This is a genomic window from Ruminococcus sp. 1001136sp1 (assembly GCF_039841815.1).
Taxonomy (GTDB): domain Bacteria; phylum Bacillota; class Clostridia; order Lachnospirales; family Lachnospiraceae; genus Blautia_A; species Blautia_A faecis.
The window spans coordinates 113632-171302 of record NZ_JBDPGY010000010.1; the positions used below are offsets into that span (position 1 = coordinate 113632).

Sequence of the window (57671 nt, forward strand, 5' to 3'; positions counted from 1 at the left end):
TGGTTCATTACGCTGATAAAAATATCCTCCCCATAAGTCCGGTACAGATATTTCAATACTGCAATAGAATTTTTGGTATGCCCTGGCAAAATCAGATGACGAACAATTGTCCCGCGTTTTATATATCCATCCTCCGCAAACTGACAGGGACCGGTCTGACGCATCATTTCGGCAATTGCACTCTGCGCCGCCTGCGGATAATCCCTTGCGTTGGAAAAAGCAGCAGCCAATTCAGGCTCCATATATTTCATATCTGGCAGATATACATCCACATAACCATCCAGTCTCCGGATAGTTTCCACGCTCTCATACCCACTGGAATTGTACACGACTGGAAGATTCATTCCCTTTCCTCTGGCCAGCTCCAACGCCGAAATAATATGCGGCACATAATGCGCCCCAGTGACCAGATTCAGATTTGCCGCCCCTTTTTCCTGCAATTCCAGAAAAATTTCAGCAAGCCGCTCCACTGAAATTTCTTTTCCAGAATCCCCAATGGCAATATCCCGGTTCTGGCAGAAACAGCACCGCAAGCCGCAGCCAGAGAAAAAAACAGCCCCTGATCCTTTTTTTCCTGAAATACAAGGTTCCTCCCACATATGAAGAGCGGCACGGGCAGCCCTTATAGTACTGTCCATGCCACAATATCCTCTTTTGCCCTCCAGACGATTCACATTACACTTCCGGGGGCATAAGGTACAATTCTTAAATAATTCTTCTCGCATAAATTACGAATTCTCCTCTCTGATCTTCTCGGTCAGTTCCCTTCCCCCCTGGTCATACCACTCTTCCACAAAGGTATCAAAGTAATCCATGGACTGCTCTCCCATGATCATCTGAATAAAGGCATTTTTCTCCAGAGAAGCAAGCATGTTGGGAATCTCTCCATCCGAATCAACCAGATATGGTCTGCGCACCGAACTATAATGGCCGTCAACCAGCACGCCCACTGCTGAAATTCTGGACTTGTACGCAGCCCAGTCCTCTACAGTTACATTTTTCCCGCTCAAATACTTCATACAGGCATCATAGTAAGACTTCTCCAGTGCGCTTAAATTACTTGCCTTCTGCTTGCCGGACATTACTCTCCTGATATCCTTCGTAACATTATAAATTGCCTCATTATAATCCACATTAATAACCAGCGGTCTGGCTGTAGGGTCCACATTCAAAGCAAAATAGCTGTTGATCTCATCCGCATTTTCCTCATCTTCAAACCGGCTGTAATCAAACAGAACACTGATAATTTTCATTACAATTTCCGGATGTTCGTAACCCTTTCTCACAACCACATATTTGTTGTCCCGAAAAGAAGCATAAACGTTATCTTTTTCCTGGTATTCAGCAGTAAGGTAATAAGGCTCCCAGTCTGCTTCCGGATCATTCTCAGCCACATCCATAAGCGGATTATTCGGTGCCCACCAAAGTCCAAAAAACGCACCGCATTTACCTTCCACTACCAGATCACGGAGATTATTCTGAGCACGCAGGGCAAAGTTCTGATCCAGTATTCCTCTTTCATATAGCTCACGCAAATAAGCAACGGCAGATCTGGTCTCCTCTGTCAAAGAACCATAGACAATTTCCCCGTCTTTGTCCTTGATCCATCTTCTTGGATAAGAATAAAATTTCTCAAAAACAGGTTCCACCGAATAATTCTGACTGGTAGTAGACACAAAATTGGTATCACACACAAGTCCCACAGGATCTTCCCCTTCCTCTGCTCCCATCCTGTTTTCCTGAAAAACCTGGATAATATCCATAGCCTCTTCCAGAGTCTCTGGCTCTGCAAGACCCAGCTGATCCATCCAGTCCTTTCTCATCCACAAAAGACAGGGACCGTGGTCGATTACTGCTTCCGGAAGCGCCATCAGCTTGCCATCAAAGGTTCCTGCACCGAGAAGCTGGGGACCATAGCTGTTATACATGGCCTTGATTCTCGGGGAGGTACAGTTTGCATAAACCTCAGTCAGATCCTCCACCATGTCATTTTCCACAAGAACATTTAAAGTCTCCCTGTCTGAAACCACCAGTACATCCGGCAAAGTGTGATCATTTACCAGCACATTCACATACTCGTCGTAGCGATCCTCCCGCTCCATATAGGCATTTTCATTCTGCACGTTCAGAATCTCTTTCAGATATCTGGTATAAGCGCTGTCTTCGTAGGTATTTCCTGCTGGAAGATTGGAATTATTGGCACCGCTCATCTGTCCTAAAGTATAAGTCACAAGCTCCGGGTACTTTCCATACGGAGTTGTGGAAGCTTTTTTCCACAATCCGCTATCTGTAGAATTATCTGTCTGGGATTCTTCTGTTTCTGTACTTTTCTCTGCATCCGTTCTGTTTTCTGCTGTCTTTTCCGTCTCGTTGTCTACAGTGCCTGGGTCAGCTGCATCAATTCCGGAATCACTGCATGATTCCTCAGAAAGCTCATAATCTGCTTCTTCGTATTCCACACCCGTTGTCTCTTTTCCCATATTTCCAGCTGCGCTATCACAGCCTGTCAATGAACCAGACGAAATCAACATGGAAAAAGTCAGTCCCAATACCAGAATTCTATTTTTTTTCTTCACTTTTTCCACCTTTCTTTCCTGTTGTGTCCTCTGTGTCTTCTTCCGGTTCCTGCAAAAACTTTTTCGTAGAAAACTCTCCGGCTGCCACAGCCTCCTCATCCGCTTTTTCTCTTGGAATTCTCATTTCTACCCTGGTGCCTTGATCAATCTGGCTAAACACCTTGATTCCGTACTCCATCCCATAAAGAAGCTGCATTCTGTCATTGACATTTTTAAGACCATATCCGGAAGCCTTGTAAGTTACCAGCTTATCTGCCTCTTCCTGTTCCATTCCTGGTCCATTATCCTCCACAGCAAGAAGCACATCCTCACCGTCCTTTACAAAAAACAGTTTCAGAATCTTCTCTCCTTCTTCTTTCATGTCCAGCCCATGCTCCAATGCATTCTCCACAACAGGCTGCAGCAGCAATTTAGGCACAATATCTCCTTTCACCTCCGGGTCAATGTCCCAGATCACCTGAAAATCATTGTCATGCATCACCAGCTGGATATCCAGATACGCCTTAATATTCTGAATACAGTTATCCACAGTTACCATATCCTGCCCCTTACTCAAAGCAGTCCGGTAGAACATAGATAAGGACAAAGTAACCTTACTGATTTCCCTCTGATTGCTTCGAATAGCCATCCAGTTGATAACAGACAGGGAGTTATACAAAAAATGAGGGTTGATCTGGGCAGTCAGTGCCTTCAGTTCAAACTCTTTCAACGCAATCTTATTCTCATAAACCTCATGGATCAGACGATTGATCTCGTCCATCATGCTTCGGAAGCTGCGCACCAGAAGGCCAATTTCATCTCCAGCATTGCTGTCCACCGTAACCTCACGGCTCCCCTGGTTTACCCGGTTCATGTTATCGGTAAGCTCCTCGATCTTTCTGGTAAAAAGTCTGGAAAAAGAAAGTCCCAACACCAGAATTATGGCTACACAGGCCGCAATCAGGGGAATCTCGCTGACCAGGATTCCTGACACAGAGCTGTCCACTGCTGATTGCAGCTTATACAGATAAAAAATCCATCCGCAAGCCGCGTTCTTCCGGTTTACAAAAGCATAATCTCCCTGCCCGGACTCCAGAAACTCCCTGGAGACAGCCTCTCCCGAATCCTTTTCTTCCTTTTCACCCAGCATTTCCTTCTGAAACAGAACATTTCCCCCTTTATCCAGGATCATGCCCCCGGATTCTGCAGAAATAATCTTTTCAAAGGGCTGAAAAATCTTATTATAATCCAGTGTAACGCAAAGAACTGCTGTCTGCTCTCTGCCAGTATAAATCCGCCTTACAGCTGCAATCTCCGGTATCTGGCTGTCCACCACCCACTGCACAGACACATCCTCTTCCAGTTTGTCATACCACCACTCCTTATCCACCTCTGACAAAGGCACAAGTGTATACTCATGGCGCACTTTAATGCTTTCTGCAAACAACTGGATCTGTATAATGGCATCATGATAAGACTTTGGTACAGACAAAAGAGGATCTGCTACTTCTGTATATTTTATATACGCTTGATAATTATCCATATTTTTCTCAGTGATCAGATCCTCAATATCCGGGGAATAAGTGAGATAATTCAGAAGACTGGAAAAAACTTCTATTTGGCTGTCGATTCCCTCTCCGGTCTGTTCCAGAATGGAAGACATATCCTCCATTTCTTTTTCCCGGAGCAGACTGCTCATGCGGTCATGACTATACAATACAAGCAGGATCATGGGAACCAGGCTGGCTGTCACAAGAAGAATAGTCAGCTTATGACGATATTTCATATTCTCAAATTTATTCTTTATGACTGCCGGTATTTTCATCCTCTTCACCGGTTCCTTTCCGATAGGACTCCGGGCTGCTTCCATAATATTCCCTGAAACTTCTGCAGAAATAAGAAACATTGGGGATTCCTACCTGTTCACTGACCTGTGCCACCTTCATATTAGAATTACACAAAAGCTCCTTCGCCTTTTCCATCCGAACCACACGTATAAAGCGGTTCAGGTTCATACCAGTCTCTTTTTTAAAAATAAAGCTGAGATAGCCAGAAGACAAATACACCTTCTCCGCCAATGTCTCAAGACTTAAATCCTCCGCATAGTGCTGGTAAATATAATTCTTCACAGAAGCAACTTCATCTCTGGAATCACTCATGGAACGCTCCAGAAACTCCTCGTACTCCTTAATATTCTCCTGGGTGATTGCAAGGATCTGCTTCAGATTGGTACAACTGTACAGCCGCTCTACCTCATGATCCAGCTTCCGCTCCTCAGAGAATTGATTTTCCTGAAAAAGCTCCTGGATCACATTGGAAAAAACAAATTTCACATACATGGCAGAGAAACGGGTATCATTCTCATATTTCTTCACCAGACACTCAAAATGCTTCTTCAGCTGCTCCACATCTTTGCGGGAAATGTCTTCGGAAATCTTCTCCATCAGACGGGAATCCTGTGTCTCCGCATTCACCGGCTGGCTGTCAGAGGCCTCATTATTAAACACATGCACATCTGGATGATAAAATTTCTCCTCCATGGTCTGCTCCAACTGGGACATAATTTCAGGCAGCGCCTCATGCCCTTCAAACCGGCTGCTCACTGCAAGGTGAAAACTTGCAGAGTAATTCTGCTTCAAAATGTCATATAAATGCTTGGCAACCAGCTGATAATCGCAGTACACATCAGAAAAAAACAGCACAGACTGTCTGGTATTCAGATTCAGGTAAAAGAAATTCCGGTGCAATCCCTGCATCAGTTCCTCATCAATATTATCTGGAACATTATCAAAAAATGCCTTATCTGATTCGATAAGAATCGCACAGTGCCACTGCTCCCAGTTAGATTCATCTAAAATCTCCCCAGCTTTTTTCAACACTTCTTCATTTCCGGAATACAGGTAAGTCTGAAGAAAATACTGAAGAAGAAAATTCTTCCCTTTCTCTTCCTTCTGCTTCTTGGACCGGATACTTTGGAGCTCTGTTTTTACTTTCCCGATGGTTGTGTGGAAGGTATCCGGATCAACTGGCTTCAGCACATAATCCTTCACTCCGTAACGCATAGCTTCCTGGGCAAAAGCAAAATCACTGTATCCACTAAAAATTACGATTGGGAGATTGGGATACTCTTCTCTGACCTTGCCTGCCAGCTCCAGACCGTCCATATGAGGCATTTTTATGTCTGTTAAAAGAAAATCAATCTCTTCACTTCGCAATACATTCAGTGCCTGCCTGCCATTGGCAGCCTCATGGATCTCGTATTCTCCCTCTTCCTGTGCCAGAAGGAATTTAATTCCCTCCCGCTCAATTTTCTCATCGTCTGTTATCAAAACTCTGTACATATTGGTACTCCGATCTTTTATTATATTTAACACCGGGACAACTCTTCCAACTGTCATTTATGTCCGCCTGTCAGAAAAGCCAGAAATTTCATATCGCCTGTTGCTTCTGCCTCTTTTTTTCTGTCTGGCGCACATGAAATCTTATATAAAGATAAAGATAGCCCCTCGCATCTCTGCAAAGAACTATCTTTATTTTAACATTCTGGTATCATATTGAAAAGGGAATAATCTCCAAATTTCTCAGGTAAAAACCGTTCTTTTACCCAAAGAAATCAACCCTTAACTGCACCTGCAACAACTCCCTCGATAATATATTTCTGGCAAACCAGATATACAACAATAATCGGGATAATGTCGATCATAATACTTGCCATCATCGGTCCCATCTGCACATGACCATAGCTTCCACGGAAATACTGGATTGCCATTGGAATTGTTTTATACTTCTTAATATCCAGAACCAGTGTTGGAAGAAGGTAATCGTTCCATACCCACATCAGCTCCAGAATTGCAGTAGAGATAATGGTTGGTTTCAAAATCGGAATCAAGATCTTAAAGAAAACCTGCAGAGGACTGCATCCATCAATCATGGCAGCTTCCTCAATTTCCAGCGGGCTTCCTTTTACAAAACCGGTAAACATAAATACTGCAAGTCCGGCACCAAATCCAAGGTAAACAATGCAAATGGTGTATGGATTATTCAGTTTCAAAGTATCTGCTGTTTTTGCCAGGGTAAACATAACCATCTGGAAAGGAACAACCATACTGAATACGCAAAGGTAATACAGAACCTTGGAAAGCAAGCCGTTTACACGTACAATGTACCATGCGCACATGGAACAGCAAAGCAGAATCAAAACAACAGACATAACTGAGATCACAAGGCTGTACCAGAAGGATTTCAGGAAATCCATCTGTGTGACGCTGGCTATAAAGTTCTGGATTCCGTTCCAGGTCTCAGATGTAGGAAACTGGAAAACACCAGATGTAGTAATTGCGGACTCCACTTTTAAGGAGTTAAACAGGATCATAACAATCGGGTAGATCCAGATAATTGAAATTATAGAAAGAATTATAGTTGGGATAATACTTTTTTTCTTATCTGCCATTATGCCTGCACCTCCTTAGATGATGTTGCACGAAGCTGGATCAATGCGATCGCAACAACCAGTACAAAGAATACAACTGCTTTTGCCTGACCGATACCCTTCCATGCAGGACCACTTCGTCCGTAGAATGTATCGTAAATGTTCAGTGCCAGTAACTGTGACTGTTTTCCAGGATCTCCGCCTGTAAGGGAAAGGTTCTGGTCGAACATCTTGAATCCGTTTGTAAGAGTAAGGAATGTACAAATTGTAACAGATGGCATGATCATCGGAATCTTGATTTTAAACAGGATCTGTGTTGCGGTTGCGCCATCAATCTGTGCGGCCTCAATCAGATCCGGAGATACGTTATTAAGACCAGCCACATAAATGATCATCATATATCCAATCTGCTGCCATAACAACAGAATGATCATTCCAATAAAACCATTTGTTGCAGACAACTTCAGAAGAGGCTGTCCCCACATGGAAAGCAGACCGTTTAACAGTGTCTGCCAGATATAACCAAGTACAATACCACCGATCAGGTTCGGCATGAAGAATACAGTACGGAACACGTTTGTTCCTTTGAATCCTTTTGTCAAAGCCAGTGCAATGGAAAATGCCAGCACATTGATCAGAATACTGGAAACAAATGCGAATACAACGGTCAGCCAGAATGCATGACTGAAGTCACCGCCGATAAAAATTTTCTGGTAGTTGGAAAGTCCAACCCAGACTACATCTTTTACAGTTGAAAATTTACAAAATGAAAGATAAATACCCCAGATAAACGGCCATAAGAAACCGATAATAAATGCAGCCAATGTTGGCAGAACAAATACCGGCCACCATTTTTTCAGAGATTTTCCTACCATTTTTCACTCCTCCTTTTCCTGTTATGACACCTTTGCGGAAGGTTATCCGCCACCCCAAAACATTACATCATTTTCCCATTAAAATGGGGAGGCTGTATTTCGCCTCCCCACCCTGTTCACCATTCTATATTATGTCCTGAATTTCTTCCGGACATATTATATGCTGTTGGAAAGAAATTTATTACCTGTTACGATTATTCGGAAAGAGCTTTCTCAGTTGCCCAATTGTCAACGAATGCGGAAACTACATCATCCCAGGAACCGCTTCCTGCTGCATATAATGTAAGTGCTGTACCAAGACCGTTCTTCCACTCTTCAGATGGCATTGTTGTGAAGTTCCATGATACAGGTGTAAGACCAGCTGCTGTATACTCTGCATCCTGTTTTACAAATACGTTTGTGGATTCCTGTGCTGTTTTGAAAGGAATTGTGAAGCCCATATCTTCTGACATAGCCTTTGTTCCATCCTCAGAAGTTACACACCAGTTCATGAAATCAAGTGTTGCCTGGATATCTTCCTCGGAAGCTTCTTTGTTTACACACCAGAAGTTCTCTGTACCGGTTGCAAGGCCTTCATTCTCATCATCAACACCGAAGTAAATCGGGATCATAGCCAACTCGTCATCACTGTATGTCTTGGACAGTTCGCCATATTCCCAGGAACCATTCTGATAGAATACTGCATCTCCGTTGATGAACTCGTTACGAGAGTCATCTGCTGTCTTAGCAGAAAGCTCTGCTCCATCGCAAGTAGAATCTGTAATATAAAGATCAAATACGTTCTTATAGTTATCAAGGTATGTTCCCTTGATTGCATCTGTATCATCGATGCCATCTGCCTGATACTCATAGTAGATTGGAAGGTTTGCAAGGTGTGTTTTGAATCTCCAGTCAGAGGATCCGTCCATACCAGCGCTTGTGAAAGCACCTTTCACTCCAAGCTCATCTTTTCTTGCCTGGATGTCATCAGCAACCTTCTTCAGATCATCAAAACTCTTGATGTCATCTACTGTGTAGCCTGCTTTTTCCAGTAAGGTTTTGTTTACGATCAGTCCATAGGACTCGATTACGTATGCAATACCATCAACTGCATCACCGTCTTTTACAGTGTAAGCATCAGATGTAAGCTGTGAGTAGATATCAGATCCGGACAGATCATAGCAATAATCCTTCCAGTTCTTAAGTCCTACTGGTCCATTTACCTGGAAAAGTGTAGGAGCATCGCTCTTAGCCATCTCAGACTGAAGTGTGGTCTCATACTGTCCGGAAGCTGCTGTAACAACTGTTACCGGAACGCCTGTCTCTTCTGTATATTTTGCTGCCAGGTTCTGCCATGCTTCATCCTGCTCTGGTTTGAAGTTTAAGTAGTAAACCTTTCCAGCTGCATCATCAGCCATAACCGGTAATGCCGGTACCATAGAAGCTGCCATAACTGCGCTAAGTCCCATTGCTGCGATTTTTCTCATCTTCATAATTTTACTCTCCTTTTCTTTGAAAACCGTTTCTTAAGATGTTTATATAATACTGATTTTTCTGTTAAAAAACCATGATAAAAAATCAAGAAACATGTTCATTTTTTTAGAGAGTGATATTTGAATATGGATATTTTGTCGCAACTTGTACAAAACATTACAATTTTTATCAGATCCAGACTTTGAATAATAATTCGGGTCACAAGCCAGAACCTATTGGAAAAAGCAGTCTGTGAAACATCTCATATATGCAAAAGAGGACTGCTTGCGCAGTCCCCTTTCTCTTTCCGCATGTGCGGAGAAAAATCATATTCAAGCTTTTCCAACGGATCCGAAGATTTCCATTTTCTCTTTAACAGTAGCCTTGATTGCATCGAAGCCAGGTGCAAGAAGCTTACGTGGGTCATATCCTTTACCCTGCTGATCTTTGCCTTCCTCGATGTATTTACGTGTAGCATCTGCAAAAGAAAGCTGGCACTCTGTGTTAACATTGATCTTGGAAACTCCAAGGTCGATAGCTTTCTTGATCATGTCTGTAGGAATACCTGTACCACCGTGAAGTACTAACGGCATATCACCTGTAAGCTGCTGGATTGCATCCAGAGTCTCAAAGCTTAAGCCCTTCCAGTTAGCTGGATATTTACCATGAATGTTACCAATACCAGCTGCCAGGAAATCGATACCAAGATCAGCGATCATCTTGCATTCCTTAGGATCTGCGCACTCGCCCATACCGATAACGCCATCTTCCTCACCACCGATGGAGCCAACCTCTGCCTCTAAGGACATTCCATGCTCTCTTGTGATCTTAACCAGTTCTTTAGTCTTAGCAACGTTCTCTTCGATCGGGTAATGAGAACCGTCGAACATGATGGATGAGAATCCAGCCTCAACACATTTCAGGCATCCTTCATATGAACCGTGATCCAGGTGAAGTGCAACCGGAACAGTGATCTTCTGCTCTTCCATCATACCTTTAACCATTCCAACAACGGTCTTATAACCAGCCATGTACTTACCAGCGCCTTCGGAAACGCCCAGAATAACCGGGGAGTTCAGTTCCTGTGCTGTAAGCAGGATAGCCTTTGTCCACTCAAGGTTGTTGATATTGAACTGACCTACTGCATAATGTCCAGCTTTTGCTTTTTTCAGCATTTCTGTTGCATTAACTAACTCATACATGATAAAATTCCTCCTATCTTTGGAAACACCTTAACTATTTCCATTGTCTGTAGTTTAGCAGATTTTTCCCCATTCGTCTACCTCTTTGCAAAAAAAATGAGTTATTGATTCTTTTTTCATTCACCTGGAGCGTATTTGAAAAAAGCTTTCTGCAAGATGTGCGTCACAATTTGTGGAAGATTTTGTCCGGATGAAGGCGCCGTAGCGGGCTACGGCAACTGAATTCAGGCAAAATATACTGCAAAGTGGGGCGGGCAGATTGCGGGAATGATTTTTCAAACACGCTCTGGCGCGCAAAACATCAAAAAAACTGAAAAAATATCTTGCAAAAACTTTCTTCTTTGTATATAATAAATTCATTCACGGATGGATTCCCGAGTGGCCAAAGGGGACAGACTGTAAATCTGCTGGCGATGCCTTCGAAGGTTCGAATCCTTCTCCATCCACTATATTCTAAACTCCCAGATATTTTTACCTGGGAGTTTTTTATCCCTCTTCTCTGTATCAGCAGCGCAGCGCCCTGATACCAAACGTTCTTTTTTCGCCTTGAATACTCAGCCGCGAGGAGGGGCCTATGGACTGGCGGCCATTGCGAGGATTCCAGGGATTTTCCATATACGCGCAGGAGGTGGAGCACTGTCTGAGGCCACCATGTGGCCGAGTTTGCTCCACCTCCTGCAAATAAGCGTATATGGAAAATCCCGGAACCGCAGCTCTGGCCGTCAGCCCATAGGTCCCTCCTCGCGGCGTCCCTTAATCTTCCACAAATATAGTCGGATTCTCACACTTATGATACAACACCATCGCCCCAAACGCTGGCATCGGCACCCTGATCACACCTGCCTTGGCTGTATATTCATATTCCTCCGTAGTATATCCATCACGGTAAGACAGCATGATCCGCTTCAACACAGAATCCTTCAGTCTGCTGATTCCCGTCTTCCAGACCTCAATCTCAACCTCCCGATCCTCATTCCGGTTATTCAGAATCACGATCATTCTTTCATCATGGGAAAATCTTCCGAAGCAAAGTCCCTGATAATCATTCCATAGGAACACAAGGGAACCATTACTTAAGAAATCATATTCCTTATGGATCTTAATCATATCTCTGTGGAACGCAATCATCATCTGATCCTCATGTCCCCATGGATAAGTTCTTCTGTTATCCGGATCTGTAAAGCCACAGACACCTGCCTCATCACCATAATAAACAGTTGGTGCTCCCGGCCAGGTCATCTGCACCACAACACCTTCACGCATCACTGCAGGATTGATGTTCTGGGAAGCAGCTTCCGCACCGGCATAGGAAATCCTTCCCACACGGCGGTTTGTTCTGGTGAGAAATCTGGAATGATCATGATTGGACAGCTCATTCATGGACGTATAAAGTGCAGACATATGAAGTGCCCTCATATGAGTCTTCATAGCCCCAATAAAGGCATCACTGTTTCCATAAAGGTCATCCCTGCACTCATCACTGTGCTTCTCCATGCCCGTCAGGAACCAGGTCAGAGGTTCCATAAAGGCATCGTAGTTCATAACCGTATCCCACTCATCCCCTTGCAGCCAGCTCTCCGGATTTCCGTAATGCTCTGCCAGAATGATCGCATTGGGATTTGCCTCCTTTACAGCTTTCCGGAAATCCTTCCAGAACTGATGGTTAAATTCGTTGCTGTGCCCAAGATCTGCCGCCACATCCAATCTCCATCCATCTACATTATAAGGCGCAGAAACCCACTTCTTACCAATCTCCAGAATCTTATCATACAGATCCCTGGAGGCTTCATAATTCAGCTTCGGCAAAGTATCATGAGTCCACCATCCATCATAGGTAGGATTGTACGGCCAGCGGTTCTCGTCATAGAAATTAAAGTAATACCTATATGGACTGTCTGCAGAAATATACGCTCCCTTTGGATATCCCTCCTGGTTCTCATAGATCCGCTCTCTGTCCATCCATTTGTTAAAAGATCCACAATGGTTAAACACACCATCCAGGATTACTTTCATGCCTCTCTTATGGATTTCCTCCACAAGCTTTGCAAACAGTTCATTACTTGCCTCCAGATTCCGCTTATCGGTCACACGCTTAATAAATTTCCGGGCATGGGCATTCTCGCGGTCCCCCTCATTCAGAAGGCCATCATCCATATCCTCCACGATCTTGCCGTAATGGGGATCCACATACTCATAATCCTGAATATCGTACTTGTGATTACTTGGAGAAACAAAAATCGGGTTCAGATAAATAACATCCACTCCCAGATCCTGCAGATAATCCAGTTTATCCATAATTCCCTGCAGGTCACCGCCATAAAACTCCCGCACCCCCATTACTGCCGGAACTTTTCCCCAGTCTCTTACCCTGGAAGCCATATCGCCAATATAAAAATATTCACGATCCTCCACATCATTCGTCGGATCCCCATTGCAGAAGCGATCCACAAAAATCTGGTACATAACAGCACCCTTCGCCCACTGGGGTGTATCATAATCCGGATAAATCTCAAACTCCAGACGCTCCTCCGGGTTCATGGAAACACCCTGATAATTATAATAACAGGTCACCCATCCGTATGTGATCTCAAAATGGTAGCGGACAATCTCCTCTCCCATAATAATAGAAGTCTCATAATAATCAAATCCATTGGATTTGGCCACACGCTCCATCTGTTGACGCTTGCCATCGTATACTAAATAAACCATATCTACGTTGTTCCGCTTGGTGCGGAAGCGGATACGGACCTTGTCTCCTGCTTTGGGATTTGACGGACAACGGTAATAATCAGAACCATCGCTGAACAATGCCTCTGTATTCAAAACCGGTCTCATATTCAATATATATTGCATTTTTTTCATTACATCTGCATTATTACGATCCATAACATCCCTCTTTCAAAAAAATTACATCCTATATTTTAACTGAAAACATTTCTTCCCACAACTGTTAAAATTCGGCTTATTCTCCAAATTTCCGCCCAGCTTACCGACGTTTTCACCAAAGAACTCCCACCACATTTCAAACACGATCTAAAATACCTTATTCATTTAACGTAAAAAAGACAGCCGGTAAAAGCTGTCTTTTTTGGAGAAGGTATTTCTTCTTATGGGGTGTAGCAAAAACTATATAATGTATTGGGGGGTTTTTACGATGTATATAGTACCATGTGTCCACCAAAAAGTGTGCACAAACTTCACAAAAATCACTATTGTTTTTTGTGCATGTTATATACTTTCATTTGATTCACCCGATTTTTCCATTGTAAAAAGTGCTTCAAATTCATCCCGATGAACTTTTTCCTTCTCGAGAAGGAGCTTGGCACAGCCATGAAGAACCTCCATATGCTCAGAAATAATCTTCTTCGCATTGTCATGACACTCCTCAATGATACTGTGAATCTCACTGTCAATTGCCTTGGCAACATCCTCGCTGTAACCACGGGTGTGCGCCAGATCCCGTCCAATAAATACCTCATCGTCATCATCTCCATAGGAGATCAGTCCAATCTTATCGGACATACCATACTTGGTCACCATAGCTCTTGCTTCGCTGGTAGCCCGCTTGATATCGTTGGATGCACCAGTTGTAATATCGCCGAAAATCAGCTCCTCTGCCACACGTCCTCCAAGAAGTGTGGTAATATCCTGGAGCATTTTACCCTTAGTATTAAATATTTCGTCATTCTCTGGAAGAGGCATGGTATAGCCGGCTGCTCCCATTCCGGTAGGGATAATGGAAATGGTGTAAACAGGCTCCATATCCGGCAGCACATGGAACAAGATTGCATGGCCTGCCTCATGATAAGCGGTGATCCTTTTCTCCTTCTCGGAGATCACCTTGCTCTTTTTCTCTGCACCGATGCCAACCTTGATAAAGGCATTCTTAATATCTTTCTGGCGAATAAATACATGACCTTTTCTGGCTGCAGCAATAGCCGCCTCATTCATCAGGTTCTCAAGATCTGCACCTGTAAATCCAGCTGTAGTCTGAGCGATCTGTTTCAGGTCTACATCCTCGCCAAGAGGTTTATCCTTGGCATGAACATGGAGGATTTCTTCCCTTCCTTTAATATCCGGACGACCTACGCCAACCTTGCGGTCAAAACGTCCCGGACGAAGAATTGCAGGATCCAGAATATCCACACGGTTGGTAGCGGCCATTACGATAATGCCTTCATTTACCCCGAATCCATCCATCTCTACAAGAAGCTGGTTCAGAGTCTGTTCCCTTTCATCATGACCGCCTCCCATGCCGGTTCCACGCTGTCTTGCAACAGCATCGATCTCATCAATAAAGATGATACAAGGTGCGTGACGCTTGCCCTCTTCGAAAAGATCTCTTACACGGGAAGCACCTACACCAACAAACATTTCCACAAAATCAGAACCGGAAATGGAGAAAAACGGAACGCCCGCTTCCCCGGCAACAGCCTTGGCCAGAAGCGTCTTACCAGTTCCTGGAGGTCCTACAAGGATAACTCCTTTCGGGATTCTGGCCCCCACCTTGGTATACTTCTGGGGATCCTTCAGGAAATCTACAACCTCCTTCAGCTCCTCCTTCTCTTCCTCCAGGCCCGCTACGTTCTGGAAAGTCACTTTCTTATCATCCGGCATGGACATTCTTGCCCTGCTTTTGCCGAAATTCATCATCTTGGCATTGGTTCCACCACCCCCACCTGACATCTGACGGTTCATCATCAGCATGAGGAAGATGATAAGACCACAGGTAAGAAGTACCGGGAAAACAGAGTTCATAAATACACTCTGCTTCGGCACATCTTCAACAGCAGGATCAAGCCCGCTCTCTCGAAGAAGCTGCTCTGCCTCATTTACATCTGCCACATAAATACGCTTCTGTCCCTCGCCGCTTATATTCACGATCACAGAACCTGTTGGAACCTCACTGTTCTGATGGATCGTGGCACTGGTCACCTTTCCGTCTGTCACTGCCTGCTCCAGCTGTCCATAAGTATAATCACTCTGGACAGCTGCCTGATTGTTCAGATACAGGTAACCTGCGATCAAAGCTACGATCAGGACAAGATACAAGCCAATTCTGCCTGACTGCTTATTCACTTGTATAATTCTCCTTTCATTCGAACTCTACCACTCCGATGTATGGCAGATTTCTGTATTTCTGGGCATAGTCAAGACCATAGCCCACAACAAACTCATCTGGAATATTGAAGCAGCAATAATCCACATCAACCCCTTTTACCACTCTGCGGTCCGGTTTGTCCAACAAGGTGCAAAGTCTCACGCTGTTTGGATTACGTCTCTTCAGAACGTCCAGCAGATAGCTTAAGGTTCTTCCGGAATCAATAATATCCTCCACAACAAGAACTTCTTTATCTTCAAGAGGCTGATCCAGATCCTTGACGATCTTTACAACTCCGCTTGATTTGGTGTCATCTCCATAACTGGAAACAGACATGAAATCAAGAGTTACCGGCACTGTGATTCTCTTGGCAAGCTCACACATGAAAAATACTCCGCCCTTAAGAACGCAGATCATGTGGATTTCTTTTCCCTTGTACTCTTCGCTGATCTGGGCTGCTACTTCGCAGATACGCTTCTCCACAGTCTCCTCATCCAGTAAAACTCTGATTTTTTCACTCATGATTATCTTTTCCTCCTTGGTATTGTATTTCCAATATTCTCCTGGTTCTGGGAGCTATTTTATAATTCTCATTTATTCTGCCTCCCACCACCCACAAAACCTCAGAGCCGGTACATAGAAGCAAGATGCTGTCTCTTTCCTCTGATGGGATCTTCTCATCTATAAAATAACGGTTCAGCTTCTTGCTGCTCCCTTTGTCATCTACAATGAGAAAATCTCCCGGCTGTCTGGTCCGGATGGACAGTTCCTGTTTTATTTTATCATAATCCAGCCATTTCGTATACTTTTTTTCTTCAATCTTCTGGCCTTCATTAGAAAATATTTTCAGATAAAAAACATTATCTGTAAAAAGTACCTGTTCACAAGCAGTTTCCAGCTCCTTTTTACTCAACTGGACACTTTTTTGCAGTGCATTCCTCTCCTGATTTTTTTCAGCTTTCACTGGATCGTACTCTTTTGGACTCAGATTTCTATCTGACATTCCCAGTAATTGTCTTTCTCCCAGTAAAATTCCTCCATAAGTTCGAAGCGCCGCCAGATCATAAGGCAGATTGATCCGTCGTCCCACCTGAAGCTTCAGAAGGCTCTCCACACTTTTTACATGAGCAGCTGTAAAATCCTTACGTTTCCCAGCCAGCTCTTCAAAAACCTGAAGCACTCCGTAAGAAGCTATGGCAGGCTCATCCCGCCAGAATGCTTCTGACAGGAAAATTCCCCGTTCCCTGTTTTCCCCATACTTTTTCACAAGGCGTTCTCCCTGACGGGACAAATACTCCTCTGCCTGACTAACAAGACTGGCCGTCTCCGCCATATGGCGGACAGCAGAAGCATTCACCTGTTCTTCCAGAATAGGCAATATCTGATGTCTGATCTTATTTCTTGTATAATCATCTGTAAGATTGGTACTGTCTGTTACATAGGGAATCTGTTCTTTTATTAAATAATTGACAATTTCCTGTTTATTTAAACACAAAATGGGCCGAATAATTTCATCCCGCACCGGCAAAATAGAAGCCAGACCTTTCAGCCCCGTTCCTCTGCAAAGATTGTGGAGCAAAGTTTCCGCCACATCATTTTCATTGTGGGCCAGAGCAATACGGATCCGTAATTTTCCTTCTCTGGCGGCAGAGACTCTTCCCCCACCCTGGAGGTCAGCCGTTTCTGATTTTCCAAAATAATCAGCTTCTGCCCTGGAAAACGCATCCTGTCTGACTTTTCTTCCTGTCTCTTCCAGTCCCATTTTCCATTTCTTTGCAAGCTCCGGTACCGGGTAATGATAGGATAAAAAAGGAATCGTCCATTTTTCGCAGGTCTCTCTTACTACTCTTTCATCCCGGTCAGCTTCCTCGCCGCGGATTCCATGATGCACATGTACCGCACACAGCGAAAAAGTTGCTTCAGCCTGATATCTTTTTAACATTTCCAGCATAGCCATGGAGTCTCCTCCTCCGGAAACTCCGGCAAGGACCACATCCCCATCCACTACCATGCCATGTTCTTTCATATATGCTTTCACTTTCTGATACATACTAGCTCTGCCTCTGATACGTTACTGATTCTTTCGTGAACCGTAACAATATTACTTCTTTCAAACATATTCATATGCTCATATGATTCCATATCTGTTTTTTACTCAAAAATAATCATTCTATTTCTTCCACATTCCAGCTACAAGAACCGTCATATCATCCCTGGCGCAGTAATCGCTGTATCCCAGCACCCGCTCCAGAATCCCCCGGCTCATCTCCTTGGGAGTCTCTTCATGGATATCCATAATGATTTCTTTCATGGTCTCCTCCTCCCGCATGGCAGGCAGCGCATCCAAGACGCCATCTGTCATCATGATCAGATAATCCCCGTGATACAGCTTCCTTGAAGATGTTTCAAAATCCACCTGCTGTATCAGCCCTGCCGCCAGACTCTCTGAAGAAATGGCCTCCACCCAGTGATCCCTTTTGATAAAAGTGGCGGAAGCCCCCGCTTTCAGGAAGTTACAGATTCCCGTATATAAATCCACTGCGCAGATGTCCACTGTTGAAAAAATCCCTTCCTGTCCCTTCATCACAAGAGCAGAGTTCACCATTTTCGCCGCCGTCTCCTGGGTAAAACCGGATTCCAGAAATTGTTCCAGAAGTTCTACCACTTCCTCGCTTTCCCGGCATGCCTCCACCCCGGAGCCCATTCCATCAGAAAGACACATTACAAAACGGCCTGCCTCTTCCTGTCTGCAAATATAATTGTCTCCGGAAACCTTCTCCATTTCCTTGGTCAGCTTTGCCACTCCGTAAAGTACCTGATAACTTACATCCTCCACAAAATGAACCGTATGGTATTCTCCATTTACAATTCTTCTTCCTCCTGCTGCCGCCATGGGAGTTCCGAATTCCTGAGACAAAAGCTGTGCCACCTCATTAACAGAAATGCACTGCCCGCTTCTGGCACGCATGGTAAGAAAAATCTCACGTCTTCCTTCCACCTTATCCATCACCCAGACCTGCTTCACCACAATATGACGCTTCCTGAGAATCTTCTGCAATTCCGTCATAAGCTGAGGATCCGCAATGGAAATGTCGTACAGGTCTTCTGCCACCATATCCATGATTCTGGACATCTCCTGGAGTTGCTGTGCCACGGCAAGGCGGCTTTCGATCATCCGGTTGTCCCATATCAGCTTCTGCCGCTCCCTCATATAAGAGTTACCAAGTGTCTCATAATACTGGGAAAAACGACTGCATACACTCATCCAGTCGCTTTTTGTCTCCTGTATTTTCTCCTGATTTCCCTCCTCCATGGAACGAATCATCCGCTCGCTTCCTCTGTACATTTCCTGCGACTGGGTGCCCCAGCAGATTTCCCGCTGATAACAGTGGCTGCATATCTCATCACAGGTCTCCCTTATGATTCCATCCACCTGGCCGTTGCTTAAATAGTCTTTTCGGTAGGGTAATCCATAAAAGCTGTCTGCAAGCTTCCGAAAAGAAGCCGCATACCGCTCCACCTTCTCCTTCTGGGGATTTTTCTCTTCGGCCGGCTGCTCTGCCTTAAGGAAACTTCTTCCCCTGAAAAAAACTTTTGCCATGTCCCGCAGCACCAGCAGCACACTGATCACGAGCATGGCAATTATCCATTCCTGCATATTCTCCCCTCCCCTTTACAGCCTTACAGTGCCAGAGCCTGTTTGAAAAAGCATTCCCGCAAGCTGCACGCCCCACTGTTCATGTAGTCTTTAACTGCTGCCCTTGTTTTTGCAAAGGAATGCTGCATTCACATCATCTTCGGCAGCACCTTATGCCTATTATAGGGGACAGGTATGAAAATATATGTCAAACAAAGACGACCATATTGAAAAATATATCGTCAGAAACTTCCAAACTTCGTTTTTCCCAGAACCTTACTTCTCCTCCTGAAAAATAATCTCATTCTCCTTCACAAGACCCAGCTTCTCTCTGGCGGCCTGCTCTGCGTACTCATCCGTGAGCATATACTGCTTCAGATCTTCAATCTCCTGAGTGCGCGCCTGCTCTTCCTCAATCTGCTGGCTTAATGCCTCTGCCCTGGTCTCATAGCCGGCAAGAGATTCCTTAAGGTCCCGGCTCTGTGCCATAAGCGTCAGAATCAGAATCAGAACGATCAGAGAAATACCGAACATCCCGAGATGATTATACCCTATTGTCTTTTTTCTTCGTTTTTTCCCTGATTTTCCCAAACTTCCTGCCTCTTCTCATCTGCAAACGATTTCTGGTACTATTTTTGTACTGATTTGCAGATTGCTTAACTAAAATTTTACAACGTTTACAAAAAAATAGCAACCAATTTATATATTTTTTTGAAGTTTTTTTTACGAATCTGACAGGAACCTCCAGGATTATATAACAAATTTTTTCAAATAAAGGTTTTATTGTCAGATATGTAAGAAATGCCCCTGATATAATTCCCAAAAACAGAAAACTACGCAGGATTCCCTGGTTGATCCGGTAAATTCCTGCAAATACCAGAAGTCCTGCGCACACCCAATAAAGAAGGTCCAAAATCCCTCCTGCTGCCGGACTGCAGAAAATGAGCCTTCTTATTTCCTGAAGCAGGCTGTAGCAAAGGATCAGCACCGCACCCCCTGCAAAAGCCCGGACGAAAAGCCAGATCTCATTGTAGATATATATGCTCATAGCTTAACGGAACAGCCTTGTAAATAATGGTTCTTCTTTTCGTGGGGAATCTTTAGACAAATAGACAAGAGAATCCACATGTCCGGCAAGAGCAGCTTCTCCTTTTTCCAGGTTTAGTCCTTTTACATGAAGCCCGCTGCCGCGAATCTGCAGCTTCCCGTCAGCAGTCTGAAGAAGGATTTCCTTTTCATCAAAAGAAATCACATCCTTCACACCTGTGACAGATGCTTCTTTCCTGTTATCCAGTATCAGCTTATGGGAAATGTTCACAACCTTTTCTTCCAAATCCCTCTCTCCCAAATATGTGGGTTCACAGATAATCTATGAAATTTTCTTTAAAATTAGAACCTGCTTAAGTAATACTGTTTCCTTCGTTCACAGAACTCTTAAACATACCTGTACAGATTCTCAACTTCTTCCTTCTTCACAGTCTCTTTCACATCCAGCACTTCCACCTTCACATTGCGGCTTCCAAACTGAATCTCAATAGTATCTCCTGTCTTCACCTGGGCAGAAGCCTTGGCCGGCTTATCATTTACAAGCACTCTTCCTGCATCACATGCCTCATTTGCCACAGTTCTTCTCTTAATAAGGCGGGATACTTTCAAAAATTTATCTAATCTCATAATACTCTCCTATATCAGAGCGTGTTTAAAAAAGGAGGAACTATAAAGTTCCTCCTGTAAAAGCTTACGCGATTATGCGTTTACCATATCTTTTAAAGCTTTACCAGCTTTAAATTTCGGAGCCTTGGAAGCTTCGATCTTCATGGTCTCACCAGTCTGAGGATTTCTTCCCTCTCTGGCAGCTCTCTCGCTGACTTCAAATGTACCAAAGCCAACTAACTGAACTTTCTCACCTTTTTTCAGTTCTTCTGATACAACGTCGATGAATGATTTTAAAACAGCTTCAACGTCCTTCTTGGACAGATTGGTTTCTTTCGCCATAGCTGCTACTAATTCAGTCTTATTCATGGTGTTTCCTCCTCTAAAGATTCTTCTATCTATATATATACCTTTTGCCCTGTATTGTCAAGGTTTTTGCGCTAGAACGTGTTTGAAAAATCATTCCCGCAAGCTGCACGCCCCACTTTGCGGGAGATTTTGCCCGAATTCGGTTGCCGTAGCCCGCTACGGCGCCCTCATCCGGACAAAATCTCCCACAAATTGTGACACCCATCTTGCAGAAAGCCTTTTTCAAGCACGCTCTAGAAAGGGGATTTTCCAAAGCAGTTTTCAGGGAAATCCCCCCATATTTTCTTCTGGGCAATTACCTTTTCCAGCTTTTCTGTATTCTTGCCGGAAATCCATGCTTTGTTGTGAGAAAAGTAGTAATTTGCCAGTTTCCAGTATTTTTCCGGATATGTGAAACGGATTTGCAGGTTTTCCCATTCTTCCGAAGAAATAGGACGTATTTTGTCATATTGCTCCAGCATCCGTCTGGCCAGAAATACATCCCAGTTATATTTTTCCAGGATTTTTCGCATAAAACAATACAAGTCGCTGATCTGCACATCAAAGCTGAAGTGACCAAAATTTGTCACAGCAGCCTGATTTTTACAAAGAAGAACATTGTGCTGGTTATATTCGCCATGACATAGAAGTCCCTCTTCGCCCGCCTTGTCCCTTAGTTTTTCATAGTCCGACTTTACAAGCATTTCCAGTGCTTTTTCCCCTTTTTCCAGAAACCACTGTACACTGCCCAGAAATTCCTTTTCAAATCTGGCACTGGCACCTTTCTGGCGGATAAATTTACGGATCTTGCGGATTTCCTGATTATGCCTTGCATATTCATCTGCAAGGGAACGCGCCATGTAGGCTTTTTCCACAGGCATATTCATAAATTTATGTACCCTTGCCAGAATCTGCACACTTCTTATAATATCTTCCCTGGACTTGGTGTCACACTCTCTGCCTTCATACCAGTTCTGAAGGGTATAGGGAATATTATCCTTATCTCTGGTAACCAAAGAGCCTTCCTGATTTTCAATATAAGTATCAACCAGACAGCCTTCCTGGGAAAGTTTTTTTAACACTTCCTGCTGAAAAAGCAGTTTTTTTTCGGAGCCGTGAAACTCTCTAAGGAGCAGAATTCCCTGTTCTGTACGACATACCAATGCTCCCCGGGTCCTGGATGAAGATTTCACTTCAATTCCATACTGGGTCAGGGTGCTAAGACCATAATCATACAATAAAAATCCCCCCGTCACTCACATATGCCAAATGTCTTCAGATACCTTCTATCTTATGAGTGGGAGGGATATGTTATTCTAAAGAAGTTTTTTATCGGCTGCAAAAGCAAGGGAAAGAAGTGATTCTTTCTTGTTCAGTTCCGGATTCTCCAGAACAGCATCCAAAAGCTCATGGAGCACACTTCCCATTTCTTTTCCAGGCTTCATTCCGGCTGCGATCAGGTCACTGCCAGTAATTGCAAGACCTTTCATGGAAACACATTCGCCTTTTTCCATAATTTCTTCCCAGGTCATTCGAACTCCGGCCTGACAGGCAGCTTTTTCTTCCCCACGGTAATCACTTTTCGCTTTGTTATCCGCATACTGGACTTCCATCCACATGGGAAACAGATCTTCCCCAACTACATTGATGGCTTTCCGCACCTCAGCAGGTGCCGGAGTCGGGCGCAGATCATGCCAGCGGATCAGCCGGCTCACTCTGGAAATGGTGTCATTGTCAAACTTCAGACGGCGCAAAATTTCCTTGGACATTTTTTCACCCACAGAAGCATGTGTTTTGAAATGATCCCTGCCGTTTTCGTCTGTTTTTCGTACAACAGGTTTGGCAATGTCGTGAAGGAGCATGGTCAGCCTTAACACCTTATCCTCCCTCACATACAAAAGGCTGTGGAGAATGTGTTCTCCCACATTATAGCAGTGGTGTGGAGTGTTCTGAGGTGTCTCCATACAGCGGTCAAATTCCGGCAGAAATTCACTGGTAACTCCCGCTTCATAGGCAATCCGCAGATAATCCGGATGAGGGGACACCAGAAGTTTTACAAGTTCCACCTGGATCCGCTCTGCGCTTACATGTTTTAAATTTGGTGCAAGCACAGAAAGAGCTTTTCTGGTCTCTTCTTCCAGGGAAAAGCCAAGCTGCGCAGAAAAACGTACAGCACGCATAATGCGAAGAGCGTCTTCTGTAAAACGCTCCAGAGGATCACCAACACAGCGGATCACCTTGTTTTTCAGGTCTTTCTGCCCTTCAAAAAGGTCCACCAGCCCTTTCCTGGGATTGTAGGCCATGGCGTTGATGGTAAAATCCCGACGCTTCAAATCTTCTTCCAAGCAGGCCGTAAAGGTTACTTCTTTCGGGTGACGGCCATCTTCATACTCGCCATCCACCCGGTAGGTGGTAACCTCGAATCCCTCTTTTTCAAGCAGCACTGTTACGGTTCCGTGAGCGATTCCTGTATCTACGGTTCTGTGAAACAGGGCTTTGACCTGCTCTGGCTTGGCTGAGGTTGTGATGTCCCAGTCATTTGGAGTTCTTCCAAGAAGGGCATCGCGGACACAGCCACCTACTGCATAGGCCTCATAACCAGCTTTTTCCAGAATATTTATAATTATTTCAACTTTTTGTGGAATTTCAAATACCATCTTTATCACCTGCCTCTGATTTAAAACAAAATTTCTCCTCATACACTTCTCTGCCCTGAAAAACAAAGCGGGGCAAAATAATTTTGCCCCTTTTTGACTACTGATTGCAAAATAAACAGCAATCCCTTTTGTTATTAATAAGCACGTCCCCAGTATACCATTTTCTTGGCAGGTTTTCCACAGCATACACAGACATCGCTTAAATGTTCCTGCTCAAACGGCATACATCTGGATGTTGCCTGAACGTCTTCTTTGATCTTATCTTCGCACTCACGGTTGCCGCACCACATAGCTTTTACAAAACCAGGTTTTGTGTTGATGGTCTCCTTGAATTCTTCGTAGTTTGTTGCTACATAGGTGTGAGCATCTCTGTGGGCTCTTGCACGCTCCAGCATTTCCTTCTGCATTGTGTCCAGAACTTCCTGAACCTTAGCAGCAAGTTCTTCGAACTTCACAATATATTTCTCTCTGGTATCTCTTCGGCAGATAACAGCCTGTCCGCTCTCGATGTCCTTCGGACCGCACTCGATTCTTACCGGAATACCACGCATTTCCTGCTCTGCGAATTTGAATCCCGGGCTCTTGTCTGTAACGTCTGCTTTTACACGGATTCCAGCTGCTTTCAGAATCTGTGTCAGCTCCTCTGTTTTCTCCAGAACGCCCTCTTTTCTCTGCTGGATCGGGATTACAACAGCCTGGACCGGAGCAATTCTTGGTGGAAGAACAAGTCCGCTGTTGTCTCCATGAACCATGATCAGCGCGCCGATCATACGTGTTGTCATTCCCCAGGATGTCTGGTGTACATACTGAAGCTGGTTGTTTTTATCTGTGTACTGGATGCCGAATGCTCTTGCAAATCCATCGCCAAAGTTATGGCTGGTTCCAGACTGAAGTGCTTTTCCATCATGCATCAGAGACTCGATTGTGTAAGTAGCCTCTGCACCCGCAAATTTCTCTTTCTCTGTCTTCTGACCTTTAATAACCGGGATTGCAAGTACTTCCTCGCAGAAGTCTGCATACAGGTTCAGCATCTGGATGGTACGTTCTTTTGCTTCCTCAGCTGTAGCGTGGGCAGTATGTCCTTCCTGCCATAAAAACTCACGGGAACGAAGGAACGGACGGGTTGTTTTCTCCCAGCGAACTACTGAGCACCACTGATTATATACTTTCGGAAGATCTCTGTGGGACTGGATCTCTTTCTGATAAAAATCACAGAACAGAGTCTCGGATGTAGGACGTACGCAAAGGCGCTCCTGAAGAGGATCAAGTCCGCCGTGTGTTACCCATGCAACTTCCGGTGCAAATCCCTCTACGTGATCCTTCTCTTTGTCCAGAAGGGATTCCGGAATGAACATTGGCATGTATACATTCTCTACGCCTGTCTCTTTGAATCTGCGGTCAAGCTCTTTCTGGATATTCTCCCAGATTGCATATCCTGCTGGTTTGATTGCCATACATCCCTTTACACTTGTATAGCCGCAAAGTTCCGCTTTTTTTACAACATCGGTATACCACTGTGCAAAATCCACATCCATGGATGTGATAGCTTCTACCATTTTCTTTTCTTTTGCCATGATTTTTCTCCTTTTTGATTTTCTAATATTTAAACGCCAGGGAAATCTGGTAAATTCCATGTATTATTTGAAAAACACATAAAAAAAGACCTTCCATCCCTGCAAAAGGGACCGAAAGGCTTCGGCGGTACCACCCTGATTAACACTGGAAATGACTGCTCCACTGCTCACTCAATTATCCTGATAACGTAGGACAGACGCCGCACTTCAATTGTGCGGAGCTCTGAGGCCGGTTCCATGACTTGCGCACAAAATCCTCACACCATTGCCTGTCGGCCTGGATTTCTCTCTGAGATTGCTCCTCATGTACTATTCTCTTCATTGCCACTTCATTTATTTAATTTGCTCGTTAAGTCTTGTTTATTTTATGCGAAATTTTCCCATATGTCAAGTGGCGAAACAGAAAATACCCAGACAAAAAACAGCCAGAGTTACCATCCACCGCATCTGTTTTGTCCGGGTACTTTTTTTACTTCAATGTAAACAAGCTCTCTATTACATCCTTTTTCTCAAACTGATTGTTATATTCCAGAATATTGTAATCCGTCATCAGTTTTTTGTAATCGTCCGGAAGCGCATCATTGGCATACCAGTTTCCATCTTTGTCGCAAACAGCACCAACTCCGATGATTGGAAGCTGCTCTTTCAGATTCATAAGGAACTGGTTGTAGCCTGGCATTTCAAGACCAGCCAGCTGAAGCATATAGCTTCCCAGATAATTAGCACTGAAATCTTCCTCTACTGTCTCAGATGGATAATTTGTCCAGATCACATAGGGAGTTGTATAGGACTGCTGGCTTTCAACAAGTCCCAGGCTCTGCCTGTTGCCGCCTAAAAGTTTCGCCATAAATTCTTCTTCAATCTTAGGCCAGTGATCCCCAAACATAACAATCATGGTAGGCTCATCTACTTTTTCAAAGTACTCCAGCAATTCCTTAAATGCTGAATCAGACTCTCTTGCCAACGATAAATACGTTTCAGCCAGAGGATACTCTGTATCATATCCAAGCTTTACAGTAGGTTCAAATCCAGCTCTGTCTTCTACTGTATAACCGCCATGATTCTGCATGGTTACACAGAATGTAAATAATTTTTCATCCGCATCCTTCTCTTCATAAAGGCTGATGATCTTTTCAAATGTTGCTTTGTCACTTACATAATTTCGAAGAAGCTCTCTGTGTTCCTCTCCCCAGTTCTCCAGGCTGATAAATTCATCAAATCCCATGCATGGATAAACAGAGGCCCGGTTCCAGTTATGAGCCTTGTTGGGATGCATGGCAATTGTGTAATATCCCTGGGATTTCAGGATATCTGCCAGACCATACTCCGGATCCCGCACATAAAGCTGATAAGGAACACTTCCGGATGGCAAAAAGCTCATACTGTTTCCTGTAAGAGCCTCGTATTCAGAACGGGCAGTTCCGGCTCCGAATGTAGGTACATGAAGCTGTCCATGTTTTACATTTTTGTTAAGGCTTCTTATGTATGGCAAAATTTCTACATTTGACTTTATTTCACCTACATTTTCAAAATCTGTAAGACTTTCATTCATGATCAGGATAATATTTTTCGGTGTTACTGTTTCAGAAGTATCTGCAGCTGTATTATCAACACTTTCTTCAGACTCACTCTTGTCTGTCTCTGAAACAATATTTTCCCCATCTTTAATTTCCTGTGCCAGTTCTACGGTTTTTCCAACAGAATAGCCTTCTGGCTGCTCGATATAAAAATACCTGATTTCCTTAACAAGAGAGGAAATGTAGCCCTGTTCTTTATAAATACGGTTAATCTGCCATAAAGTAACAGCGTCAAGCTTCTGGAGGATAGGTCTTATGGTAAAACATAATGTAATCACGATCACAGCCAGTACACCAAACCGGGCAGCTGTATTCTTTCTGCTCTTTTTTCCAAGCTCCAGTTTCTGGAATTTCAGTACAAACTCACCAAATACCAGGGCATAGATCAGTGGAATTCCAAGCATCAGTTTGATTTTGAAGCTATATTCTCCAACAACTTCTGCTGCCGTTCCCATTCCTACAATGTCAAGAAGCTGGAATGGTTCTCCACGAAATTCCATTACATAATAGTTTACCATTGCAAGGATTATAAAAAGGTAACACAACGCAGAAGAAGCAATATTGATTTTCCTGAATAAGATAATAAGTATTATAAAAAATATTGCATAAATAATAAGATTCAGTCTCAAATAAGGCTGCTCCATCAGTAGCGACATCTTGACCAGGCCTTTAAATGTTGACACTGCTTTATTCTTATATCCTGACACCCAGGTGACCATCTGGACAAGCATAAATACAATTCCAGGAGTTGCCAGCAGCAATATGACATCTGCTATTCTCAAAAAAGTGGTATTTTTTATTGCACTGCAGATTTTCTCTCCACAGAACAGAAGAACAAGAAACAAGATATTTCCTGTAACAATTAGTAATATTTTAATGATTGTTCCTTTATATATACGATTTCCTTCGTTAATAAAAGTATATACCAACAATCCATCTATAAGCAGAAGCAAAGCAATGTTCAGAATGATTCCCAGTATCTTTTTCCATCTGTCATTCTTCGCTCTGCCCATATTCAAATCTGTATTTTCTTTCGTATTTTTCACAACAAACCTCTTTAACTTACACCGTCAGCGAAATCTCGCGTCCGGTTCTCTTGTATTGATAATAGCGTACACCGGCGGAGTCCAGCATTCTCTTGGAAGCAAGGACTGACGGAGTGCTTGCATATTTGTCACAATCATAGACCAGAGTCTTGATTCCTGCCTGGATGATTGCCTTGGCACACTCATTGCATGGAAAAAGAGTTACATACATTTTCGCTCCCTCAAGGCTTCCTCCACGGTAGTTTAAAATTGCATTGAGCTCGCTATGGGTCACATACAGATATTTGGTATCCAGAGGCTCTCCCTCTCTTGCCCAGGGAAATTCATCATCTGAACAGCCTTTTGGGAAACCATTATATCCCATGGAAAGAATTTTATTATCATCGCTGACAATACACGCTCCTACCTGTGAATTGGGATCCTTGGAGCGCATGCCGGAAAGCATGGCAACTCCCATGAAATATTCGTCCCAGGTAAGGTAACCTTCTCTTTTGTGGTTCAGATCTGCCGCGGCACTTACAGGCGCGATCTGTATATTCCCGGTGTTTTTCTGATTTGTGTTCTCCATAGAAGAGCTCTCCTTCCTATTCCGTCTCGATCTGAGCAATTCGGCGGATATGTCTCTCATCTCCTGAAAATGGTGTATTCAGGAAAGTATCCACAATCTTAACTGCAAGTCCAGGTCCAACTACACGTCCTCCAAGCGCAAGGATGTTTGCGTCATTGTGAAGTCTGGTTGCTTCAGCAGTAAAGCAATCTGTACATACTGCTGCACGAATTCCCTTAATTTTGTTTGCAGTGATAGAAATACCAATACCTGTTCCGCATACAAGGATTCCAAGCTCACACTCTCCGTCCAGAATCCCATGTGCAACTTTCTTTGCATAGATCGGATAGTCTGTGGATTCTGTGCTGTAGCAGCCGTAATCCTTATACTCAATATTCTTTTCTTCCAGATATTTGATAATCTCCTGTTTCAGTTCAAATCCGCCATGATCACTACCTAATGCTACTCTCATTGTTCTTCTCTCCTTATATTGATTATTTTGTGACCGGCTGCTTTTAGAAGCCGGTTCATAATTGCCTGTCCCATTTTGGGGGTATAAAAAGCTTCGGAATAAATTTTGCTTACCTGGCACTGATCGAATTCACGCAGCACCTCATAAAGGTTATGAGCAATGGTTTCCTCTGCCTCTCTGCTTCCAATACACTTCACAGTTCCACAGGGATATCTGGAAATAGTCTCTTCTGTGGCAATAATCCCCGCCTGAAGTCCATTTGCCTGATCTTCCTTTACAAACTGATTAATGGCATTTATTACTTCTTCTGTGGGGCCCTCCACAATTGCAAGATCTGCTTTCGGTGCATAATGCCGATATTTCATTCCCGGCGCCTTGGGATGAACTTTACTATCAGGCTTTATAAGACCTTTGTCCATTCTCACATCACCAAGAACCTCCTGGAGCATTTCCAGTGAAATATAACCGGGTCTTAAAACCACCGGCACGTCCTCGGTAAAATCTACAATCGTTGACTCCAGGCCAATTCCCACAGGACCTCCATCAATGATCATCTCAATGGCATCCCCTAAGTCCTCCTCAACATGCTGTGCTGTAGTCGGGCTTGGCCGTCCGGAAGTATTTGCACTTGGCGCTGCCACGTATCCCCCTGCCTGCAAAATAAGCTCCGCTGCAATGGGATCACTTGGAAAACGCACAGCTACACTGTTGAGACCACCAGTTGTCTCCAATGGAACCAGGTCTGATTTCTCAAAAATCATAGTCAGGGGACCAGGCCAGAATTTCTCTGCCAGTATCTTCGCCTTCTCCGGTACTTCCTTTACAATTGGAGCCAGCGCATTTAAATCTGCAATATGAACGATCAACGGGTTATCCGAAGGACGTCCCTTGGCTGCATATATCTTCTTCGAAGCCATAGGATCCAGTGCATTTCCTCCAAGACCGTAAACAGTTTCTGTAGGGAATGCCACCAGTCCTCCCTGTTTCAATATCTCTCCGCCTCTGGCAAGTGCCGCATGGTCGATAGCATCTGCCATCATGGCTACAATTTCTGCTTTCATTTTAGTCCAGCTTTCTATTATTTTTTCAGCATTCTTTAATATAACACCTGTTTAAAAACCTTGTCAATCCACCTTAACAATATAAGTGCCGGAATCTTCATCCATAAATACAATTTCTCCAAGTGACTGAAGAAGTGCATTATTCAGGCTGTCCTCATATTTCTCTCTTTCTTTAGAGCCCACAAAGATATAGGAAACACCATATTCCGTAAGAAGAGCTCTTACCTGGGTCTCATCCTGTGAAGTATAAATACTCATAATATCTGCCTGTTTCCGGTTCAGATCATCTGTATCATTCCTCCAGAGCCATTCGTGTACATACCAGCCAAGAATTGTTGGAAGACCTGTAGCTGCAGAAACACGCTCATAACCGCTGTAGCTGTCACCGTTTGCCTCCAGCACTACCGGAGCCCCTTTAATATTCTCCTTTAGCCATTGGATTGCAGACACATCCTCTGAAAAATCCGTATCCAGATAGCCCAGAGCATAAAGCCCCTGATAGCCTGACGGATTCAAAACCTTTCCAAACCAGGAATCCACACTTTTTCCAAAATATCCTACCGTCCAGATCAGGAAAAACAGACAGATTCCGGAAATGATCTTAAATACTTTCTGTCTGGTAACAGCCAGAAGTCTGTAAATTCCATATCCCATAGTCAGTGCAAACATAATATATGCCTGATAAGTAAGCTTGAACATAGTGTTTGCCCTGGCATTTCCATTTTCATAAATATCACGCACGTAAACAAATTCCGGGATTACCACCAGACCAATAGCGCAAAGTCCCATAATAATGGCAAAAAGATCTGCCGTGCGGATAGCTTTCATAAGACGGTACAGGCTCTTGTGCTCCATCCCCCGCAGCTTTTCCCAGAGAATAGTAATTACAAATGTAATGGTAAGAACTGTCGGAAGTCCCCAGAGAACCAACAGCTGGTAGAAATAGGAATGGTACTTGGCAATTCCTATTCCATCCACCATAGTGTCAAACTGTAAGGTAAATGGCAGGATCACAAGATAGGCAAGCAGATAGATTTCTGCCATTTGTGCAAAAGTTACAACCATGATTTTCTTTATTTTTCCCTGAAAACGGATAATATTGGCAAAAAGCACCGTTCCAAGAGTTACTACATAATAAATCACAAAATCCCAGAAATTTGTCCACTGAAACATTCCGAGAAGCACACTGATTACCAGAAGATGAGGCATAAGAAGCTGCTCTTTCCAGAATTTTCCATCTTTCATGGAAGTCTCAACCGGTACTGTTTTCTTGCGCACACCCCTTAGCCATACATAAAGAAGTGCTATTACAAGAAGTACAAACATAATATTTACCACATGAGCATGAAGATCTCCCAGTACAAAAGAATAGCAGGGAAATTCATGTATCGTCCGGTCTTCCTCACGATATGGATTATATCCTATATAGCGGGTAGCATCCGGAAACCAGTAGCTGCTCACTTCCTTACCTGTCAGCTTCTCAATCAGGGGAATGATCTGCGCATAAATTACGTAATGCATATTTCCTGCAATGGAAACAGCTGTACCAGCTGTAAATCCAGCTGCAAAAGGAAGTCCTTTTATTACTTTTTCGCTTTTTTGCAGTCCCTTCATACGGTCTGACATCATCTGGTAAACAAGGGAAAATGGCATTGCAAAAGCCAGTCCGGCTACAAAGGTACGCATAAGATTGTAAGTCAGTTCCACCTTTGTATGGGAAAGCTTGGTAAGAAAAACAGCAAAATACTGACCGCCATAATAATAATTAATATGTCCTTCTGAATACCACAGATCTCTTGCCGGAAGTGTGGTGCTTCTCATCATAGCTTCCATAAAACCATAATCCATGAACTTCTCGGTTCCATATGCAGCAGGGCGGAATCCTGCCAGATATGTCCACATAAGAAATGCAAGGAAAAACAATAATTCTTCCCAGTAAATCAGAGAAATCCTGTCAACTGGAAAACATTCTGTCTTTTCTTTTGATTCCTTTCGAAGAAGGAAAAAACAGATAACTGCGCATAGGATTGTTACAGCAGCACAAGTCAGGGCATTAAAAGGGATTAGTCTGATAGCTGTCAGAAACCAGGTAAGAAAACCTGTTGCAGCAATCGCCAGTACCTTAGAAAAAATCCATCCTTTGTCCTCAAAACGCCAGAACAGTCTTCCTGTAACAGGCATCGCAGCAAATCCCATCACTCCCGCCAGAAGCCACCATGTCCAGAAAGTCCACACATCACCTTTCAGTAAAAATGCAGATAGGCCAAGCAGCACCACCGCCAGCAGAAGTTTAATTATTGTTTGTGTACTGATTTTTTTCTTATTCTTTTGTTCCATAAATTCTTATTCTCCCGTCATCTGACTGATACACCAGAGGATATGTATCCGCAATCACATCTTCGCGGCATTCTTTCTCCTCAAATTTCATACCTTCCTCAAAAAGGATATATGTAATTTGTTCTTCCTCAACTGTTTCCTTTAGTACCTGTGCGCTGGCTGTTGTATAGATCTCTACCGCCCTGGCAGCCCTGTAATAAGTATCATAGCCTGCGGACCATGCATAATAAGGCCATCCCAGATACATCATAACCCCTGACATAGTGACTTCATTTATACTGTATTCCGGTGTCAAAATCAGATCGTCTTTTTTCAGATTTTCTGCAAGCCAGCTGGTCAGTCCACTGTTCAGGTTCACAGAAACCCGATGTCCCGAATCATTATCTTTTAGGATTACTGCAAAATCATAAATTCCTGTTATGGTCAGACTAAGTGCCAGAATCAAACTCAAAATTTTCCCAACAGCACCTTTCCAATGGAACAATCTGCTTACAGCTCCACCCCAGAAAACAGCAAGGAATGCATAAGATATTATAATATATTTATGATTCACGTTTATATCTGGTGTAAGAGACGCCACAAATGCAAAGATTGTTGGGAAAAGTATACTCACTGCAACTGCTCTTTCCATTCTTTTCAGAAAAAACAGCAGTACTAAAACGCCAAGGAAAACAATGCCGCTTATTTCAAATAAATATACAGCTATGCCTGGAAGTGATTTCTTTTCTGCCAGAAATCCAAAATATACAGAAGGTGATACAACACTTCCCCATACAAACATTTTAGATTGAATTTCCGAGAACACAACTGTCACGATTGCCAGAATCAGATAGTCAAGTTTTCCATCAGAAAAAAAGGCAAATCCCATAAGAATCAGAAGACATGCAATTACAGCAGCTCCATTCCAAAATGAACACAGACCCAATAGCATTCCGGCAAAAAGAGCTGTATTAGGTTTCTTAAACATCCATGCTTTTTTTGTAAGAAATCTGTTCTTCAGCCACAATATTCCCTTATCTTTCTCTGCACAGCTTTCTTCCACCCAGTCCAGGAAAATCCATAATACCAGCGCAGCCATCAAAAGACCAAATCCCAAGTGCCGCTGATTCAAATATACATTAAAATTCCAAAGTCCCCAGTTCTCATTGGGGGTATATCCAATAAAAGCAGTATTCCCGGCCAGAGTCTCCCACAAATCACCAGCCTGTAAATGTTCATATGCAAATCTGAAAAAAGCAGTTCCACTTCGAAATACAACAAACAAAACAGAAAGCACTCCGGCACTCATACTGCCAAAGAACCTTTTCGCCATAGAATACAGCATGATAAAGAAGCACCAGAGTGACAGACTGCTTACGGCATTGTACGCTATATCAATTCTCATTCCAAGATATTCCAGGTTTCCTGTCAGAAACTGAAACATAAAATGGTATTTTACATCTTCACCACCAAAATGAGGATACTGCGTGGGGAAATTATTTCCCAGCGAAAATGATCTCATCATCGCTGTATGAGGGGCATAATCTCCAAATACAGTAAATCCGGAATACAAATATCCGTCACTAACATGAAATACAAATACCATGATCCAGGTAATTCCCGCCAGTAAAATCAATAAGAACACGATTTCTTTCGCTGGAGGAACCTCGCCGGAAAGTCTTTTAATAAATTTCCCAAAAGAACCTTTTCTTCTATAACAGCACAAGAGCAAAAATATCCCCACAGCTGCCATCACCATCAGATTTGCTCCAAAGAGGGGGTTCTCCGCTTCAGAGTACACGCTTAGCAGCCATGCTGCTATATAGACAGCCCAGGTCATAAGCAGCACACCACTTCCAAATGACGCTGCAAAAGTCACCCACAAGGGCGTGATTCCTTTTTCTCTCATTCTTTGTTCCGGCAAAAAATTATGGGTAATTTCCCTACCCAATAATGCTGCCAGAATCAGATAAACACATCCTAACATGGTATTTTCCCTCGCTTATTTTTTCCAGTCCAGTATAGCAGAATCCACAGCTTCTGAAAAGTGTATAGTTTTTGATAAACTGAAATGTTTTTTCATTAACAGAGGATTCTCATTGTTCATTATTTTTTATGTATTCTTCCACACCGTCAGCCACTGCTGCCGCTACTTTTTCCTGATAATCATCCTGTAACAGTTTTCCGGCTTCTTCCGGGTTCGTAAGGAATCCACACTCCACAATATTCAATATCCCCGGGCTTCGTTTCAAAAGATAATAAGTAGTATTTCCTTTCGCCTGCCTTGGCCGCTCCACCTCAAGATAATCATTCAGTTTCTCCTGAATTATTTCCGCCAGTTCTTCTCCCTTAACAGAGTCCCGATAATAAAAAACCTGAGGACCCTTCACCCCAGAATCTTCGTAACTGTTCTGATGGATACTTACTGCAAGTACAGGCTTTACTTCCTGAATAAGAAAAATCCTTTTTTGCATATCCTGTACTTTCTTATTATTAGAGTCTTCATCGTATAATCCCACGTCTGTTTCCCTGGTCATAATCACCTGAAAATCTTTCTTTTCCAATGCACTTTTCACTTTCAGGCCAATGGCAAGATTTACATCCTTCTCCTTCAGACCGTCTATCCCGATCATACCTGGATCCATTCCTCCATGACCACAATCCACCACAATTACCTGCTTCTGATTCATCTCTACCGATACTGCTGCCGCCTCGCGGGAAAGATAATAAAAGCATATCAGCAAAAGACATCCCATAATCAGCTCCACTATATGCTTTTTCAATATAAAACACCCCCTGGCATATAATATATAATGTTATCGTTAAACTTTCGTCTTTTGTCGCTGTTCACGACCTTCACATTATTTATATGTCTCAGAGAGTGTTTTTATCATTCGTGTATTAGAGCATGTTTGAAAAAGGCGTAACTGTTCAGTACCCTCACAGCAATATGCTTCGTAAAATAGTACCTGTTTTAATTAGACGCAGACAGATTATCTGTGATCACCTGCCAGATACTGCTATTCTCAAATCCCAATTTCCATGCTGCCACACCGGCAAGATTATATTTCTGTATCAGCTGTACCTTCGCTGCAATAGACTGAGAATCCTCAATCCAGATCTGGTAAGTGCATCCATCCTTCTCAAAGCTTCCATAATTCTGACTTACATCGCTGTCCCAGTATACCTGGGCATTATTTGTATTTACTACTTCCTGGGCAGTATCCATGCCAATTGCCTCACTAGATAAGCTGCCAGCTTCTGTTTTCCATAATCTTGTGTAAAATGGAACTGCATTAATCACACGCTGCGCCGGAACTTCAGCGATAGTATCCTGAATTCCCTTCTCCACCCATGGAAGAGACGCTACTGAGCCCGCTTCCTCGGATCCAACGTAGTGCTCGTCATATCCCATAATAATGACATAATCTACTACCTTGCCCTGTTCAGCCCTGTCATAATGACTGGTGAAATCCTCTGGAACCGGATTGTCTACGGAAAGAACAAGATTGTTCTTATGGCATTCTATAGAAAGCTCCCGGAGGAACTCCAGGAAATGAACGCCCACGTCCTCACTAAGCTGCTCGAAATCCACATTAATTCCATCAATTCCAGCTCCAACAGCTGCATTCACTAGCTGTGAAATCAGATTCTGTCTGGAACTTGTTCTGGACAATACCTCATAAGTACTGATGTCCTGCGTAAAATTGTCCACAAGTCCCCATACCTTCAGCCCTTTTTCATGGGCAAGAGATACATAATCAGCTGTAGCATTGTTGATAATATTACCATTGTTGTCAGTTACATAGAACCAGGTTGGTGAAATTACATTCACTCCGGTCATATTCTGAATAGCCTCTGAAAGTCCTGCATTGGCATCTGTGGACATTACCTGATGCCATACCAGATTCACTGGTTGGTCCATGGTAAGATAAGTATAAGATTCCCCAACTGCTTTTCTGTCCATATTCAGATTCTGAACATCACTTACACTGCTCTTCTCTATATATCCGATATAACCGTCCCATGTGGCTACCTGATCCCAGTTCTCCAGTTCTTCCATAAGGATCAGATTATCTCCTTTGTTTACCTTGGATAGTACTTCTGATTTGATTCCTCCACGGTAGCGCACATATGTATCCTTAGTTGCTGTGACAACTGATACGCCTGAAAAATCCTTCTGAATCGCTATACGGTTTGGCTGCTGGTACACATAAGTATCCAGATCTGTATATCTCTTTATAAAATCAAGGCTCAGATAAGCGGTTCCGTCCTTCAGCCATACATCACCGCCCGCCTCAGTGGAAGCAGGTGTATAAATCAGCTCCGACGGAGTAGCGTACAGAATCTGCTGACCTTCTTCATCCCAGTAATATCTCTGGTTCAGATAACTATCCACCACATCTACAGGAAGATATGGCTGTTCGCCAGACATAACTGCCTTCTGCTCCAGAATCTGGGTACCTACTATAATTACGGCTTCTGAATCGTCTGTCTGTCCATAATATTCAGTCAAATCCATCTGTTTCCTGGTAGGAATGCGGCGCATGATCAGGGTTGTAACAATTCCGATCAGGGTAACTGCTGCGATCAGCATGCACACCACTACTACAGGATTAATTCTTCTCTTCATAAAATATTTATCCTCTCAGTGAACGTCTAATTGATATCTGCTGCGGACTTTTCCACAGTCGATTATCATTATAACATATTTTTTTTCAGGATTGTATTACATAATTCGACTTTTTACAATTTGTTTACATTATTGAATGTTGGTATCTAGTACATCGAAAATTAAGTATCTGCTATATTGACGTAGGATGATTTTCTCATATACAAGGCGGAGGAAGGAGGCGTAGCGGTAGCTACGGCGACTGACGACAACGCAGCAGATGAAAAATCAGACAAGTCAATATGGCAGTTACTTAATATTCGATGTACTAGAATCATTCCTGCAATCAGCAGCACCGGAAATTTCTTCCTGCCAAAGCATGAGTAGGGGGAAACTGCTGGTCTTGAAGAAATTCCGGTATGTACTGAATATTCATGGCTTACAACTGCTGATCATCGATTACAAAATCGAAATCCACACGGGCTATATGCCCATTCTCGTCCTCTGTATAATCCCGCATATATCCTCCGCCATCTGCAATCTGACAGGCTTTTGCAATGGCTCTGGCATCACTGGGCAGCCCTTCCAGATAAAGAGCAATTCCCAGTTCTTCATACTGATTCAGCTCACCCTCCAGCGATCTGCAGGATTCTTCCTTTCCTGATCGTGATATACGCTTCGTGTCCTAACCTCCTTTCCTCCTTTATGGATTCAGAAAACACCTGAATCATTTTGCAGAAAAAAGAGACGGAATGTGAACTCATTTCATCTTCAGGGAATGCAAACACCGCCCCAGCTGATACGCTGCATGATAAATCGACGCTGTTTTTAGAAAAAATAGATGTTAATGTTAATATTTAATACGAATCTGTGTTATCTCTGTTCTCAATTGCTTGTGAGTCACAGATCCATTTCTTTTTTCTTGTTCCCCATTATACGGATTCATTTTCCATTATGCAATAGATTTTGACCAGTTTATTCTTTTTTTCCATTCTGTTTCGAAAAATTTAATAAGTTGCAACTGAAATTTACAAACTGAAATTACCTGTTTTTTTCCTATTGCACTTTTGAAACATATATTATACAATGAGGAATCAAGATAGCTGATTGTTATTGTTCACTGGTAATGTTCTGCGAGGTATTTTTTGTGAATATAGTTCACAGAAAACCTGGGAAACCCGGCGCGAAATCATGCGAATGCATGATTTCTGTGCATCGCGAAGTGTGTTGTTATTCGCGAAGTGAGCATTAACAACTGATTATGGTAATCTTTTAATAATAAACACTATTTCCAAGAACAGGATGTGATCATATGAAAATAGAAAAAATCAGTGACAATCAAATCCGCTGTACTCTTACAAAGGAAGATCTGGACAGCCACCAGATCCGTATCAGCGAGCTTGCCTACGGCACAGATAAAGCCAAGAAGCTTTTCCGTGAAATGATGCAGCAGGCTCAGATTGAATTTGGCTTTGAAGCTGATAACATCCCGCTGATGATCGAGGCAATTCCCGTAAACGGTGAAAGTGTCATTCTGATTGTCACCAAGGTAGAGGATCCCGAAGAACTTGACACTCGTTTCTCCAAATTTTCACCATATAAAAAAACCAAGCAGGATACCCTTCATTTCGATGGTGCTGATAATATCATCGATATCTTCCAGAAATTATATGAGGAGACACAGAAAGCAGCCTCTCAGGGAGCTTCTTCCAGTAACAAGGAGGTCAAAGAATCTGGAGCTTCCAGGACTTCCAGAAGTACGGAAGCTTCTGAATCTGTTTCCAATACCCGGAAAGTTTCGGTAAACCTGATACGGCTCTATACTTTCCATACTCTGGATGATGTCATTGCTGCCGCACATGGACTGGATGGATTCTATAAAGGCGTCAATACTCTTTACAAGGATGAAAATTCCCTTTACCAGCTGATTGTACATCAATCCTCCTGCACAGCAGAAGAATTCAATAAAGTATGCAATATTCTTTCTGAATACGGCAGCGGACGCGCTTTTAATGCTGCCGGAGAAGCTCATTTAAAGGAACATGGTGAGCTTATTTCTCGCAAAGCCTTGCAGCAGCTTGCAAAAATCTGAAATAAAAAGAATCCTGCCTGCAGGATTCTCCGACTGACAATTCCAAAATGCCTGCACGCTGCGCAGACATTTTGAACAGGCTAGAGCGTGTTTGAAAAATCATTCCAGCAAATTGTGACGCACATCTTGCAGAAAGCCTTTTTCAAACACACTCTAAAACCTTATTAAAAAGGACTGGCAAATCGCCAGTCCTTTTTATTATAAGTTCGTATATACTCTGTCGGGGTTACCTTCTCAACCGGAACAGCCCGTCAAGAAACTATATACTAACGGCCTGCAAGATAATCGTTCAGCTGCTGGATTAAAACATCAGCATCAATTCCGTGTACCATAGCAGCCTCCTCCAGAGATTCCATCTGTGCGGATGGGCATCCTACACATCCCATACCGGATGCCATAAGAATACCAGCCATATTAGGATCTAACTGAAGAAGCTGACCAATCAGCATATCTTTTGTCACCTGTGCCATGATCTGTTTCCTCCTTTTTTATATCGAGCCACTGTTCAAGCCTGATCAGCAGCTGCTTCTCTCGTAAAAAATTTCCTGCCATTACATCAAAACCGGCAGTAACTCTCCACGTTCCACTATTATAATACCAAATACACATTTGCGCAACCGTCACAATTCTAAAATTTTGTTTATAATTTTGTACTTGATATCCTTTGACATATATATTAGAATAGACTCATATCCCAGAAAGGGTTTCTGTTCACTCTGTGAACAGTAATCATAAGGGAACTAAAGAGATTAAAGGAGGATATAACAATGGCATATGTAATTTCTGACGAGTGCGTAAGCTGTGGAACATGCGAGAGCGAGTGCCCAGCAGGTGCTATTTCTCAGGGAGATGATCATTACGTAATCGATGCAGATTCCTGCATGGACTGCGGAACTTGTGCTGATGCCTGTCCTACAGGCGCTATCAGCGAGGGTTGATTTTCCCACATAAGTGATGATAGCATGAAGGGGAGCTTCCTATGGAGCTCCCCTTTTTCAAACACATTCTACACTCCGTTTTTCTTTTTTCCCTTCTTCTCCGAAGATGCAGCTGCTTCTCTTCTTGCCATCTGCTGTCTCCTGATGGCTGCATCCAGAGTGCGCCACCTGTCTTCTCCTTCTTTTTTGGCATGAAGCTCCTGAGTAATCAGACGTTCTAATATCTCCTGAAACTCCAGAATCTTTTTATCTGGCTCCGCTTTAAAATTCTGAACATTCTCCAGCAGTTCTTCCCGAAGTGTATCTCTTGTTTCATTCTCTTCTTTTTCTATACTCTCAGATTCCAGTAAATGTATTTTATCCTTTTCTTCCGGCACGATTACTTCCATTCCTTCTTTTTTGGTAAGCTTTGGAAGAAGATCATGTATCGCCCGAAGCTGCAAGCCTCTGTTCTTTAGTTCTTTAATGTTCAAAAACAGTTGAATATCATCCTGGGTGTAGCAGCGATGCCCCAGCTCATTTCTGCGAATAGGAAGGGAAAGTTCATCCTCCCAGTAACGAAGGACATAAGATTTCACCCCTGTCAGCTTCACAGTCTCAGCCACGGTATAGCATTTTTCCATACTACCCCTCCTCATGAAATTGTTGCTGTCCACAAAACAAATCGGTCTGGCTGCCAGACAGCATCCGTATGGACAATAGCATAATTCACTGTTTTTATTATAACAAAAGGTCTTTCAAATGCAAGAAAAAAAGGTCGACATAACATGCCGGCCTTTTCGAAGAAATACCATAATCAATCAGCATTTCCTTATTTTTTCATATTTACAAACTGTGTATACTGAGGCAGCCATACCAGCTCAACGGTACCAATAGGGCCGTTTCTCTGTTTCGCTATAATGATCTCAGCAATTCCCTTTTTCTCCGTATCCTTATGATAATAATCATCACGGTAGATAAACATTACCATATCAGCATCCTGCTCAATAGCTCCCGACTCTCGCAGGTCAGAAAGCATAGGTCTGTGGTCCGGGCGCTGCTCTACAGCTCGACTGAGCTGTGAAAGTGCAATGACCGGAACGCTGATCTCACGGGCAAGTGCTTTCAGGGAACGTGAAATATCGGAAATTTCCTGCTGTCTGGAATCAGAATGTCCGCTTCCACTCATCAGCTGAAGATAATCAATCATAATAATTCCAAGATTGTGCTCTAATTTGTATTTTCGGCACTTGGAACGCAGCTCGGAAATGGAAATACCGGGGGTATCATCAATAATAAGATTAGAGCGTCCGATAATATCTGCACCCTCCACCAGCTTGGTCCAATCCTCGTCTTTCAGATTACCAGTTCTCATATTCTGGGAATCCACATGAGATTCCATGGCAAGGAGACGGTTTACAAGCTGCTCCTTGGACATCTCCAGACTGAATATCGCTACCGTAACATCCTTACGAAATGCCATATACTGGGCAATATTAAGAACGAAAGCAGTTTTTCCCATAGACGGACGGGCTGCGATCAGCACCAGGTCTGAAGCATGCATTCCGGAGGTCTTGTAATCCAGATCCACGAAACCGGTAGGAATACCAGTTACCGTTCCCTTCATCTTGGAAGCTTTCTCAATATTGTTCACCGCATTCAAAACCACCTGCTGGATAGGCACAAACTCATCACTGGAGCGTCTCTGAAGAACATTAAACAATTTCTTCTCCGCTTCCTCCAGGATCATTTGTGTGCCTTCTTTCTCCATATAGCAGGCATTTTCCACTTCCTCATTCACTTTGATCAGTCTTCGAAGGACAGCCTTTTCGCTGACAATATTGGCATAATACTTTACGTTGGCAGAAGTGGGAACTGCAGAAATCAGATCTCTTACATATTCCATACTGCTGATATCTGGTGGAAGTTCCTTCTCTTTCAGACGGTTCTGAAGAGTGATCAGATCCACCGGCTTTCCTTCATTACATAACTCCACCATGGCATCAAAAATAATACCATACTGGCTCTGGTAAAAGTCATCACTTGTAAGAATCTCTGATGCTACCAGAATGGCATCACGGTCCAGGATCATGGAACCAATAACGGACTGTTCCGCTTCAATGCTGTGAGGAAGTATCCTCTTGATCAATGCTTCTTCCATTTCGTAAAAAACATCCTCTCCTGCAGCTTTATGCATTACTGTTTACACTTCTTCACAGTAGCCCTTATGCCTCTTCCTTTACCCATACTTTCAGGCTTCCGGTTACCTTAGGATGAAGCTTAACCGGTACATTTGTTACGCCAAGATTGCGGATCGGGTTTGGAAGTACCAGTTTCTTTTTCTCTATATCGAGATTCAGCTGTTTCTTGGCAGCTTCTGAAATTTCTTTTGTGGAAACAGAGCCAAATGTTCTTCCGCCCTCTCCCACTTTAAGAGTAAGAATAACCTCTTTATCTTCAAGATTCTTGGCAAAAGCTCTGGCAGCTTCTAAATTCTCCTGGGCAACTTTCTCTTCATTTGCCTTCTGAAGCTTCAGATCATTTAAGTTCTTTGGAGTTGCCTCAAGTCCAAGCTTCTTCGGCAGGATCATGTTTCTTGCATATCCGTCACTGACGTTTACAATCTCTCCCTTTTTTCCAAGGGCTTTTACATCTTCCAGTAAAATTACTTTCATTCTTTGAATTCTCCTTCCTGGTATAACTGATCTATAATATCTTTGATCATTTTCTCTGTCTCATCTTCCGTAGCCTTCACCTGGGCTCCGGCAATGTTCAGATGACCTCCGCCGCCCATTCTCTCCATCATAACCTGCACATTGACCTCATCAATGGCACGGGCACTTACATACACCTCATTATTATATGGAGTAAGAACAAAAGAAGCCTTCACACCTGCAATATTCAGAAGCTCATTTGCGGCCTGGGCTCCTACTACTGTAGGACTTTCCAACCCCTCGCTGGGGCATCTTCCTATTGCAAAACAATTTCTGTAAATCTGGGCAGTGCGGACAACTTCCGCTCTTGCCTTATATGCATCAATGTTATCCCGAAGCATTTTGCGGACTCTTGTAATATCTGCGCCATTTCTCCGAAGATAAGCAGCTGCTTCGAAAGTACGCACGCCGGAGCGTGTAGTAAAATTATTGGTATCAATTACCATACCTGCATACAGACAATCCGCCTCCAGGCTGCGAAGACGCAGATCCTCGTCAAAATACTGAAGGATCTCGGCAACCATCTCACATGTGGAGGATGCATATGGCTCCACATAGGAAAGTACTGCGTTCTGTATCACTTCACTGCCTCTTCTGTGATGATCCAGCACCACGATCGTCCTGGTCAGATAAAGAAGATCCTGACACTCTGTATAACTTGGTTTGTTTGTGTCCACCACAACCACAACTGTATTATTATCCACAAGATCCTTTGCCTGGGCACAATCTACAAACATGGAAGGCTCATAATCCGGATTATTGATATACCCCGCCATCAACGGACGGATGGATGTGGTCGGATCATTTACTACAATATGGACCGGCTTGCCAAGGGTCTTTCCTGCGCGATAAATACCGATTGCAGCCCCAAGGGCATCTACGTCTGTGATCTTATGTCCCATAACCACAACACGATCCTTGGTGCTCATAAACTCTTTCAGCGCCTGTGCCTTCACTCGGGCCTTTACGCGGGTATTTTTCTCCACCTGCTGGGATTTTCCGCCAAAATAGGCGATGGAATCTCCATTCTTAATTACTACCTGGTCACCGCCGCGTCCAAGAGCCATCTCAATGGCAATACGGCAATATTCATAATTCTGCAGATAGTTTGCGCCGTTCAGACCAATACCGATACTTAGGGTGACTGCCATTTCATTACCAATATTGACCGTCTTAACTTCATCCAGAATATGAAAACGCTGTTCTTTCAATGCTTCCAGGGAACTCTGACGCATGATCAGGAAGTATTTATCCCGCTCCAGCTTGCGTACAAGTCCGTCAAAATTGGAAAAATACTTGGTGATTTTCCTGTCGATCAGTGCGATCAGAAGGGATCTTCTGACTTCTTCCACACCTTCCAGAGCTTCTTCATAATTGTCCAGATATGCCAGAGCAACTACCAGCTTATCATCCTCATTCTTCTGAATATATTCCTGAAGCTCTGTCTCATCATAGAAAAACATTGCCACAAGATTAATGTCTGCATCCACATTTTCCAGAATACGGGCTTCATTTACCACATCTTTCATAGTAACCAGCTGCATGGAAACACGATAGATCCTGTCACCAAAGTTGGTGCTCATCTCTGTGATCTCCTGTTTCTCAGGTACAGGAAGTTTATCCGGTGTGATCTCCGGAAAAATAGTGGTAATGTGCTTGTTATACAGCTGTTCTTTCCCGGTAAGCTCTGCAAATACCTTGTTGGACCAGATCATTCTTCCATTGGTGTCCATAATGGCATAGGGAAGAGCCAGATCATCCAGAAGACGCTTCTCAAGAGATTCATACTGATTGGCAAACGCAATCAGATCATTGAGAATCAGCGGCCTGTGAAAGCGGGTAAGCAGAAGTGCTGCCACAATATATACCACAATTCCAAGTGTAGCAAGAATTCCTGCTTTCACACTTACCATAAAAATAAGAATATCCAGCCATATAAGAAGAATGGTCAGATACAGTGGCCACCTCATGAACTGCTTCATGGATCCCTTGAATTTCAGTTTTTTATTCATAAGTTTATCCTCACTTACAAATCTTCAGGTACCTTTTACATAGTGACAGGCAAAATACGCCTTTGCCAGATAGTATAACAGATTTCTGAGGATTTTTCCATAGAAGATTAGAGCGTGTTTGAAAAAGGCTTTCTGCAAGATGTGCGTCACAATTTGTGGGAGATTTTGCCCGGATGAGGGCGCCGTAGTGGGCTACGGCAACCGAATTCGGGTGAAATATACCGCAAAGTGGGGCGTGCAGATTGCGGAAATGGTTTTTCAAACACGCTCTAGATAGAAAAACCGCCATCCTTCCGGATGGCGGTAAACACTTCCAAATTAGTCCTGGATGTATGGCATCATAGCAAGATGACGTGCTCTCTTAACAGCAACAGTCAGAGCTCTCTGATGTTTCGCGCAGTTTCCTGTGATTCTTCTAGGAAGGATTTTTCCTCTCTCGGAAACATATTTTCTTAATTTTGCTACATCCTTGTAATCGATCTCGTTATTCTCTTTACCACAGAATACGCAAACTTTTTTTCTTCTGCGGCCGCCTCTTCTCTTCATTGGAGAATCTGGTCTTTCGCTTCTATTATTGTAAGCCATGTTGGTTTTCCTCCTGTTTTATTCAGTTCTAAGAGCTAAGCTCTAGTTAAATGGCAATTCCTCGTCAATGCCATCCGGAATGTTCATAAAGCCCTCTGCAGCGGTTCCCGGGTTCGGCATAGATGCCTCCGGTGCACTTGTGCGCGGATGGGAAGCAGCATAACTGTCGCTGGAAGCCTTGCTCTCAGCAAACTCCTGATCTTCCACAACAACCTCTGTAGTGTAAACCTTCTGTCCATCACGGTTGGTATAGCTTCCGGTCTGAATACGACCTGTAACGGCAATCTTCAGTCCCTGACGGAAATACTTCTCAGCAAACTCTGCCGTACGTCCAAAAGAAACACACTGAATGAAATCAGCACTTGCTTCTCCGTCGCGACGGAATCTTCTGTCTACCGCTAATGTGTATCTGGCAATTGCCAGTGCATTCTCTCCTGCGGAATATCTTACCTCAGGATCTCTTGTTAAGCGTCCCATTAAAATTACTTTGTTCATTCTTCTTACCTCTCTTAATATACTAAGTGAACGGGCTCTTAATGGTGCTTTCTAAATCCGATTATGCAAAAAGATTATGCGTCTTTTCTGACAACTAAGTATCTTAATACGTTGTCCATGATACGTACATGTCTTTCTACTTCTGCCGGACACTGTGCGTCTGCCTCAAACTGAATAAAGTAGTAGAAGCCTTCATGCATTTTCTGAATCTCGTAAGCTAATTTCTTCTTACCCCATTCTTCAACGTCTGTGATAACGCCATTGTAACGAGTGATGTATCCTTTAGCTTTCTCAACTACTGCATCACGTACTTCGTCTTCAACTTTTGCGCTAACAACTAATGCTAACTCGTACTTGTTCATGCTTGTCTTACCTCCTTATGGTCTGTTGGCCCTTTGCCTGTCAAAGAGCAAGGATATTTTATATATCACGATTTTTGATTCTAACATACTTTTTTCAGGCTGTAAAGCATTATTTTTCCTTTTTTTGAAGATTTTTTGTGTTTTTCTCCACCATCTTCCGCGGTACCATGATCTGGTGTCCACAGCCCATACATTTCAGGCGAAAATCTGCACCTACTCTTAAGATTTCCCATTCTTTGCTGCCGCATGGATGACCCTTCTTCAATGTAACAATATCTCCAACTTCATAAACAACTGCTGCCATATATAAACTCCTTATTTACCTGCTTCATTTCTGCTTTAGAACCTTTTTCAGCACACTATTTTTTTACTTTTATCTGGGAAAACACCTGTCCGATAGGCTCCTTGATCAAAAGATCTGCATACCGATCTCTTGGTGTCGGGGACTTGTTGATCACTACCAGATGTTCTCCGGAAAAGTAATCGATCAATCCTGCCGCAGGATAAACAGCCAGGGACGTCCCTCCTATAATAAGAACCTGCGCCTGGGAAATGGCACGCACAGACTCATTGATAGTGCGGTCATTCAGTCCTTCTTCATAAAGAACCACATCCGGCTTGATAATTCCACCGCAGGAGCACCTTGGAACCCCTTCCGCTGCTTTCATATATTTAAAGTCATAGGATTTTCCGCATCTCATACAGTAATTCCGGTATACACTTCCGTGAAGCTCCAGTACATGTTTACTGCCTGCCATCTGATGCAGATTATCAATATTCTGGGTGATAACTGCTTTCAGCTTTCCGGCTTCTTCCAGCTCTGCCAGCTTCAGATGAGCTGCATTCGGCTTCGCTGTATCGCATAGCATCTTGTCCTGATAAAAACGATAAAATTCCTCAGGATGACCCATGAAAAAGGTATGACTTAAAATAGTTTCCGGCGGATAATCATACTTCTGATTATAAAGTCCGTCCTGGCTTCGAAAATCCGGGATCCCGCTCTCCGTAGAAACTCCTGCTCCTCCGAAAAATACAATATTATCGTACTGGTCGATCAGCTCCTGAAGCCTTTCCACTTCCTTACTCATGTCCATTCCTCCAATCATTATACGGTACACATTTTTCAGTAATATGCTTTCCGATATCTCTCTCAAAATCCCTCTGCAGCCCTGCAGAAATTTCCCGGCCGTTTACAGGTCTGCATGCTTTTTTCAAGAAGATCCGATTCTAATTATCACCTGTCTGCTTCGTGCTGTCTGATTTCTTCACAACATCCAAAGTATCCACTCTTTTTCCCTGAACCACATAACGGGTAGACTCATTACCGGTACATGTGGAAAGGGTAACGATCTTGTCGTCTACGCCCAACTCACCTGGTGTAGTCTTAACATCAGAATAGGAGACTATTTTATTCATATAATCCACAAACTCCTGTCCAGGTCCCTTAAACAGTGTATATGTATCACTGTTTACCGCTGTGGTATACGCAGAAATAATCTCATACCGGTAAGTCTTCTCCGGGGTAAAGATCCAGAAATATTTGCTCTTATTGTAAGCAGAATCATCCTTACTGAAATTCTTCAGCTGTCCAAACATAGTCCCGTTCTTCATATTGTGACCATATACCAGCGTATTGCAGTCACTGAAATCTGCCTTATTCTCATAATCAATGAAAATAGTTCCGGCAAAATTATAATTCTTCTCATATGTCAGATGAAGATACTGGTCATTGTCAGTTCCCTTTACCACCGGATAGCTGACACCATCAAGTGCCTCCACATAGATCCAGCCGATCACATCTGTATTAATGCTTCGAAGAGAATCAAAATCAATATCCAGCGGGGCCTTCAGAGACGGTCCGTCTGGTCCTGCTGCTTCCTCACTTTCACTGGTACTGTCCTGATCCGGATCACGCTCTGTCACCGCCATCTTGGCAATCGCATTATACTCATCTGAGCCTTTCTTATACTCTGTATAAATGTGATAAAGATTGTATGCCGCGTAGCAAAATATACAGATTGCAGCAATCAGTACAATTGTGAGAAATATATCTCCTGCTTTTTTCTTCTTTTTGGGTTTCTTATCTTCGCTCATGGCAACCTCCTTCTACCAATATCATTCACATAATCTGAAGTTTCGCATATATAAAACTTTTAAAGTCTCTCTATATTATATAGGCTATAAAATTTTCCTGCAACCTCTGTCTCAGGATATATTACCAGTGAACAGCAACAGTTCCTGTTCACCGGTAACATTCCGCGAGGTGTTTTTTGTGAACAAAGTTCACAGAAAACCCGAGAATTGCGGCGCGAGATCATGCAAAGCATGATTTCGCGATCAGATTATTATACACGCCATACCTTCTGCATCAGTAATTCCTACATTCTTCACTTATTCTTCCAGCAAATCCCTGCACTCTTTTCGCATCTCATTTTCTTTTTTGCTGTAAAGCAAAAGTTCACAATGTTTAAAATAAGAAGGACAGCCATACTGAGAGATGAAAATACTGCATCTGTCATCTCCTGTCAGGCCAGTCTCAAACAACAGCAATTCCTGCCCTTCCCCAAAGCATTCTTCCAGAAAAGAAAAGGCTTGTTCCAGCATCTTCTTCGTTTCCTCAAGTTTCTCGTTTCGTAATCTGCAAACATTGCCAAACCTTTCGCCGATTTGTTCTATTCCTTCTGCCACGTCAGAAATATGCAGCTCTTTCAACTGGAAAAAATACTCTTCCAGAATTCTGATCTGTTCCTCTTCCCTGGCAGCTTCTTCTGCTGTCAGAAGCTCTGAACAGATTTTCGCATCTAGTGCTTTTCTTCTGGAAGCAACAAACTGTTCCATAGCTTCTACGCTGTTCTTTTCCTGCAAAAAAATCTTCAGCAATTTAAGATTTTCGTATAGTTTTTCTATCTTTTCATCTGTTTTCTGAAAGACTGAAATTCTTTCTGTCACAGCTTCAAGAAGCATTTCGGTTACAGTAAAGCGTTCTTCAAAAGATGCTTTTTTTCCCATATCGCAACAAGTCTTTAGCTGCCCGGTAGTTACATTTCCATCAAGAATTTCCTGTATCTGATAATCAGATTTATACTTCTCATACAGTCTGTAATAACCGGCAAAATCTCTTGCAATTTCCTCTTTTTGAAGGAATTCCCCAATCAGTTCCTCTCCGATTTCCACCTGCAGTTCCTCATAACTTTTCAGGATTTCGGAAAGGTCCTCCCAACCTCTGGCAGTCACAAAAAACTTGCCATCTACTGTATTTTCCACCATATAAAAATTCTCTTTTTTAAGGGAAAGATAGGACAAAATTGCGCCATGTATGCCCTTTTCCCCCGCATATTCCAGCCATACATCTGTATCTGCCTGTATGGAAATCTTTCTTACACGATCCAGCGTAACAATGTCAAATTCCCGGACCGATTTGTTGTATGCAGGCGGATTGCCAGCAGCTACAATAATCCATCCCTGCGGCACCTTATGGGTTCCAAAGGTCTTGTTCTGCAAAAACTGCAGCATAGCCGGGGTCAACGTCTCTGACACGCAATTGATCTCATCTATAAAAAGGATTCCCTCCTTTTTTCCCGTTTGTTCCATGTACTCATACACAGAAGCAATAATTTCACTCATGGTGTATTCTGTTATATCAATTTCCGTACCACCGTAATTCCTGGTCACAATTTTTGGAAGTCCCACTGCACTCTGACGAGTATGATGCGTGATGGTGTAAGCCACAAGGCCCACTCTGCATTCGGCTGCAACCTGCTCCATAACAGCAGTTTTTCCGATTCCCGGCGGACCGATCAGAAGGATTGGGCGCTGCCGTACCAAAGGATAGGTATAAACTCCATTCCCGTCCTTTTTCAGATAAGCAGCAAGGGTATGGATAATCTCATTTTTTGCGTCTTTGATATTCATATTTTTATCCTTTCGCCGATAACCAGTTTATAAGCCCAGTCCGGCACAAGTTTCATATTTTCCGTCTTTTTCACAAATACAAAGGCCGTTTCATAATCCGGTTTCTGTCTCGGATAAATCCCATCTCCGTCAGTAAAGTAGATCAAAGCCTTCAGATTCTGCAATTCCCGCTTCTCCTGTTCCTTTCTGATCAGTTCAAAAACAGGCCTGAAATCGGTTCCGCCCCGTCCCTGTATGGTTATCTTCTGCATATATTCTTTCCATTCTTCCTCTGAATGGATCACCTGGTACCACTGAATACAACAGTCACATTGGACAATATATACTTTCATTTTCTTAAAAAAATTCTCCCGGGTGCTGAGGATCTGGTAAGTCTCTCCAAGGAATCTCCGGACCAGCTCCTTGGAACAGGAACCAGAGGTATCAATGGCGATCACCAATTCCTCCAGACGATTCACTTCTTTGTATTCCAACGGCTCGATCAGCGGCAGATTTCCATACTGCTCCATTCCAAAATTATAAAAAATATAATCAAAGCTATCCTCATCCAATTGGATTTCTTCCCTTGGAAAAGCAAATTTTCGGAGAAATTTCCGATAATCATATCGGCTTTTGTACAGTTCCTCCAATTCCTCTTCTTTACTTCCAGAACTTGCTCCGATCCGATGCTTCTGCCGCTCCCTTCCAAGAGTGGTATATGTAAGAATCTTTTCCCACCTGCTCCGTTTTTGTTCCCTTTTCCATGGATTTACACTCCATAGGGAATGATCATCAAAGGAAAAAAGAGATTCCAGCTCTTCAATATTAAACGGGAATTTTTCCTGTTTCAGAAGCTGATAAAGTACCTGAGCAGAGCAATTTCTGCCTTTAAAAAATTCAAAAATCTGTCTTCTTTTTTGCAGTTCTTCTGACGAATATTGCCATAAATTTTCCGGAATATTCTTCCAGATCAGAAGCTCCACAGCCAGATCACAGGCCACATTCCACAATCTTGCTTCCATCTTTTTGTCAGAAAAAGGATGCTGATAAAGACAGTGAAACAACATGTGCAGGCAGCCTCTTTTCAGCCTTTCCGGCTTCTCTGCCCAGATATAGATCAGGAATACAGGGTCTGCTATTATCCTCTCACCGTCAGTTCCAATTCCATGGATCCAGGACTGCGAAGAGTTCTCATTTTCCATGCTGTTCGGAAACATTTTTGTCTCCACAACCGCCGAAAGGGCTGCTGATGCATAAGAAAAAAATGGAAATCTTGCACAGATTTCACTCCTGCAGGTATGCAGGATTTTCATTCCCATTTCCTGGTATTGCCTTTTTTTCTTTATGAAACTGCCTGTATTTTCAGACATTTTTCTTTCTTTATTGTCCTGCATAGTTTCGCTTTCTTTCCTGCTAAAGGTCAAATTTTTTCTCTTTATATCCGTATTTCTGATCCTTTAACCTCATCAGCCACACCAGGCTCTCCAGCTTTCGCTCTCTTCTGGCAGTACAGATAAAATTCTCCAGTTCTTCTGCTCCAAACCAGCCAAAACTCTCCAAGAGCTCCATTTTTCCCACGTTCTCTTCCCGGATCAAAGCTTCCATAGCAGGACGGATTCTTCGCTTCAGATACTGGCCATAGGCAGTTTTTTTCTCTTCTTCGCACTCATTTGTTAAAAAAAATCCTTCCAAAGCGCAGGCAAGCCGAATCCGCTCCTGTCCTGTTGTCTGGAATTTTTCATACCGCATATCACGCTCTTCTTCCATATATAATCCCAGCTTTCTTGCAGTTTCCCTGCTTCTTATTATAATCCATCCTGCCTTTTCCCACAATCGTATTTTTCTCATTTGCCACATACGCTCTCTCCTGTTATAATAAAAATACCAAAGCGTGTTTTTGAAAAATCATTCCAGCAAGATGTGCGTCACAATTTGCGGTATATTTTGCAGCAAACCTTTTTCAAACAGGCGCTAAGAACAACAGGAGGTTTCATTAAAATGGAAAAAAAGAACTTGATCGTCGGACAATCCGGCGGACCTACTGCAGTTATCAACAGCAGCCTTTATGGTGTAGTTTCTGAGGGCATAAAACAGGAAGAAATCGGACATGTTTACGGCATGATAAACGGTATTGAAGGATTTCTGAAGGGCACCATCCTTGACTTTGAAGAAGCACTTCCCGGGGAAAAGCTGAAATATCTTACCTACACCCCAGGCGCTTACCTGGGTTCCTGCCGCTATAAGCTTCCGGAATCTCTGGAAGATCCGGTATACCCAGAGCTTTTCCGCAAATTTGAGGAGATGAATATCGGCTGGTTTTTCTACATCGGCGGCAACGATTCCATGGATACTGTGAGCAAGCTTTCCCGCTACGCAGCCATGATTGGCAGTGACATCCGCATTATCGGAGAGCCGAAGACCATTGACAATGATCTTGTGCATACTGACCACACTCCTGGCTTCGGCAGTGCTGCCAGATATGTGGCTTCCACAGTTCGTGAAATCACCCTGGATGCCAATGTTTATGAGAAAAAATCCGTGACCATCGTAGAAATCATGGGACGTCATGCCGGATGGCTCACAGCAGCCAGCGCTCTCGCCCGCAAATATACCGGCGATAACCCGCTTCTTATTTATCTTCCTGAAACAGCCTTCGATACAGAAGAATTTTTGAAAAAAACAGAAGCCTGCTTCGAAAAAAACTGTAATGTTGTTGTCTGCGTTTCCGAAGGCATTCATGATAATAAGGGAACTTTTATCTGCGAATATGACAATTCTGTAGGCACCGATACTTTTGGTCATAAAATGCTGGCAGGCTGCGGCAAATATCTGGAAAACCTGGTGCGAAGCCGACTTGGCGTGAAAGCCCGCTCCATTGAACTGAATGTAAGCCAGCGCTGCAGTGCCTCCATGCTCTCTGACACGGATCGCCAGGAGGCCATTACAGCCGGTATTTTCGGCGTTCAGGCTGCGCTGAAAGGCGAAACTGGGAAAATGGTATCTTTCATCCGTCAGGAGACCTCTAAGGGCGTTTACCAGATGAGATGTGGACTTGAGGATGTCAATGAAATCTGTAATGAGGAGAAAACCGTTCCCCTTTCCTGGATCAGCCAGGACGGTTCTGACGTGACAGAGGATTTCATCCATTATGCACGTCCGCTGATTCAGGGAAATGTAGAACTGCCTATGGGCGAAGACGGACTTCCGGTCTGCGTATACAGAAAATAACGTTACCAGTGGACAGTAACAAAATAACCTCGCCGTTCTGAGTTCAAACCCTGCAGAGAATCTCCCTATACGGTATCATGATTTAAACAGGGCGAAACATATTCTACATGTTTTTCTTGTGGCTCACGAAAAAGAAAAGAACTCCTTTCTCTATAAGATCAGTTAGAGCGTGTTTAAAAAAGGCTCTAACTGATCTTACAGAACAAAGGAGTTCTTACTTTTTTTATTTTTCACACAATCAGCAAAAATCCATGATTTCTTCTGCCTTATTCCTGATCATTTCCAAACATCTTATGATCTTCTTCCAGTTTCTCCTGAACCTGGCTGTCATAAATTTTCTCTTCTTTCTCCTCATCCCTTGACTTGGGCAGGATCAGGTTCAGACAGACTGCTATGATCGTTGCCAGCACAACCGGAGATTTCCCGAAAATGGTAGTCACCCATGCAGGAAGTGTGGCAAGTGCTGCATTTGCCTGGGAAACGCCCACACCAAGTGCTGCAGCCAGACCTACAATGGAGGAATTACGGTAATCCATCTCTGCAGAAGCCACCAGCTTCATACCTGTCATAGCAATAGATGCAAATACGGAAACTGTGGCACCACCCAATACGCACTGGGGAATCGTGGTCAGAAGTGCTGAAAATTTCGGCACAAATCCGGCAATTCCAAGGAACGCAGCTGCCAGTCCCAGAACCCAGCGGTTGATAACCTTGGTCGTGGTAACAATACCAACGTTCTGGCTGTATGTTGCAGTTGGAAGTCCTCCGAACAGGGCTCCAAGAATATTGGTAATACCATAAGCTACAATACCACCCTGAAGCTCTGAATCCTTGGGAGTCCGGTTCATAGCACCGATGGTAGTCGCAGAGTAGTCACCAATTGCCTGAATCGAGTTAATTGCAAAAAGCAGTCCGATGGCTACACATGCAGAAATCTCAAAATGCACTCCGAAGTGCAACGGCTGTGGTACCTGGAACACACTTGCCTTACCCACGCTTGAAAGATCCACCATTCCGAATGGAATGGATACCACATATCCGGCCAGCATACCAATCAGAATAGAAGAAAGCTTCCAGATTCCTTTTCCAAAGTGGTTCAGGACCGTTACCACTGCAAGGGTAAAGAAAGCCACCAGCCAGTTCTGCCAGGAGCCATAATCCGGATTAGAGGTTCCACCAGCCATGTAGTTGATCGCAGTGGGATACAGGGAAAGTCCGATGGTAAATACCACTGTTCCTGTGATCAGAGGTGGAAAAAATACCCTGATCTTTTTTACCATAATTCCCATGATAACGGCAGCAACACCGCCTACAATCTGGGCTCCCAAAATGGTGTCGATTCCGTACCCGTCCGCAATGGCCTGCATACTTGGTACATATGCGAAGCTGACACCCATAATGATGGGAAGTCCTGAACCAATCCTGTACTTCTTCCCAATGGGAAAAAGCTGGAGCAAGGTAGACAACGCAGCAACTACCAGAGCTGCCTGAATAAGAATGACCTGATCCTTATTCTCAAGCCCTGCTGCGCCTGCCACAATAATGGCAGGGGTGACACATCCCACGATCATTGCAACAACATGCTGCAACGCAAGAGGAAGGGCTTCCTGTATCCGCGGGATACCATCCGTTTCAAAAATACTGCCTCTCTTCATAATATTTTCCTGCTTTCTTTTGTTTTATACAGTATACCAAATAAGGCGTACAAAAACAATTAGGTTAGCTCAAAATATTTGGATATAATATTCACAAAAAAGTCATCCTTTTTTTGTAAACATTTATCTGTTTCGTTTTTTTATCTTATGCCAGTTCTTTTTTCATGGTTAAAATATTCTGTCCGTCAACATATTCATAAGAAAGCTCATCCATGGTTTTCTTCACCAGGAAAATTCCAAGTCCGCCAATTTCTCTGTCTTCAATGTCCAGTGTAATGTCCGGATCTTTGTTTTCCAGTGGATTATAAGGGATTCCCTGGTCTATGAAAATCAATGTGATTTTCGGCGGATTATCTTCCATTTCAATTTGTATTGTGGCATTTCCGCTGCCCTTCCCATAAGCATAATAAGCAATATTTCCAAATATCTCATCTATGGCAACATCCAGCTGCATCTGAACCTTCAACGGACATTCCTTTTCTTCCAACACTTCATTTACAAATTCCGTAACTTTATCCACATTCTCTATCTTTGCTTCCACTGTAATACTTTTCAAATTTCACAGCTCCTTTCCCATACGCTACCAAGGCTTCTGTTGCCATCCCGCCTGGTAACCATACCTTTTTTCCTGCACTATGTAAAAAAGAATCCTGCACAAAATACAGAATTCCTTTATTAAATGCGCGCTGAACCGGTTCCTCACATGGTAAGTTCTCTGACCACTCCTAAAACCTGCCAGACCTGCAGCGCGTGTCACTCTATTGTTAAAATATCCGTAAACCCTGTAATCTCAAAGACTTCCTTTACAACATCTCCCACATGGATCAGTTTCATACTTCCTTTTTTATTCATAACCTTCTGCAATTTCAAAAGCACACGCAGACCAGCAGATGAAATGTACTCAAGATCTGCAAAGTCAAGCACCAGTTCCTGTGTATCTGCCAGTTCCTTCTCTGCAAAAACATCCAATTCAGGAGCTGTGGTTGTGTCCAGTCTTCCTGACAGCATTACAGTATCTTTTGTTCCTTCATTTTTCTTTTCAATCTTCAGGCTCATATTCTTCTCCTTTTAAATCGGATTATTTTCACAGCTTTTCTCTTATGTCTATCAATTACTCTGATAAAACATTCTTCGTAAGGTTTTCACCGTATTTTATGGGTTTATTATACAAAGAATCAATATTTTGTGTCAAGTTTTATCAAGGATTTTTATCACGCCAATAACTCAAATGTATGATAAAGATCCATTCTCCCGAATCCCCAGTCCCGATTGGGATACTGCATCCGTTCTTCACGCTCCGCCCCTCGTGTAATATAATTTTTCACGCTCGAGCCGGTAAAATAGGGTTGATTCCCACGTATCACCGCCCATTCGAACAAAAGTGCAGCCGCACCGGCAGTCTGAGCGGCAGAAAGGCTGGTGCCGGAGGCATTTCCGTAAGGACCGTTTAACAGGGGTACCCGGATCTGGACACCTGGGGCTGCTACCTGTGGAACTACATTTCCATCTGGCATAAAGCCTCTGCTTGCCTGGACATACAGGCTGTTGTCACGATACTGGTAAGCAGTCACGGTAATACTCTCCAGTGAATCTCCAGGTGCCGTCACTGTATTATAAGGCGATGGTTCCAGAAAATAGGTTTCCTCCGAAATCAGCCCCTGAACCGGCAGCCACATATGAAATCCTACATTCTGCCCATCTCTTCCTCTAACAAAAATACGCCAGATTCCAGGTACCGGCTGGATAAATTGAAAATATACCAGCGTATATCCGGTCTGCCTCTCAATAGAAACATAATTTACCTTCACCCTTGTTTCCACAAAGACAAAAGATAATTCCTGCGTCACCGCCCCCAGTGAAGCGCTGATATCCAGAATTTCCCCTGTAGGAGACTGCAAAGAAAGATTATAAATTTCTGGCGGCTCGCCCCAGAATTCCATGGTAAATCCTGGCTCCTTGTTTCCAACTCGAAGCTCCGCCAATGCCTGGTTTTCTCTCTCTGTAAGGCGGCCTGCGTAATGATGTCTTGCCGCTCCCTCATTTCCAGCTGCAACAGAAACTGAAATCAGCGAATACTGGGAAATATAATCCACATAAAGACTCAGTGGATTTTTCCCGATATGTGCTCCCTGGCTGCTGCCAATTCCAAGGCACAGAGAAAGAGGCATTCTTCTGTCATTCGCAATTCGCACTGCAAAATCCATTCCCATCATAATGTCATTTTCCTGGAAAATCTCCGCTTCTGCAGGGAAAAGATAAAACTCCCGAAGATATTTTTTCGCAGGCTTCACTTTCACAATGATCAGCATAGCTTCTGGTGCAGCTCCAGAAAAATTCTCCTCAGGAAAATAATTTCCAGCTGCTATAGCAGCCATTCTGGTTCCATGGCCATCCGTATCCACAGAGGGCACAATTTCAAGAGGATTTCCGGAAGCCAGTGCCTGATCAATATCCTTTTTCCAGAAGACACGACCATAAGGTACTTCCTTCCCGTCTCCCTGTAAGGTCTGGTCCCAGATACAGAGGATTCTGCTGCCCATTTCGTTCTGAAAAACCGGATTCCGATAGTCAATTCCGGAATCCACAACCGCAACAGCTGTTCCGCT

General features: G+C 43.3%; 50 protein-coding genes, 1 tRNA gene and 4 pseudogenes (2 of these 55 only partly in view). 7 read left to right on the top strand and 48 right to left on the bottom strand.

Annotation, left to right across the window (positions count from 1 at the left end; all coding sequences use genetic code 11):
* From ABHC48_RS10815 to ABHC48_RS10855, 9 genes and pseudogenes are all read right to left on the bottom strand, one after another.
* A protein-coding gene (locus tag ABHC48_RS10815; RefSeq protein ID WP_173719383.1) for a radical SAM protein crosses the window boundary here: on the bottom strand, positions 1 to 725 show its 5' portion. 178 nt of this gene lie to the left of the window's left edge; 725 of the gene's 903 nt are visible here — the first part of the coding sequence; its start codon is at positions 723 to 725; its stop codon lies off the left edge, out of view.
* 3 nt (positions 726 to 728) lie between these two features.
* Positions 729 to 2576, bottom strand: coding sequence for a sugar ABC transporter substrate-binding protein (locus ABHC48_RS10820; protein WP_195699495.1), 1848 nt, complete (start codon positions 2574 to 2576; stop codon positions 729 to 731).
* Positions 2560 to 4461: a sensor histidine kinase gene (locus tag ABHC48_RS10825; protein ID WP_226837566.1), complete on the bottom strand. Its 1902-nt coding sequence runs from the start codon at positions 4459 to 4461 to the stop codon at positions 2560 to 2562. Before ABHC48_RS10825 ends, ABHC48_RS10820 begins: the two co-directional genes overlap by 17 nt.
* Positions 4352 to 5953, bottom strand: a complete 1602-nt coding sequence (locus ABHC48_RS10830) for a response regulator (protein ID WP_243284503.1) — start codon at positions 5951 to 5953, stop codon at positions 4352 to 4354. Before ABHC48_RS10830 ends, ABHC48_RS10825 begins: the two co-directional genes overlap by 110 nt.
* A gap of 215 nt (positions 5954 to 6168) precedes the next feature.
* Positions 6169 to 7005 (bottom strand): carbohydrate ABC transporter permease, encoded by an 837-nt coding sequence (locus tag ABHC48_RS10835; RefSeq protein ID WP_118581591.1) that lies wholly within the window; start codon positions 7003 to 7005, stop codon positions 6169 to 6171.
* Positions 7005 to 7859 carry a sugar ABC transporter permease gene (locus ABHC48_RS10840; protein WP_118581588.1) on the bottom strand — a complete coding sequence of 285 codons (855 nt, stop codon included), beginning with the start codon at positions 7857 to 7859 and terminating at the stop codon, positions 7005 to 7007. The genes ABHC48_RS10835 and ABHC48_RS10840 overlap by 1 nt, the downstream gene beginning before the upstream one ends.
* A 194-nt stretch (positions 7860 to 8053) precedes the next feature.
* On the bottom strand, positions 8054 to 9331 hold the full coding sequence (locus ABHC48_RS10845) for an ABC transporter substrate-binding protein (protein ID WP_118581585.1): 1278 nt from the start codon (positions 9329 to 9331) through the stop codon (positions 8054 to 8056).
* A gap of 312 nt (positions 9332 to 9643) precedes the next feature.
* Positions 9644 to 10513, bottom strand: coding sequence for a class II fructose-1,6-bisphosphate aldolase (gene fba / locus ABHC48_RS10850; protein WP_148463679.1), 870 nt, complete (start codon positions 10511 to 10513; stop codon positions 9644 to 9646).
* Positions 10514 to 10633: 120 nt separating this feature from the next.
* A pseudogene (locus ABHC48_RS10855) lies at positions 10634 to 10732 on the bottom strand (DUF6783 domain-containing protein); the annotation flags it as partial.
* On the opposite strand from ABHC48_RS10855, the pseudogene ABHC48_RS10860 reads away from it, so the two are divergent.
* Positions 10709 to 10864 (top strand): annotated as a pseudogene (locus tag ABHC48_RS10860) (DUF6783 domain-containing protein); the annotation flags it as partial. The pseudogenes ABHC48_RS10855 and ABHC48_RS10860 sit on opposite strands and share 24 nt — an antisense overlap.
* A gap of 13 nt (positions 10865 to 10877) precedes the next feature.
* A tRNA-Tyr gene (locus ABHC48_RS10865) sits at positions 10878 to 10959 on the top strand.
* A 307-nt stretch (positions 10960 to 11266) separates the two neighbouring features.
* Here ABHC48_RS10865 and ABHC48_RS10870 read toward each other — a convergent pair.
* The 10 genes from ABHC48_RS10870 to ABHC48_RS10915 all read right to left on the bottom strand — a co-directional run bounded on the left by ABHC48_RS10870 (position 11267) and on the right by ABHC48_RS10915 (position 21478).
* Positions 11267 to 13399 carry a glycoside hydrolase family 13 protein gene (locus ABHC48_RS10870; RefSeq protein ID WP_173770837.1) on the bottom strand — a complete coding sequence of 711 codons (2133 nt, stop codon included), beginning with the start codon at positions 13397 to 13399 and terminating at the stop codon, positions 11267 to 11269.
* Positions 13400 to 13741: 342 nt separating this feature from the next.
* A complete protein-coding gene (ftsH, locus tag ABHC48_RS10875; RefSeq protein ID WP_173715657.1) occupies positions 13742 to 15592 on the bottom strand; it encodes an ATP-dependent zinc metalloprotease FtsH in 1851 nt (616 codons plus the stop codon).
* Between the two features lie 16 nt (positions 15593 to 15608).
* Positions 15609 to 16136, bottom strand: a complete 528-nt coding sequence (gene hpt / locus ABHC48_RS10880; protein ID WP_118581570.1) for a hypoxanthine phosphoribosyltransferase — start codon at positions 16134 to 16136, stop codon at positions 15609 to 15611.
* Positions 16129 to 17664, bottom strand: a complete 1536-nt coding sequence (tilS, locus tag ABHC48_RS10885) for a tRNA lysidine(34) synthetase TilS (RefSeq protein ID WP_173715658.1) — start codon at positions 17662 to 17664, stop codon at positions 16129 to 16131. Before tilS ends, hpt begins: the two co-directional genes overlap by 8 nt.
* Positions 17665 to 17784: 120 nt before the next feature.
* A complete protein-coding gene (locus ABHC48_RS10890) occupies positions 17785 to 19272 on the bottom strand; it encodes a SpoIIE family protein phosphatase (RefSeq protein WP_118581564.1) in 1488 nt (495 codons plus the stop codon).
* Positions 19273 to 19527: 255 nt separating this feature from the next.
* Positions 19528 to 19842 carry a septum formation initiator family protein gene (locus ABHC48_RS10895; protein WP_226815895.1) on the bottom strand — a complete coding sequence of 105 codons (315 nt, stop codon included), beginning with the start codon at positions 19840 to 19842 and terminating at the stop codon, positions 19528 to 19530.
* 460 nt (positions 19843 to 20302) lie between these two features.
* Positions 20303 to 20584 (bottom strand): sporulation protein YabP, encoded by a 282-nt coding sequence (gene yabP, locus ABHC48_RS10900; protein ID WP_118581555.1) that lies wholly within the window; start codon positions 20582 to 20584, stop codon positions 20303 to 20305.
* Positions 20585 to 20685: 101 nt separating this feature from the next.
* Positions 20686 to 20925, bottom strand: a complete 240-nt coding sequence (locus tag ABHC48_RS10905; RefSeq protein ID WP_118581552.1) for an RNA-binding S4 domain-containing protein — start codon at positions 20923 to 20925, stop codon at positions 20686 to 20688.
* Between the two features lie 72 nt (positions 20926 to 20997).
* Positions 20998 to 21273: an HU family DNA-binding protein gene (locus ABHC48_RS10910; RefSeq protein WP_117851504.1), complete on the bottom strand. Its 276-nt coding sequence runs from the start codon at positions 21271 to 21273 to the stop codon at positions 20998 to 21000.
* Between the two features lie 25 nt (positions 21274 to 21298).
* Positions 21299 to 21478, bottom strand: coding sequence for a DUF6783 domain-containing protein (locus ABHC48_RS10915; protein WP_306467791.1), 180 nt, complete (start codon positions 21476 to 21478; stop codon positions 21299 to 21301).
* Between ABHC48_RS10915 and ABHC48_RS10920 the strand changes: the two are divergent.
* Positions 21416 to 21667: pseudogene (locus ABHC48_RS10920) on the top strand (DUF6783 domain-containing protein); the annotation flags it as partial. The gene ABHC48_RS10915 and the pseudogene ABHC48_RS10920 overlap by 63 nt on opposite strands.
* Here ABHC48_RS10920 and ABHC48_RS10925 read toward each other — a convergent pair.
* The 11 genes and pseudogenes from ABHC48_RS10925 to ABHC48_RS10975 all read right to left on the bottom strand — a co-directional run.
* Positions 21564 to 22508 (bottom strand): annotated as a pseudogene (locus tag ABHC48_RS10925) (CotS family spore coat protein); the annotation flags it as partial. The pseudogenes ABHC48_RS10920 and ABHC48_RS10925 overlap by 104 nt on opposite strands.
* A gap of 60 nt (positions 22509 to 22568) precedes the next feature.
* Positions 22569 to 23909 carry a CCA tRNA nucleotidyltransferase gene (locus tag ABHC48_RS10930; protein ID WP_195699496.1) on the bottom strand — a complete coding sequence of 447 codons (1341 nt, stop codon included), beginning with the start codon at positions 23907 to 23909 and terminating at the stop codon, positions 22569 to 22571.
* Positions 23910 to 24043: 134 nt separating this feature from the next.
* Positions 24044 to 25483 (bottom strand): proline--tRNA ligase, encoded by a 1440-nt coding sequence (gene proS, locus ABHC48_RS10935; RefSeq protein ID WP_148463164.1) that lies wholly within the window; start codon positions 25481 to 25483, stop codon positions 24044 to 24046.
* Positions 25484 to 25952: 469 nt separating this feature from the next.
* Positions 25953 to 28106 carry an LTA synthase family protein gene (locus ABHC48_RS10940; protein WP_195699497.1) on the bottom strand — a complete coding sequence of 718 codons (2154 nt, stop codon included), beginning with the start codon at positions 28104 to 28106 and terminating at the stop codon, positions 25953 to 25955.
* Between the two features lie 16 nt (positions 28107 to 28122).
* Positions 28123 to 28608, bottom strand: a complete 486-nt coding sequence (locus ABHC48_RS10945; RefSeq protein ID WP_118581740.1) for a dCMP deaminase family protein — start codon at positions 28606 to 28608, stop codon at positions 28123 to 28125.
* Between the two features lie 82 nt (positions 28609 to 28690).
* Entirely contained in the window at positions 28691 to 29125 is a 435-nt protein-coding gene (rpiB, locus tag ABHC48_RS10950; RefSeq protein WP_118581537.1) for a ribose 5-phosphate isomerase B, read from the bottom strand.
* On the bottom strand, positions 29122 to 30165 hold the full coding sequence (locus ABHC48_RS10955) for an L-threonylcarbamoyladenylate synthase (RefSeq protein WP_347505510.1): 1044 nt from the start codon (positions 30163 to 30165) through the stop codon (positions 29122 to 29124). Before ABHC48_RS10955 ends, rpiB begins: the two co-directional genes overlap by 4 nt.
* An 84-nt stretch (positions 30166 to 30249) precedes the next feature.
* Positions 30250 to 32523, bottom strand: coding sequence for a DUF2298 domain-containing protein (locus ABHC48_RS10960; protein ID WP_195699499.1), 2274 nt, complete (start codon positions 32521 to 32523; stop codon positions 30250 to 30252).
* Positions 32507 to 34489: a hypothetical protein gene (locus tag ABHC48_RS10965; RefSeq protein ID WP_195699500.1), complete on the bottom strand. Its 1983-nt coding sequence runs from the start codon at positions 34487 to 34489 to the stop codon at positions 32507 to 32509. The genes ABHC48_RS10960 and ABHC48_RS10965 overlap by 17 nt, the downstream gene beginning before the upstream one ends.
* A gap of 109 nt (positions 34490 to 34598) precedes the next feature.
* Entirely contained in the window at positions 34599 to 35285 is a 687-nt protein-coding gene (locus ABHC48_RS10970) for an N-acetylmuramoyl-L-alanine amidase (RefSeq protein ID WP_243284104.1), read from the bottom strand.
* A gap of 191 nt (positions 35286 to 35476) precedes the next feature.
* Positions 35477 to 37135 carry a glycosyl hydrolase family 18 protein gene (locus ABHC48_RS10975; RefSeq protein WP_187565729.1) on the bottom strand — a complete coding sequence of 553 codons (1659 nt, stop codon included), beginning with the start codon at positions 37133 to 37135 and terminating at the stop codon, positions 35477 to 35479.
* A 1291-nt stretch (positions 37136 to 38426) separates the two neighbouring features.
* On the opposite strand from ABHC48_RS10975, the gene ABHC48_RS10980 reads away from it, so the two are divergent.
* The gene (locus ABHC48_RS10980) at positions 38427 to 39206 is read left to right on the top strand and encodes an adaptor protein MecA (RefSeq protein WP_118581522.1); all 780 of its coding nucleotides are present in this window, start codon (positions 38427 to 38429) and stop codon (positions 39204 to 39206) included.
* A 266-nt stretch (positions 39207 to 39472) separates the two neighbouring features.
* Here ABHC48_RS10980 and ABHC48_RS10985 read toward each other — a convergent pair whose 3' ends face one another.
* Positions 39473 to 39676, bottom strand: coding sequence for a DUF1858 domain-containing protein (locus tag ABHC48_RS10985; RefSeq protein WP_117851487.1), 204 nt, complete (start codon positions 39674 to 39676; stop codon positions 39473 to 39475).
* 297 nt (positions 39677 to 39973) lie between these two features.
* On the opposite strand from ABHC48_RS10985, the gene ABHC48_RS10990 reads away from it, so the two are divergent.
* Positions 39974 to 40144, top strand: a complete 171-nt coding sequence (locus ABHC48_RS10990) for a 4Fe-4S binding protein (protein ID WP_118583690.1) — start codon at positions 39974 to 39976, stop codon at positions 40142 to 40144.
* Between the two features lie 68 nt (positions 40145 to 40212).
* Here ABHC48_RS10990 and ABHC48_RS10995 read toward each other — a convergent pair whose 3' ends face one another.
* From ABHC48_RS10995 to ABHC48_RS11010, 4 genes are all read right to left on the bottom strand, one after another.
* Complete coding sequence (locus tag ABHC48_RS10995; RefSeq protein WP_173715668.1) at positions 40213 to 40767, bottom strand: helix-turn-helix domain-containing protein; 555 nt, start codon at positions 40765 to 40767, stop codon at positions 40213 to 40215.
* Positions 40768 to 40955: 188 nt separating this feature from the next.
* Positions 40956 to 42284, bottom strand: coding sequence for a replicative DNA helicase (dnaB, locus tag ABHC48_RS11000; protein ID WP_118583698.1), 1329 nt, complete (start codon positions 42282 to 42284; stop codon positions 40956 to 40958).
* A gap of 64 nt (positions 42285 to 42348) precedes the next feature.
* Positions 42349 to 42798 carry a 50S ribosomal protein L9 gene (gene rplI, locus ABHC48_RS11005; protein ID WP_118583688.1) on the bottom strand — a complete coding sequence of 150 codons (450 nt, stop codon included), beginning with the start codon at positions 42796 to 42798 and terminating at the stop codon, positions 42349 to 42351.
* Positions 42795 to 44849, bottom strand: a complete 2055-nt coding sequence (locus tag ABHC48_RS11010; RefSeq protein WP_118583686.1) for a DHH family phosphoesterase — start codon at positions 44847 to 44849, stop codon at positions 42795 to 42797. The genes rplI and ABHC48_RS11010 overlap by 4 nt, the downstream gene beginning before the upstream one ends.
* Before the next feature lie 118 nt (positions 44850 to 44967).
* On the opposite strand from ABHC48_RS11010, the gene ABHC48_RS11015 reads away from it, so the two are divergent.
* Complete coding sequence (locus tag ABHC48_RS11015) at positions 44968 to 45126, top strand: DUF6783 domain-containing protein (RefSeq protein ID WP_334285687.1); 159 nt, start codon at positions 44968 to 44970, stop codon at positions 45124 to 45126.
* A gap of 41 nt (positions 45127 to 45167) precedes the next feature.
* Here ABHC48_RS11015 and rpsR read toward each other — a convergent pair whose 3' ends face one another.
* The 9 genes from rpsR to ABHC48_RS11060 all read right to left on the bottom strand — a co-directional run bounded on the left by rpsR (position 45168) and on the right by ABHC48_RS11060 (position 52039).
* Positions 45168 to 45434 carry a 30S ribosomal protein S18 gene (gene rpsR, locus ABHC48_RS11020; protein WP_118583682.1) on the bottom strand — a complete coding sequence of 89 codons (267 nt, stop codon included), beginning with the start codon at positions 45432 to 45434 and terminating at the stop codon, positions 45168 to 45170.
* Between the two features lie 42 nt (positions 45435 to 45476).
* Positions 45477 to 45929 (bottom strand): single-stranded DNA-binding protein, encoded by a 453-nt coding sequence (locus tag ABHC48_RS11025; RefSeq protein WP_118583680.1) that lies wholly within the window; start codon positions 45927 to 45929, stop codon positions 45477 to 45479.
* A gap of 74 nt (positions 45930 to 46003) precedes the next feature.
* Complete coding sequence (gene rpsF, locus ABHC48_RS11030; protein ID WP_117851485.1) at positions 46004 to 46291, bottom strand: 30S ribosomal protein S6; 288 nt, start codon at positions 46289 to 46291, stop codon at positions 46004 to 46006.
* A gap of 109 nt (positions 46292 to 46400) precedes the next feature.
* Positions 46401 to 46595, bottom strand: coding sequence for a DUF951 domain-containing protein (locus ABHC48_RS11035; protein ID WP_173715669.1), 195 nt, complete (start codon positions 46593 to 46595; stop codon positions 46401 to 46403).
* A 55-nt stretch (positions 46596 to 46650) separates the two neighbouring features.
* Positions 46651 to 47379, bottom strand: a complete 729-nt coding sequence (locus tag ABHC48_RS11040; RefSeq protein ID WP_118583678.1) for an NAD-dependent protein deacylase — start codon at positions 47377 to 47379, stop codon at positions 46651 to 46653.
* 139 nt (positions 47380 to 47518) lie between these two features.
* Complete coding sequence (gene srtB / locus ABHC48_RS11045; RefSeq protein ID WP_195699501.1) at positions 47519 to 48385, bottom strand: class B sortase; 867 nt, start codon at positions 48383 to 48385, stop codon at positions 47519 to 47521.
* A 297-nt stretch (positions 48386 to 48682) separates the two neighbouring features.
* Complete coding sequence (locus ABHC48_RS11050; RefSeq protein ID WP_195699502.1) at positions 48683 to 50203, bottom strand: AAA family ATPase; 1521 nt, start codon at positions 50201 to 50203, stop codon at positions 48683 to 48685.
* Positions 50200 to 51495, bottom strand: a complete 1296-nt coding sequence (locus tag ABHC48_RS11055) for a VWA-like domain-containing protein (protein WP_195699503.1) — start codon at positions 51493 to 51495, stop codon at positions 50200 to 50202. The genes ABHC48_RS11050 and ABHC48_RS11055 overlap by 4 nt, the downstream gene beginning before the upstream one ends.
* A gap of 100 nt (positions 51496 to 51595) precedes the next feature.
* Entirely contained in the window at positions 51596 to 52039 is a 444-nt protein-coding gene (locus ABHC48_RS11060) for a hypothetical protein (protein WP_243284505.1), read from the bottom strand.
* 141 nt (positions 52040 to 52180) lie between these two features.
* Between ABHC48_RS11060 and ABHC48_RS11065 the strand changes: the two genes are divergently transcribed.
* Positions 52181 to 53410: a 6-phosphofructokinase gene (locus ABHC48_RS11065; RefSeq protein ID WP_195380046.1), complete on the top strand. Its 1230-nt coding sequence runs from the start codon at positions 52181 to 52183 to the stop codon at positions 53408 to 53410.
* A gap of 266 nt (positions 53411 to 53676) precedes the next feature.
* Here the strand turns inward: ABHC48_RS11065 and ABHC48_RS11070 are convergent, their stop codons facing one another.
* From ABHC48_RS11070 to ABHC48_RS11085, 4 genes are all read right to left on the bottom strand, one after another.
* On the bottom strand, positions 53677 to 55065 hold the full coding sequence (locus ABHC48_RS11070) for a nucleobase:cation symporter-2 family protein (protein WP_195699504.1): 1389 nt from the start codon (positions 55063 to 55065) through the stop codon (positions 53677 to 53679).
* 145 nt (positions 55066 to 55210) lie between these two features.
* Positions 55211 to 55621: an ATP-binding protein gene (locus ABHC48_RS11075; protein ID WP_118583666.1), complete on the bottom strand. Its 411-nt coding sequence runs from the start codon at positions 55619 to 55621 to the stop codon at positions 55211 to 55213.
* A gap of 197 nt (positions 55622 to 55818) precedes the next feature.
* A complete protein-coding gene (locus ABHC48_RS11080; RefSeq protein ID WP_173715676.1) occupies positions 55819 to 56121 on the bottom strand; it encodes an STAS domain-containing protein in 303 nt (100 codons plus the stop codon).
* A 155-nt stretch (positions 56122 to 56276) separates the two neighbouring features.
* Positions 56277 to 57671 carry the 3' portion of a S8 family peptidase gene (locus ABHC48_RS11085; RefSeq protein ID WP_195699505.1) on the bottom strand. 318 nt of this gene lie beyond the right edge of the window, so 1395 of the gene's 1713 nt are visible here — the last part of the coding sequence; its start codon lies off the right edge, out of view; it ends in the stop codon at positions 56277 to 56279.

Excerpts from the sequence above, each read along its gene's own strand:
- ABHC48_RS10825 (WP_226837566.1), bottom strand. The coding sequence starts at position 4,461 with ATGTTTCTTATTTCTGCAGAAGTTTCAGGGAATATTATGGAAGCAGCC.
- ABHC48_RS10830 (WP_243284503.1), bottom strand. The coding sequence starts at position 5,953 with ATGACAGTTGGAAGAGTTGTCCCGGTGTTAAATATAATAAAAGATCGG.
- ABHC48_RS10835 (WP_118581591.1), bottom strand. The coding sequence starts at position 7,005 with ATGGCAGATAAGAAAAAAAGTATTATCCCAACTATAATTCTTTCTATA.
- ABHC48_RS10840 (WP_118581588.1), bottom strand. The coding sequence starts at position 7,859 with ATGGTAGGAAAATCTCTGAAAAAATGGTGGCCGGTATTTGTTCTGCCA.
- ABHC48_RS10845 (WP_118581585.1), bottom strand. The coding sequence starts at position 9,331 with ATGAAGATGAGAAAAATCGCAGCAATGGGACTTAGCGCAGTTATGGCA.
- fba (WP_148463679.1), bottom strand. The coding sequence starts at position 10,513 with ATGTATGAGTTAGTTAATGCAACAGAAATGCTGAAAAAAGCAAAAGCT.
- ABHC48_RS10870 (WP_173770837.1), bottom strand. The coding sequence starts at position 13,399 with ATGGATCGTAATAATGCAGATGTAATGAAAAAAATGCAATATATATTG.
- hpt (WP_118581570.1), bottom strand. The coding sequence starts at position 16,136 with ATGAGTGAAAAAATCAGAGTTTTACTGGATGAGGAGACTGTGGAGAAG.
- tilS (WP_173715658.1), bottom strand. The coding sequence starts at position 17,664 with ATGTATCAGAAAGTGAAAGCATATATGAAAGAACATGGCATGGTAGTG.
- ABHC48_RS10890 (WP_118581564.1), bottom strand. The coding sequence starts at position 19,272 with ATGCAGGAATGGATAATTGCCATGCTCGTGATCAGTGTGCTGCTGGTG.
- ABHC48_RS10905 (WP_118581552.1), bottom strand. The coding sequence starts at position 20,925 with ATGAGATTAGATAAATTTTTGAAAGTATCCCGCCTTATTAAGAGAAGA.
- ABHC48_RS10910 (WP_117851504.1), bottom strand. The coding sequence starts at position 21,273 with ATGAATAAGACTGAATTAGTAGCAGCTATGGCGAAAGAAACCAATCTG.
- ABHC48_RS10915 (WP_306467791.1), bottom strand. The coding sequence starts at position 21,478 with ATGGGTGTCACAATTTGTGGGAGATTTTGTCCGGATGAGGGCGCCGTA.
- ABHC48_RS10930 (WP_195699496.1), bottom strand. The coding sequence starts at position 23,909 with ATGGTATTTGAAATTCCACAAAAAGTTGAAATAATTATAAATATTCTG.
- proS (WP_148463164.1), bottom strand. The coding sequence starts at position 25,483 with ATGGCAAAAGAAAAGAAAATGGTAGAAGCTATCACATCCATGGATGTG.
- rpiB (WP_118581537.1), bottom strand. The coding sequence starts at position 29,125 with ATGAGAGTAGCATTAGGTAGTGATCATGGCGGATTTGAACTGAAACAG.
- ABHC48_RS10955 (WP_347505510.1), bottom strand. The coding sequence starts at position 30,165 with ATGATGGCAGATGCTATCGACCATGCGGCACTTGCCAGAGGCGGAGAG.
- ABHC48_RS10960 (WP_195699499.1), bottom strand. The coding sequence starts at position 32,523 with ATGGAACAAAAGAATAAGAAAAAAATCAGTACACAAACAATAATTAAA.
- ABHC48_RS10965 (WP_195699500.1), bottom strand. The coding sequence starts at position 34,489 with ATGTTAGGATGTGTTTATCTGATTCTGGCAGCATTATTGGGTAGGGAA.
- ABHC48_RS10975 (WP_187565729.1), bottom strand. The coding sequence starts at position 37,135 with ATGAAGAGAAGAATTAATCCTGTAGTAGTGGTGTGCATGCTGATCGCA.
- ABHC48_RS10980 (WP_118581522.1), top strand. The coding sequence starts at position 38,427 with ATGAAAATAGAAAAAATCAGTGACAATCAAATCCGCTGTACTCTTACA.
- ABHC48_RS10985 (WP_117851487.1), bottom strand. The coding sequence starts at position 39,676 with ATGGCACAGGTGACAAAAGATATGCTGATTGGTCAGCTTCTTCAGTTA.
- ABHC48_RS10990 (WP_118583690.1), top strand. The coding sequence starts at position 39,974 with ATGGCATATGTAATTTCTGACGAGTGCGTAAGCTGTGGAACATGCGAG.
- ABHC48_RS10995 (WP_173715668.1), bottom strand. The coding sequence starts at position 40,767 with ATGGAAAAATGCTATACCGTGGCTGAGACTGTGAAGCTGACAGGGGTG.
- dnaB (WP_118583698.1), bottom strand. The coding sequence starts at position 42,284 with ATGGAAGAAGCATTGATCAAGAGGATACTTCCTCACAGCATTGAAGCG.
- rplI (WP_118583688.1), bottom strand. The coding sequence starts at position 42,798 with ATGAAAGTAATTTTACTGGAAGATGTAAAAGCCCTTGGAAAAAAGGGA.
- ABHC48_RS11010 (WP_118583686.1), bottom strand. The coding sequence starts at position 44,849 with ATGAATAAAAAACTGAAATTCAAGGGATCCATGAAGCAGTTCATGAGG.
- rpsR (WP_118583682.1), bottom strand. The coding sequence starts at position 45,434 with ATGGCTTACAATAATAGAAGCGAAAGACCAGATTCTCCAATGAAGAGA.
- ABHC48_RS11025 (WP_118583680.1), bottom strand. The coding sequence starts at position 45,929 with ATGAACAAAGTAATTTTAATGGGACGCTTAACAAGAGATCCTGAGGTA.
- rpsF (WP_117851485.1), bottom strand. The coding sequence starts at position 46,291 with ATGAACAAGTACGAGTTAGCATTAGTTGTTAGCGCAAAAGTTGAAGAC.
- ABHC48_RS11035 (WP_173715669.1), bottom strand. The coding sequence starts at position 46,595 with ATGGCAGCAGTTGTTTATGAAGTTGGAGATATTGTTACATTGAAGAAG.
- ABHC48_RS11040 (WP_118583678.1), bottom strand. The coding sequence starts at position 47,379 with ATGAGTAAGGAAGTGGAAAGGCTTCAGGAGCTGATCGACCAGTACGAT.
- srtB (WP_195699501.1), bottom strand. The coding sequence starts at position 48,385 with ATGAGCGAAGATAAGAAACCCAAAAAGAAGAAAAAAGCAGGAGATATA.
- ABHC48_RS11050 (WP_195699502.1), bottom strand. The coding sequence starts at position 50,203 with ATGAATATCAAAGACGCAAAAAATGAGATTATCCATACCCTTGCTGCT.
- ABHC48_RS11055 (WP_195699503.1), bottom strand. The coding sequence starts at position 51,495 with ATGAAAATCCTGCATACCTGCAGGAGTGAAATCTGTGCAAGATTTCCA.
- ABHC48_RS11060 (WP_243284505.1), bottom strand. The coding sequence starts at position 52,039 with ATGTGGCAAATGAGAAAAATACGATTGTGGGAAAAGGCAGGATGGATT.
- ABHC48_RS11065 (WP_195380046.1), top strand. The coding sequence starts at position 52,181 with ATGGAAAAAAAGAACTTGATCGTCGGACAATCCGGCGGACCTACTGCA.
- ABHC48_RS11070 (WP_195699504.1), bottom strand. The coding sequence starts at position 55,065 with ATGAAGAGAGGCAGTATTTTTGAAACGGATGGTATCCCGCGGATACAG.
- ABHC48_RS11080 (WP_173715676.1), bottom strand. The coding sequence starts at position 56,121 with ATGAGCCTGAAGATTGAAAAGAAAAATGAAGGAACAAAAGATACTGTA.